53 protein-coding genes, 1 tRNA gene and 2 pseudogenes (1 of these 56 only partly in view) are annotated in these 57,318 nt (G+C 70.4%); 31 read left to right on the top strand and 25 right to left on the bottom strand.

The window, feature by feature from the left end:
• Positions 1–450 carry the 5' portion of a D-alanyl-D-alanine carboxypeptidase/D-alanyl-D-alanine endopeptidase gene (gene dacB / locus K228_RS0104930; protein WP_425414496.1) on the bottom strand. The gene continues 1,134 nt to the left of window position 1, outside the view, so the window shows 450 of its 1,584 coding nt (coding positions 1–450); the start codon lies at positions 448–450; its stop codon lies off the left edge, out of view.
• 236 nt (positions 451–686) lie between these two features.
• On the opposite strand from dacB, the gene K228_RS0104925 reads away from it, so the two are divergent.
• The 3 genes from K228_RS0104925 to K228_RS0104915 all read left to right on the top strand — a co-directional run bounded on the left by K228_RS0104925 (position 687) and on the right by K228_RS0104915 (position 3,520).
• Complete coding sequence (locus K228_RS0104925; RefSeq protein ID WP_018222215.1) at positions 687–1,193, top strand: inorganic diphosphatase; 507 nt, start codon at positions 687–689, stop codon at positions 1,191–1,193.
• A gap of 177 nt (positions 1,194–1,370) precedes the next feature.
• Positions 1,371–2,732, top strand: coding sequence for a type VII secretion-associated serine protease mycosin (gene mycP / locus K228_RS0104920; protein WP_025617410.1), 1,362 nt, complete (start codon positions 1,371–1,373; stop codon positions 2,730–2,732).
• 65 nt (positions 2,733–2,797) lie between these two features.
• Positions 2,798–3,520, top strand: coding sequence for a phosphatase PAP2 family protein (locus K228_RS0104915; RefSeq protein ID WP_025617409.1), 723 nt, complete (start codon positions 2,798–2,800; stop codon positions 3,518–3,520).
• A 48-nt stretch (positions 3,521–3,568) separates the two neighbouring features.
• Here the strand turns inward: K228_RS0104915 and K228_RS0104910 are convergent, their stop codons facing one another.
• The 6 genes from K228_RS0104910 to K228_RS0104885 form a co-directional block, all read right to left on the bottom strand.
• Positions 3,569–4,747, bottom strand: coding sequence for a MarP family serine protease (locus K228_RS0104910; RefSeq protein WP_025617408.1), 1,179 nt, complete (start codon positions 4,745–4,747; stop codon positions 3,569–3,571).
• A gap of 63 nt (positions 4,748–4,810) precedes the next feature.
• Complete coding sequence (locus K228_RS0104905; protein WP_025617407.1) at positions 4,811–5,503, bottom strand: NUDIX hydrolase; 693 nt, start codon at positions 5,501–5,503, stop codon at positions 4,811–4,813.
• A gap of 43 nt (positions 5,504–5,546) precedes the next feature.
• The gene (locus K228_RS0104900) at positions 5,547–6,161 is read right to left on the bottom strand and encodes a TlpA family protein disulfide reductase (RefSeq protein WP_025617406.1); all 615 of its coding nucleotides are present in this window, start codon (positions 6,159–6,161) and stop codon (positions 5,547–5,549) included.
• Entirely contained in the window at positions 6,158–6,937 is a 780-nt protein-coding gene (gene nth / locus K228_RS0104895) for an endonuclease III (RefSeq protein WP_025617405.1), read from the bottom strand. Before nth ends, K228_RS0104900 begins: the two co-directional genes overlap by 4 nt.
• 63 nt (positions 6,938–7,000) lie before the next feature.
• Positions 7,001–8,161, bottom strand: coding sequence for a CapA family protein (locus tag K228_RS0104890; RefSeq protein WP_025617404.1), 1,161 nt, complete (start codon positions 8,159–8,161; stop codon positions 7,001–7,003).
• A gap of 55 nt (positions 8,162–8,216) precedes the next feature.
• Complete coding sequence (locus K228_RS0104885) at positions 8,217–8,960, bottom strand: adenosylcobinamide amidohydrolase (RefSeq protein ID WP_025617403.1); 744 nt, start codon at positions 8,958–8,960, stop codon at positions 8,217–8,219.
• 217 nt (positions 8,961–9,177) lie between these two features.
• Between K228_RS0104885 and K228_RS0104880 the strand changes: the two genes are divergently transcribed.
• The 8 genes from K228_RS0104880 (at position 9,178) to K228_RS0104845 (ending at position 19,240) form a co-directional block, all read left to right on the top strand.
• Entirely contained in the window at positions 9,178–9,855 is a 678-nt protein-coding gene (locus K228_RS0104880) for a Crp/Fnr family transcriptional regulator (RefSeq protein ID WP_018222205.1), read from the top strand.
• Between the two features lie 137 nt (positions 9,856–9,992).
• Positions 9,993–10,598: a TetR/AcrR family transcriptional regulator gene (locus K228_RS0104875; protein WP_025617402.1), complete on the top strand. Its 606-nt coding sequence runs from the start codon at positions 9,993–9,995 to the stop codon at positions 10,596–10,598.
• A gap of 37 nt (positions 10,599–10,635) precedes the next feature.
• The gene (locus K228_RS0104870; RefSeq protein ID WP_025617401.1) at positions 10,636–11,445 is read left to right on the top strand and encodes a TIGR03084 family metal-binding protein; all 810 of its coding nucleotides are present in this window, start codon (positions 10,636–10,638) and stop codon (positions 11,443–11,445) included.
• 14 nt (positions 11,446–11,459) lie between these two features.
• Positions 11,460–13,238: an acyclic terpene utilization AtuA family protein gene (locus K228_RS0104865; protein ID WP_025617400.1), complete on the top strand. Its 1,779-nt coding sequence runs from the start codon at positions 11,460–11,462 to the stop codon at positions 13,236–13,238.
• Complete coding sequence (locus K228_RS0104860) at positions 13,235–14,398, top strand: acyl-CoA dehydrogenase family protein (RefSeq protein WP_025617399.1); 1,164 nt, start codon at positions 13,235–13,237, stop codon at positions 14,396–14,398. Before K228_RS0104865 ends, K228_RS0104860 begins: the two co-directional genes overlap by 4 nt.
• Positions 14,395–15,996: an acyl-CoA carboxylase subunit beta gene (locus K228_RS0104855; protein WP_025617398.1), complete on the top strand. Its 1,602-nt coding sequence runs from the start codon at positions 14,395–14,397 to the stop codon at positions 15,994–15,996. Before K228_RS0104860 ends, K228_RS0104855 begins: the two co-directional genes overlap by 4 nt.
• A 59-nt stretch (positions 15,997–16,055) precedes the next feature.
• Positions 16,056–18,080 (top strand): acetyl/propionyl/methylcrotonyl-CoA carboxylase subunit alpha, encoded by a 2,025-nt coding sequence (locus tag K228_RS0104850; RefSeq protein WP_025617397.1) that lies wholly within the window; start codon positions 16,056–16,058, stop codon positions 18,078–18,080.
• The gene (locus K228_RS0104845; protein ID WP_012184746.1) at positions 18,077–19,240 is read left to right on the top strand and encodes an acyl-CoA dehydrogenase family protein; all 1,164 of its coding nucleotides are present in this window, start codon (positions 18,077–18,079) and stop codon (positions 19,238–19,240) included. Before K228_RS0104850 ends, K228_RS0104845 begins: the two co-directional genes overlap by 4 nt.
• A 90-nt stretch (positions 19,241–19,330) precedes the next feature.
• Here the strand turns inward: K228_RS0104845 and K228_RS0104840 are convergent, their stop codons facing one another.
• Together K228_RS0104840 and K228_RS0104830 are read right to left on the bottom strand one after the other, a co-directional pair.
• The gene (locus K228_RS0104840; protein ID WP_025617396.1) at positions 19,331–19,801 is read right to left on the bottom strand and encodes a nucleotidyltransferase domain-containing protein; all 471 of its coding nucleotides are present in this window, start codon (positions 19,799–19,801) and stop codon (positions 19,331–19,333) included.
• A gap of 242 nt (positions 19,802–20,043) precedes the next feature.
• Positions 20,044–20,451 (bottom strand): hypothetical protein, encoded by a 408-nt coding sequence (locus K228_RS0104830; RefSeq protein WP_188116169.1) that lies wholly within the window; start codon positions 20,449–20,451, stop codon positions 20,044–20,046.
• Positions 20,452–20,654: 203 nt separating this feature from the next.
• Between K228_RS0104830 and K228_RS0104825 the strand changes: the two genes are divergently transcribed.
• Positions 20,655–20,879, top strand: a complete 225-nt coding sequence (locus tag K228_RS0104825) for a winged helix-turn-helix domain-containing protein (protein WP_016818121.1) — start codon at positions 20,655–20,657, stop codon at positions 20,877–20,879.
• 224 nt (positions 20,880–21,103) lie between these two features.
• Here K228_RS0104825 and K228_RS0104820 read toward each other — a convergent pair whose 3' ends face one another.
• The 4 genes from K228_RS0104820 to K228_RS0104805 all read right to left on the bottom strand — a co-directional run bounded on the left by K228_RS0104820 (position 21,104) and on the right by K228_RS0104805 (position 26,488).
• Positions 21,104–22,624, bottom strand: coding sequence for a hypothetical protein (locus K228_RS0104820; RefSeq protein WP_025617395.1), 1,521 nt, complete (start codon positions 22,622–22,624; stop codon positions 21,104–21,106).
• Positions 22,625–22,888: 264 nt separating this feature from the next.
• Positions 22,889–23,863, bottom strand: a complete 975-nt coding sequence (locus tag K228_RS0104815; RefSeq protein WP_025617394.1) for an ROK family protein — start codon at positions 23,861–23,863, stop codon at positions 22,889–22,891.
• Complete coding sequence (locus K228_RS0104810) at positions 23,860–25,329, bottom strand: M81 family metallopeptidase (RefSeq protein ID WP_025617393.1); 1,470 nt, start codon at positions 25,327–25,329, stop codon at positions 23,860–23,862. The genes K228_RS0104815 and K228_RS0104810 overlap by 4 nt, the downstream gene beginning before the upstream one ends.
• A 13-nt stretch (positions 25,330–25,342) precedes the next feature.
• Positions 25,343–26,488: an ROK family protein gene (locus tag K228_RS0104805; protein ID WP_025617392.1), complete on the bottom strand. Its 1,146-nt coding sequence runs from the start codon at positions 26,486–26,488 to the stop codon at positions 25,343–25,345.
• 290 nt (positions 26,489–26,778) lie between these two features.
• Between K228_RS0104805 and K228_RS0104795 the strand changes: the two genes are divergently transcribed.
• From K228_RS0104795 to K228_RS0104775, 5 genes are all read left to right on the top strand, one after another.
• Positions 26,779–28,581, top strand: coding sequence for a peptide ABC transporter substrate-binding protein (locus K228_RS0104795; RefSeq protein ID WP_012184755.1), 1,803 nt, complete (start codon positions 26,779–26,781; stop codon positions 28,579–28,581).
• A 73-nt stretch (positions 28,582–28,654) separates the two neighbouring features.
• Positions 28,655–29,614 (top strand): ABC transporter permease, encoded by a 960-nt coding sequence (locus K228_RS0104790; protein WP_012184756.1) that lies wholly within the window; start codon positions 28,655–28,657, stop codon positions 29,612–29,614.
• Positions 29,611–30,513, top strand: coding sequence for an ABC transporter permease (locus tag K228_RS0104785; protein WP_012184757.1), 903 nt, complete (start codon positions 29,611–29,613; stop codon positions 30,511–30,513). Before K228_RS0104790 ends, K228_RS0104785 begins: the two co-directional genes overlap by 4 nt.
• A 12-nt stretch (positions 30,514–30,525) precedes the next feature.
• Positions 30,526–32,682 carry an ABC transporter ATP-binding protein gene (locus K228_RS0104780; RefSeq protein WP_025617391.1) on the top strand — a complete coding sequence of 719 codons (2,157 nt, stop codon included), beginning with the start codon at positions 30,526–30,528 and terminating at the stop codon, positions 32,680–32,682.
• A complete protein-coding gene (locus K228_RS0104775) occupies positions 32,679–33,377 on the top strand; it encodes a copper homeostasis protein CutC (protein ID WP_025617390.1) in 699 nt (232 codons plus the stop codon). The genes K228_RS0104780 and K228_RS0104775 overlap by 4 nt, the downstream gene beginning before the upstream one ends.
• A gap of 43 nt (positions 33,378–33,420) precedes the next feature.
• On the opposite strand, the gene K228_RS0104770 is transcribed toward K228_RS0104775, so the two are convergent.
• The 9 genes from K228_RS0104770 to K228_RS0104730 form a co-directional block, all read right to left on the bottom strand.
• On the bottom strand, positions 33,421–34,317 hold the full coding sequence (locus tag K228_RS0104770) for a DNA/RNA helicase domain-containing protein (RefSeq protein WP_025617389.1): 897 nt from the start codon (positions 34,315–34,317) through the stop codon (positions 33,421–33,423).
• Between the two features lie 76 nt (positions 34,318–34,393).
• Positions 34,394–35,014: an HAD-IA family hydrolase gene (locus K228_RS0104765; RefSeq protein ID WP_025617388.1), complete on the bottom strand. Its 621-nt coding sequence runs from the start codon at positions 35,012–35,014 to the stop codon at positions 34,394–34,396.
• Between the two features lie 64 nt (positions 35,015–35,078).
• Positions 35,079–36,560, bottom strand: coding sequence for a serine/threonine-protein kinase (locus K228_RS0104760; RefSeq protein ID WP_033776518.1), 1,482 nt, complete (start codon positions 36,558–36,560; stop codon positions 35,079–35,081).
• Between the two features lie 69 nt (positions 36,561–36,629).
• On the bottom strand, positions 36,630–37,109 hold the full coding sequence (locus K228_RS0104755) for a hypothetical protein (RefSeq protein ID WP_025617386.1): 480 nt from the start codon (positions 37,107–37,109) through the stop codon (positions 36,630–36,632).
• Positions 37,110–37,238: 129 nt separating this feature from the next.
• Complete coding sequence (locus K228_RS0104750; RefSeq protein ID WP_025617385.1) at positions 37,239–40,811, bottom strand: adenylate/guanylate cyclase domain-containing protein; 3,573 nt, start codon at positions 40,809–40,811, stop codon at positions 37,239–37,241.
• Entirely contained in the window at positions 40,808–41,635 is an 828-nt protein-coding gene (locus tag K228_RS0104745) for an MBL fold metallo-hydrolase (RefSeq protein WP_025617384.1), read from the bottom strand. The genes K228_RS0104750 and K228_RS0104745 overlap by 4 nt, the downstream gene beginning before the upstream one ends.
• A gap of 112 nt (positions 41,636–41,747) precedes the next feature.
• Positions 41,748–42,209: a RidA family protein gene (locus K228_RS0104740; RefSeq protein WP_025617383.1), complete on the bottom strand. Its 462-nt coding sequence runs from the start codon at positions 42,207–42,209 to the stop codon at positions 41,748–41,750.
• The gene (sp36, locus tag K228_RS28180) at positions 42,206–42,361 is read right to left on the bottom strand and encodes a Sp36 family protein (RefSeq protein ID WP_012184767.1); all 156 of its coding nucleotides are present in this window, start codon (positions 42,359–42,361) and stop codon (positions 42,206–42,208) included. Before sp36 ends, K228_RS0104740 begins: the two co-directional genes overlap by 4 nt.
• A 49-nt stretch (positions 42,362–42,410) precedes the next feature.
• The gene (locus K228_RS0104730) at positions 42,411–42,800 is read right to left on the bottom strand and encodes a hypothetical protein (RefSeq protein ID WP_025617382.1); all 390 of its coding nucleotides are present in this window, start codon (positions 42,798–42,800) and stop codon (positions 42,411–42,413) included.
• Positions 42,801–43,114: 314 nt separating this feature from the next.
• On the opposite strand from K228_RS0104730, the gene K228_RS28740 reads away from it, so the two are divergent.
• From K228_RS28740 to bagB, 3 genes are read left to right on the top strand one after another with little or no spacing between them, the layout of a single operon-like run.
• Positions 43,115–43,810: an Rv0361 family membrane protein gene (locus tag K228_RS28740; protein WP_025617381.1), complete on the top strand. Its 696-nt coding sequence runs from the start codon at positions 43,115–43,117 to the stop codon at positions 43,808–43,810.
• Between the two features lie 20 nt (positions 43,811–43,830).
• The gene (gene bagA, locus K228_RS0104720) at positions 43,831–44,808 is read left to right on the top strand and encodes an ATPase BagA (protein WP_025617380.1); all 978 of its coding nucleotides are present in this window, start codon (positions 43,831–43,833) and stop codon (positions 44,806–44,808) included.
• A gap of 54 nt (positions 44,809–44,862) precedes the next feature.
• Positions 44,863–46,014, top strand: coding sequence for an ArsA family ATPase (gene bagB, locus K228_RS0104715; protein WP_025617379.1), 1,152 nt, complete (start codon positions 44,863–44,865; stop codon positions 46,012–46,014).
• A 61-nt stretch (positions 46,015–46,075) separates the two neighbouring features.
• On the opposite strand, the gene K228_RS0104710 is transcribed toward bagB, so the two are convergent.
• Entirely contained in the window at positions 46,076–46,396 is a 321-nt protein-coding gene (locus K228_RS0104710; protein ID WP_025617378.1) for a WhiB family transcriptional regulator, read from the bottom strand.
• Between the two features lie 405 nt (positions 46,397–46,801).
• Here K228_RS0104710 and K228_RS0104705 point away from each other — a divergent pair, with 405 nt between their 5' ends.
• Positions 46,802–49,216, top strand: coding sequence for a transglycosylase domain-containing protein (locus K228_RS0104705; protein WP_025617377.1), 2,415 nt, complete (start codon positions 46,802–46,804; stop codon positions 49,214–49,216).
• Positions 49,217–49,288: 72 nt separating this feature from the next.
• Here K228_RS0104705 and K228_RS0104700 read toward each other — a convergent pair whose 3' ends face one another.
• The gene (locus K228_RS0104700) at positions 49,289–49,744 is read right to left on the bottom strand and encodes a GatB/YqeY domain-containing protein (RefSeq protein WP_025617376.1); all 456 of its coding nucleotides are present in this window, start codon (positions 49,742–49,744) and stop codon (positions 49,289–49,291) included.
• A gap of 25 nt (positions 49,745–49,769) precedes the next feature.
• On the opposite strand from K228_RS0104700, the gene K228_RS0104695 reads away from it, so the two are divergent.
• Positions 49,770–50,663 (top strand): metallophosphoesterase, encoded by an 894-nt coding sequence (locus K228_RS0104695; RefSeq protein WP_025617375.1) that lies wholly within the window; start codon positions 49,770–49,772, stop codon positions 50,661–50,663.
• A 70-nt stretch (positions 50,664–50,733) separates the two neighbouring features.
• Positions 50,734–50,807 (top strand) — tRNA-Pro (locus tag K228_RS0104690).
• Positions 50,808–51,028: 221 nt separating this feature from the next.
• Here the strand turns inward: K228_RS0104690 and K228_RS0104685 are convergent.
• Positions 51,029–51,379 (bottom strand): hypothetical protein, encoded by a 351-nt coding sequence (locus K228_RS0104685; protein ID WP_025617374.1) that lies wholly within the window; start codon positions 51,377–51,379, stop codon positions 51,029–51,031.
• A 525-nt stretch (positions 51,380–51,904) separates the two neighbouring features.
• Between K228_RS0104685 and K228_RS0104675 the strand changes: the two genes are divergently transcribed.
• The 8 genes and pseudogenes from K228_RS0104675 (at position 51,905) to K228_RS0104650 (ending at position 57,307) form a co-directional block, all read left to right on the top strand.
• On the top strand, positions 51,905–52,135 hold the full coding sequence (locus K228_RS0104675) for a hypothetical protein (RefSeq protein WP_245603420.1): 231 nt from the start codon (positions 51,905–51,907) through the stop codon (positions 52,133–52,135).
• 206 nt (positions 52,136–52,341) lie between these two features.
• Positions 52,342–52,431: pseudogene (locus tag K228_RS28170) on the top strand (NUDIX hydrolase); the annotation flags it as partial.
• Between the two features lie 690 nt (positions 52,432–53,121).
• Entirely contained in the window at positions 53,122–53,673 is a 552-nt protein-coding gene (locus tag K228_RS25330) for a DUF6444 domain-containing protein (RefSeq protein WP_050580940.1), read from the top strand.
• A gap of 129 nt (positions 53,674–53,802) precedes the next feature.
• On the top strand, positions 53,803–54,207 hold the full coding sequence (locus tag K228_RS29370; RefSeq protein ID WP_245603419.1) for a hypothetical protein: 405 nt from the start codon (positions 53,803–53,805) through the stop codon (positions 54,205–54,207).
• The gene (locus K228_RS29365; protein ID WP_245603418.1) at positions 54,204–54,800 is read left to right on the top strand and encodes a DDE-type integrase/transposase/recombinase; all 597 of its coding nucleotides are present in this window, start codon (positions 54,204–54,206) and stop codon (positions 54,798–54,800) included. Before K228_RS29370 ends, K228_RS29365 begins: the two co-directional genes overlap by 4 nt.
• Positions 54,801–55,132: 332 nt before the next feature.
• Positions 55,133–55,204 (top strand): annotated as a pseudogene (locus K228_RS28165) (flavoprotein); the annotation flags it as partial.
• 46 nt (positions 55,205–55,250) lie between these two features.
• Positions 55,251–55,946, top strand: coding sequence for a TetR/AcrR family transcriptional regulator (locus tag K228_RS0104655; RefSeq protein WP_029723363.1), 696 nt, complete (start codon positions 55,251–55,253; stop codon positions 55,944–55,946).
• A complete protein-coding gene (locus K228_RS0104650; RefSeq protein WP_025617371.1) occupies positions 55,946–57,307 on the top strand; it encodes an alpha/beta hydrolase in 1,362 nt (453 codons plus the stop codon). Before K228_RS0104655 ends, K228_RS0104650 begins: the two co-directional genes overlap by 1 nt.
• Positions 57,308–57,318 lie beyond the last annotated feature (11 nt).

Here is a 57,318-nt window from a genome sequence, read left to right as displayed (position 1 = left end):
GCCCTGGTCATACAGGGTCGACCCGGTCGCGACATCGGTGACCGAGACGTTGACCCGGTCACCCAACGCGGCGGAGCCGACCAACGGGTCAAGCACAGCGCGCACTCCGGCGGCGGCGGGTTCGGGCGCGTTCTGGTCGGCCGCGGTCAGCACCGCCGGTGGCGGCTGGGCGGCGGGCTGCTCGCCGGCACGCCACTCGGCCGCCGGCCCCGACCACACCACGGTGACCCCGACCGCGGCCAGCGCGAGGAGCACCACCGCGGCCAGCACGGCCGGCAGTAGCCAGCGCCGAGGCCGACCGGGCGAGGTCGAACCGGACGGTACGGGGGCGTGGCTGCCGCTGTCGGCGGATGCCGCCGGCGGCTGCCCGGTCGGACCGACTCGATCCGGCGGCGCTCCCTGTTCCGGTCCGGTGAGCCGGTTGTCGGGGTGGGCCTCGGGCACCGACACCCGCCCAACCGCACTGCCGTGAGCAGATCTACCGGTCTCCCGTCCAGTACTCTGCTCCGGACGGTAGTGTGAATCTTCCCTCCCCACGGCCCCCTCCTCGCCCCGCGGAACCTGCTTGGGTGACACTACTTCGGTCCGAAGACTATGCGGCGACCGGACCGGCGGGCGGGGTTTCCACCTGTCCGGCGACGGACGCCGTCGGTCAATGCCAGCGTGGGCAGACGAGGAGCGTGCAGATGGATTTCGACGTCACGGTTGAGATCCCGAAGGGTCACCGCAACAAGTACGAGGTTGACCACGTGACCGGTCGGATCCGGCTGGACCGCACCCTCTTCACCTCCACGCAGTACCCAGCCGACTACGGCTTCATCGAGGGCACCCTGGGCGAGGACGGCGACCCGCTGGACGCCCTGGTGCTGGTCCCGGAGCCGACCTTTCCGGGCTGCCTGATCCGGTGCCGCACCATCGGCATGTTCCGGATGACCGACGAGAAGGGTGGCGACGACAAGGTCCTCTGCGTCCCGTACGAGGACCCGCGTCAGGAGCACCTCCGCGACATCCACCACCTCGGCGAGTTCGACCGCCTGGAGATCCAGCACTTCTTCGAGGTGTACAAGGACCTAGAGCCCGGCAAGTCCGTCGAGGGCGCCACCTGGGTGGGCCGGCAGGAGGCGGAGGAGGAGATCGTCGCGTCGATCCGGCGCGGCCGGGAGGCCGCGGAGCACGGCGACTCCGCGCACTGACCCCAGCCACCGGCGGGCCCGGGGGCGCTCAACCGAGCAGCCCCCGGGCCCGTTCGTTTCTGCCGACCGACAACGGTGAGCACCAGCCGCCGTCGTGGCCGATGTTGCCGGAACCTACCTGCCGGGCCGCGGGAACCGGTAACCTCCGAACGTTATGGCTAGGTTGGTCGAACGCGAATGGTCAAGGATGTGACCGGGGTACGGCGTGGTAGCAGGTCCGCCGCTCGCCGGGGGGCCAGGCGGGTGTGGCTCTCGCTGACGTCGGTCGCCGTCGTGGTCGCCGTGCCGGTCGCCGGCATCCCGCACACCGGACAGGTCAGCACCGGTCTCCCCAGCCACATTGGGCAGCTCGCCGCCGGGGGCCCCGGCCACTCGGCTGGCCGAATCCTGGCGGAGCAGACCGAGCGCTCCGCCGACCAGGTTCGCGACGACCAGTGGCAGCTGGACGCGCTGCGCGCCAGCACGGCGTGGCGCACCTCGACCGGGGCCGGGGTGGTGGTGGCGGTCATCGACTCCGGTGTGGATCCCAGCCATCCGGATCTGGCTGGCCGGGTGCTACCCGGTCTTGACCTAGTCGAGCCGGCGGGCACCGCCGACCCGGATCCGGTGGGTCACGGCACGGCCGTGGCCGGTTTGATCGCGGGCCGCCACGACGACAGCCGTGGGGTGGTAGGCCTCGCCCCCGAGGCCCGAATCCTGCCGGTACGGGTCCTGGACGCGGAGAACCGTTACGACGACGCATTGATCGTGGCGAACGGCGTACGGTGGGCCGTTGACAACGGCGCCCGGGTGATCAACCTGTCGCTCGGCGGCAGCAGCGCCAGCCCGGCTCTGGCCGCCGCGCTGGACTACGCGTTCGCCCGGGACGTGGTGGTCGTCGCCTGCACCGGCAACGAGACCGCCTCGAACTCCGACACCGTCTGGTACCCGGCCCGGGAGCCGGGGGTGGTCGCGGTCTCCGGGCTGGAGCGGGACAGTGAGAAGCTCTGGTCCGGCGCGATCACCGGCCGGGAAACGGTGCTGACCGCGCCCGCGACCGGCCTGGTGGGCGCGCGGCCACCGGACGGGTACTGGCGGGTTCAGGGCACCAGCTTCGGCACGCCACTGGTCTCGGCCACCGCCGCGCTGATCCGGGCCCGGTATCCAGAGATGCGCGCTGGCGACGTGATCAATCGAATGCTGCGCACCGCTCGGGACATCGGCCCCAGCGGGCGAGACGACAGCTTCGGATACGGGCTGATCGACCCGGTCGCGGCGCTGACCGCCGACGTGCAGCCGGTCGGGTTCAACCCGCTGGACGACCAGTCCTCGCCGGGGGTGGTCGGCTTCGGGCCGGCACCGAGCGCGGCCAGCGCGGACACCGAGCCGGCCGGGCTCGAGTTCATCCCAGCTGTCCCAGCTGCCTCGTGGGAGCCGTGGGAGCCGTGGTCGGCTGGAACTGGGGGCGGCTCCACGTCGGTGTGGCCGCGGTCCGGGCCGACGTTTCCCGTCGCACTGTTCGCCGACCGGGCTCGGAGAGTGGGCCGATTCCGCCGGTAGGGGCGCCGCGCCCGGGCAGGTCCACCACACCGGAATGCCCGGTCGCGATCCGGGTAGACGGAGGAATGCGCGCGCCCGGCTTCGGTACCGCCGCCCGGCCGTCGTGGCGCAACCGCCGCCTGCACCCCAATGATGGGCTGGGGTTGCGGCTGACCCTCGCCGTTGTCTCCGTGTTCCTGGTGCTGGTGCCGTTCCTACTCGCGCTACTGGTGCTGGCGTCCTGGTCACCGCTGCGGCGGCTGGACCGGGCGGTGACCGAGGCGCTCGTCGGCTACGGCCTGCGGCATCCGGGGTGGGCCGAGGCGCTGAACGTGTGGACCGAGGTCTTCGCCCCGATGCCGCTGCGGTTGGGCGCGCTGGTGGTGGTTGGCTGGCTAGCCCGGCGTCAGGCTCGGCAGCTGGCGCTCTGGGTCGCCGTCACCATGACGGTCGGCGGGCTGCTGAGCCCGCTCCTCAAGCTGCTCGTCGGGCGTCCCCGGCCGGAGTTCCCGAACCCCCTGGCCCAGGCGGTCGGGCTCGCGTTTCCGTCCGGGCACGCGCTGAACGCGACGCTCGCCGCCGGCGTACTGCTGGTGGTCTTCCGACCCCGGCCGGACCGCTCCGCCGAGCGGTACGCGGTCTGGGCCGCCGCACTCCTCCTCGCCGTGGTGACCGGATTCAGCCGGGTGGCGTTGGGCGTGCACTGGAGCAGCGACGTGGTTGCTGGATGGTTGCTGGGTACGGCCGTGGTGGCCGCGACCGCCGCAGTGTTCACGGTTTGGCAGGCCACCCCACCGCACCATCGTTGAGCCGCTCAGGGGCCAGGCAGAGTGCCACCGCGGAAGCAGGCCGTCCGCTCAGGTGCACTCGCCGGTGCTGACGCCGCGCACGCGTTCGGCTCCGGCCAAGGCGACCGAGCGGGCCTCGGCCGCGGTCACCGCGAAGCCGGTGTTCGGGTCGTCGGCCGCCGCCGCGAAGATCACCCCGAGCACCAGGCCGTTCGTGGAGACCAACGGGCCGCCGGAGTTTCCGCTCTGCACCAGGGCCCGGATGGTGTAGACCTCCCGGGTCACGTTCCCGCTGGAGTAGATGTCCGGGCCGGTGATCTCGTCAACCTCCCGAACCCGGGCCGACTGCGCGTTGTACGGGCCGTCGAGCGGGAAGCCGAGCACGATCGCGTCCGCGCCGCTGCCCTCGTTGCCGGCGGCGAAGCGCATCGACGGGCCGGGCAGGCCCGGGACGTGCAGGACTGCCAGGTCCCGGTCCGGGTCGTACACCACCACCCGAGCGTCGTACCGTTCGCCGTTGAGCTCGACGACGGTGGAGCGGGTTCCGGCCACCACGTGCGCGTTGGTCATCACGCGGTCGTCGGCGTAGACGAAGCCGGAGCCCTCCAGGCGGCGGGAGCAGCTCGGGGCGGAGCCGAGCACCTTGACCACGGAGCTTCTACTGTTGGCCACCACCTGCGATCCGATGAGGGCGGGGTCGGGCGGGGCGACCTGCCGGGCGCGGGTGGGCGCCAGGTCACCGAAGACGTCCGGGAAGCCGTTGGTGTCGACGGTCTCCCGCAGCGCGGTGGAGAGCTCCTGTGCCTGGTCGGGCAGGACCCGGTCCACCACGGTGAGCAGCGCGCTGTTGCGGACCGCGGAGGCCAGCCAGGGCAGCGATGACGAGCCCAGCGGGACCGCGACCAGCCAGGCGACCAGGAGCACGGCGAACAGCGAGACGAAGGCGCCGCCGATGTCGTCCGCCTGCCGCCCGAAGTCACTGCTGATCGTGCGTCGCAGGCGCGTACCGAGCCAGCCGGCGAGCGCCTGCCCCACCACCGCCAGCCCGAAGATCGCCACCAGCGAGACCAACACCCGGGTGCCACTGTCCAGGAACTGCTGTGCGAGCCGGGGGCCGAGCTGTAGGCCGGCCAGCGCTCCGAGGAAGAGCCCGGAGAGCGACAGCACGGCGGTGACGAAGCCCTGGCGGTATCCGCTGATCGCGAACACGAGCATGAGCAGGAGCAGTACGAGATCCACGGCGGACACGTGTCCAGCCTACGGGGCCCGGGCCGACGGGACGGCTGCTGCCGCTACGCAAGGTCACCGGAGTCAGTGCGGAGCGCTCTCGTCTGCCGCATCAGTCCCGGCCGAGGGCGCCGGGTCGGCGCCCACCGGGGGAAGGTCCAGCACCTGCCCTGGGCGCCACGGGCGGGCCCAGCCCCCCATGTCGAGCAGGGCGGAGAGCACCCCCGCGGTGAATCCCCACACCAGCATGCCGCGGGCGGAGAAGGCCGGGCCGGTCCAGCCACTCGGGTGGCGTACGCGCAGCCGATTCTCCGGGTCGACCAGTTCGGTGATCGGCATCCGGGCCACGTGCGCCACCTCGGCCGGCTCCCGGGGGTGCACCGGGTGGGGCGCGTGCCACCAGCCGAGCACCGGGGTCACCACGAAGTCGCTGACCGGAATCCACAGCTTCGGCAGTTCGGCGAGGACGGTTACGGTTCCCGGGTCGAGGTCAACCTCCTCGTTCGCCTCGCGGAGCGCGGTCGCGGAGGCGTCCGCGTCCTCCGGGTCGGCGGCGCCACCGGGAAAGGCCGGCTGCCCCGCGTGGTTACGCAGGGTGGCGGCTCGCTGGAGGATCAGCACGTCCGGGCCGGTGCCGGGAGCCTCGCCGAGCAGCACCAGCACGGCGCTTTCCCGCCCACCGCTGCTCGGGGTGGCCAGCCGGGTGAAGTCCTCCGTCCGGGCGCTGCCCAGCCGGGTCAGCAGCGGGTCGAGCCAGGGCGGCGGCTGCCGACTCATCAGGCCACCGCCGCACCCGGGTTGCGGGCGAGGTCCGGGCGGCTCATTCCGGCACCGCCACGCCCAGGTGCACCCGGACCAGCTCGGCGAGGCGGGCGTCGTCGAGCGCCCCGGAGACATCGACGTGCCGGATCTGGCTGTTCGCGTCAACGAGGACGGTCATCGGGATGGCCTTGCGTCCCAACGCCCGTTGCAGCGACTCACCCTGGTCGATCAGGCTGGGAAAGCGGACCCCGAAGTCCTCACCGATCGACTGGGCGCCGCTGCGGGTGTCCCGCATGTTCACCCCGACGACCGTCAGCTGCCCTTCGGCCCGCTCGCTGAGCCGCTGGAACGCGGGCAGCTCGGCCCGGCAGGGGGCACACCACGAGGCCCAGAGGTTGATTACGGCTGGGCCCTGGATCTGGCGCAGATCGACCGGAGCGCCACCGGTGAAGCAGGTCAGCGTCAGCTCCGGCAGGGGCGTGCCGCCGGGGGCCGGGGTGGTGGGTGGGGCGCTGGGCCGGTCGGTGGTCAGGCCGGAGCAGTCCGCGAACGGGGAGGGCCGGCTCTGCGCCGCCTCATCCCGGGTGATGGGGGCCGGCTCCGGCCCGGCGTCGGTGCAGCCGGCCACCGCCAGCACCGCCGGGACGGCCAGGGCGACGAGCCACTTCCTCACGGCGCCTCCACCGCCCCGTCCGGGACCGGCACCAGCTCCGGATCAACGCCGGCGGCCACCGCGAGTTCCCGGGCCCGGGGACCCTTGAGCAGCCGCGCGGCCACCGCCGGATCGGTCGGCCCGGTCCCGTAGGACGGGCAGAGCTTGGTCAGGGTGCAGGCGCCACACGCCGGTTTTCGGGCCGCGCAGACCCGGCGCCCGTGGAAAATGATCCGGTGCGACAGCATTGTCCAGTCGCGCTTCGGATAGAGCGCCCCGATCGCGTGCTCGATCTTGACCGGATCGGTCTCGGTGGTCAGCTCCCACCGCCGTACGAGTCGGTTGAAGTGTGTGTCGACGGTGATTCCCGGCACGTCGAACGCGTTGCCGAGAATGACGTTCGCCGTCTTGCGGCCAATTCCGGGCAGGGACACCAGGTCGGTCAGCTTCCCGGGAACCTGGCCGTCGTGCCGTTCGACCAGCCCCTGCCCCAGCCGGATCAGGGAGTCTGCCTTGTTGCGGTAGAAGCCGGTGGACCGGATCAGCTCCTCCAACTCGGCCCGGTCGGCGCCGGCGTAGTCGGCCGCCTGCGGGTAGCGGGCGAACAACTTCGGGGTGACCTCGTTGACCCGCTTGTCCGTGCACTGGGCGGAGAGGATCGTCGCGACGGCCAGCTCCAACGGATTGGAGTGGTCGAGTTCGCAGTGCGCGTCCGGGTGGGTGTCGGCCAGCACCCGCCCGATCCGTCGGGCGCGGCGTATCCGACCGAGGTCGGTCTCCCTGAGGCTGATGGTCACGCCGGCCAGCCTACGTCGCCGGCCGCCGGTGACCGTTTCGTGCCCACGCGACGGCGTCGACCATCAGCTCGGCTGCGGCGGGCTGATCTTTCCCAGGTCGTCGAAGACCGCACCGGTCTCGGGGAAGTCCGCAGCGCTGAGCTCGCGCACCAGCCCCAGCCCCCGGTCGTCCGGGTCCATCGCCGGCAGACCCGCCCCGTTCAGGTACGTCGAGGCGAACGACCCACCGTCCCAGGTGCCGTCGGGCTGCAGCGACACCTTGAGCACGCCGCCCCAGCCGAGCTTGCCGCTGCGGTTGAACGTGTTCCCGCCGCCGGCGAAGTTGCCCAGGCTGTACGCGATCAGCCGGCCCTGGTAGAACTCCATGCCCCGCAGGACGTGCGGGCCGTGCCCGACGATCAGATCCGCCCCGGCGTCGATCATGGCCTTGGCGAACCGGACCGGGTCACCCCGGTCCTCCCCCAGGTACCGCTCGGTACCCGGTTTGACCTGGGTCTTGTCGGCCCCCTCCGCGCCCATGTGCACCTGCACCACCACCAGGTCCGCCTGCTCAGCGGCCTTGGTGATGACCCTTTCCGCCGCCGGGATGTCGGTCAGCGGGTTCGACCAGGCGTACGACGAGAAGCCCGCCACCGCCACCTGGACGCCGCGTACGTCGACGACGGTGATCTGGTCCGGCGCCCCGGTGTGCGCCAGTTCGTACTGTTCGAGCGCCTGCCGGGTGTTCTCGAGGCCCTTCGCGCCGAAGTCGTTCCCGTGGTTGTTGGCCAGGTTGAGCAGGTTGAACCCGCCGTCGCGCAGGTGCGCCGCGTACTCCGGTGGGGCCCGGAACTGGTAGCAGTTGGTGGAGTCCTCGCCACACTTGCCGGTCCCGGTGTCGACGGTGAGCGGCTCCTCCAGGTTGCCCATCACCACGTCGGCGGCGAGCTCCGGGCGCACCTCGTCGAAGAAGCCCTCGCCGCCGTTGGGGGGCAGCCGGTCCGGGGCGTTGCCCAGGAGGATGTCGCCGGTGGCGGTGAGGGAGACCGCGGCGGCCTCGGTGGGGGAGGCGGAGGGGGCGGGGGTGCCACTGCCGGCGCCGGGCTGCCAGGCCCCGCCGGGCCCGGTCGCACCGGAGCCAACCGCGCCGCAACCGGCGACAACCAGCACGGCGAGCAGCGCGCCGGCCGACAGGAGCCGACGCGCATGGGTCGCGAACGTCAATGTGTTGCGGTGGGCGCGCATCGCCCGCGACCCTACCGGGCCCGCGCCCAGCCGACGAGGGCCGATTGGTGGCACCTCATCTGGCCGGCCGTTGCGACCGTGGCCGCACCGGTCGGGCGCCCCCGGCCAGGACCGCACGGTGCACCGCCCGGGCCAGCGGTGCGCCCCAGGTGGAGCGGGGGCCACCGTACGGCGCCTCGGGCCCCTCGGTCGGGCAGCAGACGACGACCGCGTCGGTCGGGGTGCCGGTGCCGGGCATTCCCAGCTCGGCGATGGCCTGCGCCTTCGCCTCGGTGGCGGTCGCCACGGCGTTGATCAGGGCGGCGGGACTGAGCCGGGCCGGCACGTACACCACGGTGTTGACGGTGCCGACCGGATGACCGCCCGCGCCGGGTGCAGCCGGGACCGGGGCGGGCTCGGCCGGGGTGCGCTCGGCCGGGGCCGGGGCCGGGGTGCGCTCGACTGGGGCGGGTTCGGGTGGGGCGGCGGCCCAGATCGGAACGCCGAGCCCGACCGTCGTCCAGACCCGTACTCCGGTGTCGGTTCGGGCCACCACCTTCGCGACGTCCACCCCGGTCAGCAGCCCCACTCCGGGGCCGTCGAGACCGAACCCCGCGGCCAGTTCGGCCAGGTGCTCGACGGGGTCGTGCCGGTCGTACGACATCGGGACGGTCGCGTTGATCACCCAGCTCCGGACGCCCAGCCCGCCGCCGAGCGCCGCTGAACTCGCGCTGAGTAACGGCCGCTCGGCTCGCCAGACCAGCACCGGGAGGTCCCGCCCGTCCTCGCGACGGGTAGACAGTGACGGTTCGTTCAGCACGGGGCGACCCTACGGCCTGTTCCCGCGCCCGGCACATCTCACCTGGTGCGGCGCGGTATCGTAAACGTTGACGACGGCCGGCAGGTTACGCCCAACGATCACGTTTCCCGGGGTGCACCTCGGAATATCCGCGCACGTGCGCCTAGACTGACCGAGCGCGAGGGAGAAGCGGACGGCGGACCCGCCGACGGACGGCACGCGCAGGCGGAGGTGCGCGATGGACGAGGTACTGGCCCGGAGTGGGATCTTCCAGGGGGTCGACCCGGAGGCTGCCGAGGCGTTGGCCAAGGAGATGGAGACGATCGAGGTCCGCAAGGGCGATGTCGTCTTCAACGAGGGCGAGCCCGGTGACAGCCTGTACATCCTCCTCTCTGGCAAGATCAAGGTCGGCCGCCGGGCGGCCGACGGGCGACAGAACCTGATCGCGGTCATGGGCCCTTCGGACATGGTCGGCGAGTTGTCGCTCTTTGACCCGGGGCCCCGGACGGCGACGGCGACGGCGGTGACCGACACCCGCCTGGTGCGGCTCCGTAAGCAGGCGCTGCGCCCCTGGCTGAACAACCGGCCGGAGATCGCTGAGCAGTTGCTGCGGGTGCTCGCCCGCCGACTGCGGCGGACCAACGACTCGCTGGCCGACCTGATCTTCACTGACGTGCCCGGTCGGGTCGCGAAGAACCTGCTCCAGCTGGCGGGACGGTTCGGCACCCGGGACGGCGGGGTGCTGCGGGTGACCCATGACCTGACCCAGGAAGAGATCGCCCAGCTCGTCGGCGCTTCCCGGGAGACGGTCAACAAGGCCCTCGCCGACTTCGCCTCGCGGGGCTGGCTGCGCCTGGACGGCAAGAGCATCATCATCCTCGACCCGGAGCGCCTGGCTCGCCGCGCCCGCGTCTGACCGCCCGCCCACCCGTCGATCCGAATCCACGGGGACGGTGCTACCGCTGCAACGGCGGCCGGTTCGCCGGCCGCCGTTTTTCTCGCCCTAAAAAAGTCAGGCTTGACTGTTTGTTTTGGGGACGGCACGCTGAGCCCGTGTCCGGCACATCGACCCGCGTACCCCAGCAGGAGCGCAGTCGCGCCACCCAGGCCCGACTGCTCGAGGCCACCGTGGCGTGCCTGGTCGAGCATGGCTGGTCGGGCACCACGACGACCGTCGTAGCGACCCGGGCCGGGGTGTCCCGGGGCGCCCAACTACACCACTACCCCACCAAGGCAGCCCTGGTCACCGCCGCGGTCGCGCACCTCGCCGAGCGGCGCGCGGAGGAGCTGCGCGTCGAGGCGAAGTCCCTGCCCGCCGGCCCACAGCGGTTGGACCGGGTGGTTGATCTGCTCGCCGCGGCCTTCACCGGACCGCTCTTCATCGCCGCCCTGGAACTGTGGGTCGCCGCCCGCACCGACCGCGAACTACGGACGGCGCTGGTGCCGCTGGAGGCCCGGCTCGGCCGGGAGATGCACCGACTGACCGTCGCCCTGCTCGAGGTCGACGAGCGCCGACCCGGTGTGCGGGAGGCGGTGCAGGCCACCCTCGACCTGCTCCGCGGCCTCGGCGTAGCGAACCTGCTCAACGACGACTCCGCCCGGCGCACCGCGCTGCTCACCGCCTGGAAACGCCAACTCACCGAGTTCCTCGCCCCCTGACCCGTCCCGCACCACCGCCGACTCCCCCGGAGGCACCATGGTCAACCTGACGGACCTGCTGACCGATCTCGCCGCCGAGTCAGCCGAACTGGACGCGCTCGTGGCACCACTGTCGACCGCCGAGTGGGCCCGCGCCACGCCCGCACCCGGCTGGACGATCGGCCATCAGATCGCGCACCTGGCCTGGACGGACCACGCCGCGCAGCTCGCCGCGACGGACGCCGACGCGTTCTACGCCTCCGTCACCACGGCAGCCGACCCGGCCCGGCTGGTGGACGCGGGCGCAGAGGAGTTCCTCGCCGCACCGGCCGAGTTGCTGCCCCGCTGGCGCACCGGTCGGACGGCGCTCGCCGCCGCCCTCACGGCCACCCCGGCTGGCGAGAAGCTCCCCTGGTACGGCACCAGGATGTCGCCCGCGTCGATGGCTACCGCGCGGATCATGGAAACCTGGGCGCACGGCGCGGACGTGGCCGACGCACTCGGGGTCACCCGGCCGGCCACGGCACGGCTGCGGCACATCGCGCACCTCGGCTTCCGGACACTGCCGCACTCCTTCGCCGCACACGGTCGCCCGCTGCCGACCGCACCGGTGCGACTCGAACTGACGGGACCACCAACCAGCGCCGACACCGCCAGCGCGACCTGGGCCTACGGTCCCGCGGACGCCGCCGACCGGGTCACCGGGCCGGCGCTGGACTTCTGCCTGCTGGTGACCCAACGCCGGCACCGCGCCGATCTCGCCCTCACCGCGACCGGGCCGGTCGCCGAGGCCTGGCTGGACGTGGCCCAGGCCTTCGCCGGCCCGCCCGGCGCTGGCCGGGCGCCGAAAGCACCGGCGACCGCATGAGCACCGGCGACCGCATGGGCACCGGCGACGGCACGAACGCCCGCAACGGCACGAACGCCGGCAACGGCACGGGCGCCGCCCTGCGGGTCGGCAACGCCTCCGGCTTCTACGGCGACCGCTTCTCCGCCTGGCAGGAGATGCTCGACGGTGGCGACCTGGACGTGCTCACCGGGGACTACCTCGCCGAACTGACCCTGCTCATCCTGGGGCGGGACCGGATGCGCGACCCCGACCTCGGCTACGCGCGGACGTTCCTGCGCCAACTCGAAGGGACCCTAGGCACCGCACGGGAACGCGGCGTCCGGATCGTCACCAACGCCGGCGGGTTGAACCCCGCGGGGCTGGCCGCCGCCGTCCGCTCCCTCGCCGAGCGGCTCGGGCTTGACCTCAAGGTCGGGTACGTCGAGGGCGACTCCCTTCCCCGGCCGGACGCGCTGACCGCGAACGCGTACCTCGGGGCGTTCGGAATCGCCGCCGTGCTCGACGCCGGCACTGACGTGGTGGTCACCGGGCGGGTCACCGACGCCTCCCTGGTGGTCGGGCCGGCGATCGCCCGGTTCGGCTGGGGCCGCGACAACCTGGACGCCCTCGCCGGTGCGACCGTCGCCGGGCATCTGCTCGAATGCGGCGCGCAGGTGACCGGGGGTAACTTCAGCTTCTTCACCGAGCTGCCGGACGGCGGGCACCGGCCCGGCTTCCCCCTCGCCGAGCTGCACGCCGACGGCTCGTCGGTGCTCACGAAGCACCCGGGCACCGGGGGCGCGGTCACCGTCGAGACGGTCACCGCCCAACTCCTGTACGAGGTGGGCGCGCCGGCCTACCTCGGGCCGGATGTGGTCACCCAGCTGGACTCGGTACGCCTCGACCCGGACGGGCCGGACCGGGTCCGGGTGTCCGGGGTCCGCGGGACACCACCACCGGAGACGCTCAAGGTCGGCGTCAACAACCTCGGCGGCTTCCGCAACTCGATGACCTTCGTGCTCTGCGGGTTGGACATCCCGGCGAAGGCCGCCCTGGTCCGGGGGCAGCTGGCGGAGACGGTCGGCAAGGAGGGACTGGAGTTCGTCCTCGCCCGCACCGACCACCCCGACGCCTCGGAGACCGAGCCGGCGAGCGCCCTGCTTCACGTCCACCTACGCGACGGGGACAAGGCCCGGGCCGGGCGCGCCTTCTCCGCCGCGGCGGTGGAGCTGGCGCTGGCCTCATACCCGGGGTGCACGCTGACCACACCACCCGGCGACGCGACGCCGTACGGGGTCTTCACCGCCGACACGGTCGCGCAGGACGCTGTCGAGCACGTGGCTGTCCTGCCCGACGGCACCCGCGTACCGATCTCCCCGCCGCCGCGGACGCAGCCGGCCCCGGTCGGGACGCTGGTGTCCAGCGCGGGCCGCACGGCGGACCCGGCCGGGGCACCGGTGTCCGGCCCGGGCCGCGCGGCGTACCCGACCCGACGCCGGCCCCTCGGGGAGCTGGTCGGAGCGCGGTCGGGGGACAAGGGGGGCGACGCCAACCTGGGGGTCTGGGCCCGCACCGACGCGACCTGGGCGTGGCTGCGGGGCTGGCTGACCGTGGCGCGCCTCGCCGAGTTGCTGCCGGAGACCGCCCCGTTGACCGTGCAGCGGTACGAGCTGCCGGACCTGCGAGCCGTCAACTTCATGATCCGGGGGCTGCTCGGGGCGGGGGTGGCGGCCACGACCCGCTTCGACCCGCAGGCAAAGGCGCTGGGAGAGCTGCTCCGCTCCCGCGTGGTTGAGGTTCCGGCCGAGCTGACCCCGGAGGCGGCAGCATGACCACCATCAACACCCCGGAACGTCGACAGCTCCGCGAGCTGACCCGAACGTTCATGACCAAGGAGGTGCTGCCGCACCTCGACGACTGGGAGCGGGCCGGCGAGGTCCCCCGGGAGCTGCACGCCACGGCCGCAAAGGTCGGCCTGCTCGGCATCGGTTTCCCCGAGGAGGTCGGCGGCAGCGGTGGCGACCTGCTGGACTCGGTCGTCGTCACCGAGGAGATCATCAGGTCGGGGGGCTCCTCCGGGCTGGTGGCGGCGCTCTTCACGCACGGGATCGCCCTGCCGCACCTGGTGGCCGCCGCCGGCACGGGAACTGAGTCGGCCGCCGGCGACGACCTGGTCGAGCGCTACGTCCGACCGACCCTCGCCGGGACGATGATCGGCGCGCTGGCGGTCACCGAGCCGGGGGGCGGCTCGGACGTGGCCGGGCTGCGCACCACCGCCCGCCGCGACGGCGACCACTACCTGGTGAACGGGGCCAAGGCGTATATCACCAGCGGGCACCGGGCCGACTTCGTGACCACCGCCGTGCGTACCGGCGGGCCGGACGCGGGGGGCGTCTCCCTGCTGGTGATCGAGAAGGGACTGCCGGGCTTCACCGTCGGCCGACGGATGGAGAAGCTCGGCTGGCACTGCTCGGACACCGCCGAGCTCTCCTTCGCCGACGTTCGGGTGCCGGTGGGCAACCGGGTCGGCGCGGAGAACACCGGCTTCTTCGCCATCATGCAGAACTTCGCCGCCGAGCGGATCTCCCTCGCCACCCAGGCGTACGCGACGGCGCAGCGCTGCGTGGAGTTGGCGCTGGGCTGGTGCCGGGACCGGGAGACCTTCGGCCGCCCGCTGGCGAGCCGGCAGCTCGTCCGGCACCGCCTCGCCGAGCTACACACCCGCGCCGAGGCGGCCCGCTCCTACGTGCTCGACGTGGCGACCCGGGTCACCGCCGGGGAGGCGGAGATGACCGAGGTCGCGATGGCCAAGAACACCGCCGTCGCCGCCTGCGCCGAGGTGGTTGACGCGGCGTTGCAGCTCCACGGCGGCTTCGGCTACCTGCGCGACGCCGAGGTGGAGCGGCACTACCGCGACCAGCGCATCCTCGGCATCGGCGGCGGCACCACCGAGATCATGAACGAGATCATCGCGAAGGGCATGGGGCTGTGACCACACTCGACAGCGTGCTCGACCCGGCCGCACCGGCCTTCGAGGAGAACCGGGAGGCGCTGCTGGCCCGGCTGGCCGAACTGGACTCCGCGCTGGACCAGGCCCGCGACGGTGGCGGCGAGAAGTCCCGCGCCCGACAGCGCAAGCGCGGCAAGCTGCTCGCCCGGGAGCGCGTCGAGCTGCTGCTCGACCCGGATGCCCCGTTCCTGGAGCTGTCTCCGGTCGCCGCGTACGGGACGGACTTCCCGGTCGGTGCCAGCGTGGTCACCGGCATCGGCCCGGTCGAGGGCGTCGAGTGCATGATCATTGCCAGCGATCCGACGGTACGCGGCGGCGCGGTCAACCCGTGGTCGTTGGCGAAGACCCGGCGGGCCGGGGAGATCGCCCTGGCCAACCGGCTACCAATGATCAACCTGGTCGAGTCGGCCGGCGCGGACCTCCCCACCCAGGCGGAGATCTTCATCCCGGGTGGGCGGGTCTTCCGCGACCTGACCCGGCTCTCGGCGGAGCGCATCCCCACGGTCAGCGTGGTCTTCGGTAACGCCACGGCCGGCGGTGCGTACGTGCCGGGCATGTCCGATCACGTCATCATGATCCGCGACCGATCGCAGGTCTACCTGGCCGGGCCACCGCTGGTGAAGATGGCCACCGGTGAGGACGCCGACGACGAGTCGCTGGGTGGCGCCGCCATGCACGCCACCACCTCCGGACTGGCCGACTACCTGGCCGAGGACGAGCGGGACGGCATCCGACTGGCCCGGCAGTGTGTACGCCGACTCAACTGGCGCAAGGCGGGGCCACCGCCCCGCGCGGCCACCCCCCGGCCGCCGCGGTACGACCCGGAGGAACTGCTCGGTATCGCCAGCGCCGACCTCAAGGTGCCGTTCGACCCGCGCGAGATCATCGCCCGCGTGCTGGACGGCAGCGAGTTCGACGAGTTCAAGCCGACCTACGGCACCGCGCTGGTCACCGGCTGGGGCGAGCTGCACGGCTATCCGGTCGGTGTGCTCGCCAACGCCCGCGGTGTCCTGTTCAACGCGGAGGCGCAGAAGGCGGCCCAGTTCATCCAGCTCGCCAACGCCGCCGACACCCCGCTGATCTTCCTTCAGAACACCACCGGATACATGGTGGGCACCGAGTACGAGCAGCGCGGCATCATCAAGCACGGCGCCCTCATGATCAACGCGGTGTCGAACTCGACGGTGCCGCACCTGACGGTCAACCTCGGCGCCTCCTACGGCGCCGGCAACTACGGCATGTGCGGCCGAGCCTACGAACCGAGGTTCCTGTTCACCTGGCCGAACGCGAAATCGGCGGTGATGGGCCCGACCCAGCTCGCCGGGGTGCTCTCCATCGTGGCCCGGCAGGCCGCCGCCGCGAAGGGCCGGGAGTACGACGAGGATTCCGACGCCGCCATGCGAACGATGGTCGAGCAGCAGATCGAGTCCCAGTCCGGGGCACTCTTCCTCTCCGGCCGGCTCTACGACGACGGGGTCATCGATCCCCGGGACACCCGTACCGTCCTCGGGCTCTGCCTGTCGGCGATCCACACCGGGCCGGTGCGGGGCGCCGACGGCTTCGGCGTCTTCCGGATGTGAGGCGCGAACCGCACAGTCAGGCCGGGCCCGTAGTCGCGAACGAAGGAGACTCAGCGCGGATGATCAGCAGACTTCTGGTCGCCAACCGGGGCGAGATCGCCCGCCGGATCTTCACCACCTGCCGGGCACTCGGGATCGAGACGGTCGCCGTGCACTCCGATGCGGACGCCGACGCGCCCTTCGTCGCCGAGGCCGACCACGCCGTCCGGCTGCCCGGGAACACGCCCGCCGAGACGTACCTGCGGATCGACCTCGTCCTGGCCGCGGCCCGGCGGGCCGGCGCGGACGCCGTCCATCCGGGCTACGGCTTCCTCGCCGAGAACGCCGAGTTCGCCACGGCGGTCACCGACGCCGGGCTGGCCTGGGTCGGGCCACCGGCGAAGGCGATCGCCGCGATGGGGGACAAGCTGGCGGCGAAGACACTGCTCGCCGAGGCCGGCGTCCCCATACTGCCCAGTTGGACCGAACCCGACCAGGTCAGCGGCTTCCCGGTGCTGGTGAAGGCATCCGCCGGAGGTGGTGGACGGGGCATGCGTGTGGTCCGCGCCGCCGACGGACTCGCCGATGCCGTCGCCAGCGCACGCCGCGAGGCGGCCTCCGCCTTCGGCGACGGCACGGTCTTCATCGAGCGGTACGTCGAACGCGGCCGGCACGTCGAGGTGCAGATCCTGGGCGACCGGTTCGGAACGGTGACGGCCCTGGGCGCGCGGGACTGCTCGATCCAACGCCGCCATCAGAAGATCGTCGAGGAGGCGCCGGGCGTCCTCGCACCCGAGGTGCGTCAGCGACTCCACGAGGCGGCGACGGCCGCCGGGCGGGCGGTCGACTACGTCGGCGCGGGCACGGTCGAGTTCCTACTCGCCCCGGACGGTGACATCTTCTTCCTGGAAATGAACACCCGCCTCCAGGTGGAGCACCCGGTGACCGAGCTGACCACCGGCCTGGACCTGGTCCGCCTGCAACTGCTCGTCGCCGAGGGCGCACCGCTGCCGATCACCACGCCGCCACCGACCACGGGGCACGCGATCGAGGTGCGCCTCTGCGCCGAGGACCCGACCCAGGGGTACCGGCCGGCAACAGGCACCCTGCACCGGTTCACGGTTCCCGCGGTGGCCACCGAGTTCGGGCCGCTGACCGGGCCGGGTCTGCGGCTGGACTCGGGCGTGACTGATGGCTCGGTGGTGAGCGTCCACTACGACTCGATGCTCGCGAAGGTGATCAGCTGGGCGCCCACCCGGGACGAGGCGGCCCGCGCGCTGGCCGGCGCGCTGGCGCGGGCCGAGCTGCACGGCGTCGCCACCAACCGGGATCTGCTGGTACGCATCCTGCGTAGTCCGGAGTTCGCCGCTGTTGACATCGACACCGGCTTCCTGGACCGGCACCCGGAGGTCTTCGCGCCGCTGCTTCCCCCGGAAGAGCTGCCGGTGGCCGCGGTGGCGGCGGCGCTCGCCTCGGCCGCCGACCGCCGCGCCAGCGCCCCGGTGCTGGCCGGGCTCCCCTCAGGCTGGCGCAACGTGTCCGCCTTCCCACAGGTCACGCGCTACGCCGGCCCGGACGGCGGGGAGATCGAGGTGCGGTACCGCCTGGACCGTCGAGGCGCGCTCGCCGAATGGTCGGTGGCACCGGGGGACGACCCGCCCGCTGCCGGCGACGCCGCCTTCCCGGCCGGCGGGGCGCCGGCCCTCACCCTGGTCGAGGCGCACCCGGACCGGGTCGTGCTGGATGTCACCGGGGTGCGGCGAACGTACCGGGTACACCGGGTGGGCCCGGAGGTCTTCGTGGACAGCCCGGACGGCGCGCTGGGCCTGACCGAGCTACCACGCTTCCCGCTACCGGGCGCGGAACTGGCGGCCGGGTCGCTGCTCGCGCCACTTCCCGGCACGGTGACCCGCGTGCACGTCGAGCTCAGCCAGCGGGTCGCCGCCGGTGACCTACTGCTGACCCTGGAAGCGATGAAGCTGGAACACCCCGTACTCGCCCCCACCGACGGCGTGGTCGCCGAGTTGCCGGTACCCGCCGGCGGCCAGGTCGAGACCGGCGCCGTACTGGCCGTGGTCAACCCCGACGAGGAGGCACAGTCATGAACTTCGACCTCACCCCCGAGCAGGACCAGCTCCGTGACGCCGTACGGGCGCTGGGCAAGCGGTACGGCCACCGGTACTTCGTCGAGAAGGCCAAGGCCGGCGAACGCACCACCGAACTGTGGGACGAGGCCGGCGGGTTGGGCTACCTCGGCGTGAACATCCCGACCGAGTACGGCGGTGGGGGCGGCGGCATCACCGAACTCTCCATCGTCTGCGAGGAGTTGGCCGCGGCCGGGTGCCCGCTGCTGCTGCTGGTGGTCTCCCCCGCCATCGTCGCGACGATCATCAACCGACACGGCACCGAGGAGCAGCGCAAGCGCCACCTGCCCGGCCTCGCTGACGGCTCCCAGCGGATCGTCTTCGCGATCACCGAGCCGGAGGCCGGGTCGAACTTCCACCGGCTCGGCACGGTGGCCCGCCGCGACGGCGACGACTGGGTGATCTCCGGCCGCAAGTGCTACATCTCCGGCGTCGACCAGGCGGGGCACGTGCTGGTGGTGGCGCGGACCGAGGATGCCACGACCGGCAAACTGAAGCCGGCCCTGTTCCTCGTACCAACCGACGCGGCGGGGCTGACCTACTCCAAGCTGGACATGGAGATCCTCTCCCCGGAGGACCAGTTCCTGCTCTACCTCGATGACGTACGGGTGCCCAGGGAGGCGTTGGTCGGCGAGTCGGTGGACGCCGGCCTGCCGGCGCTCTTTGCTGGGCTGAACCCGGAGCGGATCACGATCGGCGCGATGAGCATCGGGTCCGGCCGGTACGCGCTCGAACGCGCCTCGGAGTACACGGCGACCCGGAAGGTGTGGGGTGGACGGTCGATCGGCTCGCACCAGGGCGTATCGCATCCCCTGGCGCACGCGGCGGTGCAGGTGGAGTTGGCCCGGCTGATGGTCCAGAAGGCGGCGGTGCTCTACGACGCCGGGCGGGACCTGGAGGCGGGAGTCGCCGGCAACATGGCGAAGTACGCGTCCGGGGAGGCGGCGGCACTGGCCGTGGACACGGCGGTGCAGGCCCACGGCGGGGCCGGCATGACCACCGAGTACGGGGTGGCGACGCTGCTCGGGGCGGTGCGGGCCGGGCGGATCGCCCCGGTCACCAGGGAAATGATCCTGAACTTCGTGGCCCAGCACGTGCTCGGCCAGGAGAAGTCGTACTGACCTCGGGCCACCGCACGGCGACCAGCACGGCACCGACACGTGCCGTGCTGGTCAGCACCATCCGCGAACCGTCTGCCCTGTCGCCGACGGTCACGGTCTGAGGCCCGGGTACCGCCGCTCGGGTTCGCACGCGGCCGACAGCCGGGCCAGCACACCTGCCGGATCGTGCACGACTCGGTGCCCGTCATCGATGACCCGGTGTGTGCCCGCGTCGACCGGGTCGGTGTCGGCCCAGCTCACCGGCGTGACGCCAATTTCGACCAACAACCCCGACGGCCGTCGCACGCGGATCTCCCGGAGCGGGCCCCACTCGGCCGACCGGACCATCTCGCCGCCGGGCAGACCGGTCCACACTCCCGCCACGGAATAGTGGACGTTGCCCGTCAGCACCACGACGTCGACGTCGGAGTCCATCCGCGCGGTCCCGCGCGCCCAGGAGCCGACAACCAGCACCCCGCGTACTTCCGCGCGCTCGGCCGCCCACTCGACGACCGTGTCGACAACCGAACGAACCTCCCGAGACCGTGCCTGGGTCAACACGGGGTCGAGTGTCACACGCACGCCCTGGCACCAGCGATGCCTGACCACACCCGGCCGTCCCTGGACCGGACCGACCAGCCGATGCGGTGGTGGGGTACCGCCACCTCCGCGGCCCAGGCGGCTTCGCCACCCGCTACCGCGACGACCTCTCCCGAGTTCGTACGGCGGATGGCCCCCACCTCGGACTTGGTGAAGGGGCAGCGCCATGAACGGCTCTGACCTACGGACACGCATGGACCGTGCTGTCGAGGCACACGAGGTGGTCACCGCACGCCGCCCAGGAACCGGGCGACGCTCGTGCGCGCCTGCCGACTGGTCGCCCAGTCCACCTGCCAACACGGGTACGGCACCAACCGCGACCACCACGCCCGGCAGCCGACACACATGCCGTCGCGTCCTCGGAGGTGCGCCGTGAGAATAAGCTGCTCCGGCCCGTCGCTCACTACTCTCCCTCCGCTGGCCAGTGCCCGCGATTGATCGGAATCCGGTGTCGGGCACGACACGGCAGTTCTCCTCCGCACCGGCAGACCCTCCGCCAGCGCCGCCAACACCAGACCGGCCGATGCCGACGTGCGAGGGTCAACGCGACCGCCAGGACGTACTCGTCGTAGGGGACTCGCCGTCGGTAGCCACCGGTTCCACGATCGTCGGTCACCCTGCCTCCCGCCGATGCCCTGACAAAGCCGCGGGCACCCGACCACTCTCTTTCGGGACGGAGCGCCCACGGCGGGACAGCCGGCCGCCAAGCTCGGTAGCCCCACCAACAACTTAGGACGCAATGTGCGCAGGGTCAATAACCAAGGACGCATAGCGTTGTAGGTCGAGGCTGCGGTGTGATTCGCTTACACCAGCCGCCAAGCTGGGAGCACCACCGATGTCTGAAGCCGCATACCTGAAGGTCGCCAGGGATATCCGGGAGCAGATCGACTCCGGCCAGTTGAAGCCGGGCGACAAGTTGCCCTCCTTCGCTGCCCTGTGCGAGCACTACGAGGTCAGCAACACGGTCATCCGCGCCACCATGCTTCTCCTCAAGGCAGAAGGGTTGATCGACGGCCGGCAGGGCAAGGGCGTATACGTGGCGAACCCACTTCCCCAGTAGCCCCTACGCCAATCCAGCCGACTGCATCCACTCTGGGTGACGACCATGACACCAATGGCGAAGCCGACAGCACCACGGCCAGCCACACCGCCGGCGGCGTCCAACGGATGTCGCGCGATCTCCCATGGTGATCCGCACGTGGCTGGCAGCACGTGATGCCGGAGGGCCCGTTCCCACCACATGCCGGCAGGAACGGGCCCTCCAAGCCCAACGCGATCAGGCCGCTATCCGACGCAGCCGGGCACGTTGACGCAGTTGTTCGGCTGATTCTTGACCACGACGGTACCGGTGGCCGTGTTCAGGTTCACCGTTCCCGAGTTGAGGATGCCCCCGCCGTTGCTGGTGGCGATGTTCTTGATGACTTTCGTGTTGGTGAGCGTGGCCGTGGCGTCAACGCCGATATTGTAGATTCCGCCGCCAAATGTTGCCTGATTGGCCGTGATGCGGGTGTTCCGCACGTCGACTGTGGAGGAGGCCAAGGAGATCTCGAGGTTGACGATTCCTCCACCGTTCTGAGTACCGACGTTGTGCGCGATTGTGCTGTCCTCGACCGTGGCCACGGTCGCAGCGTTGAGGGATCGGAGGGCGAGGCCGCCGCCCTGGAACGTGCCGGTGTTGTTGGTGGCCGTGACGTGGCGCAGGGCCAGCATACCCCCCTCCGCGAAGACCCCGCCGCCGTTGCTGGCTCGGTTACCGGTGATGGCGGTGTTGGTGACGGTGACGTTCGCGTCGAAGCCGCCGGCACCTCCACCAGCCTCGCCGGCGCGGTTACCGCTGATGGTGCTGCCAGTCACGACCGTGGTGCCACCGGGGAAGCTACCGACACCTCCCCCGAACCCACCCGCGATGGCGTTGGCCGCGTTCGTGGTGACGGAGGACTTCTTGATGACGAGTTGACCGGTGTTGCCGATGCCGCCAGCGGCGGTTGCCGCAGTGTTACGGCTGACGGTGGAGTGCTTGATGGTGGTGGTGCCGTTGTTGGCGATACCGCCGCTGCTTCCGCCGCCGTCGCTGCCAGCGATGTTGCGGGTGACGGTGCTGTGGTTGGTGGTCAACGCTCCGCCGGCGTTGACCAGGATTGCTCCGCCGTCGCCGTCGGTCTGTCCACCCGTGATTGTCAGGTGGTTGAGGGTGAGGTCACCGCCGGTGCCGACGGTGACGATGCGGAACTCCTCCACACCGGCGGCACGTTTGATGGTGGTGTGCTTGCCGCCGTTGAGGGTGATGGGGGCGGTGACAACCGGCAGGCCGGCGCCGTCGTCGATGGTGGCGGTGAGCAGGTAGGTGCACTTCTTGGCGAGGTCGAGCACGGCGCCGCCGCGGGCGTTGGCCAGGGTGATCGCGGCGATCAGCTTGTCCGCGTCACAGGGGACCGGAACGCCCTTCGGCTTCGGCTCCTTCTTGCCCTTGCCCTTATCGGACTCGCCCCTGCCGGACTCGCCTCTGCCAGGGTCACCCTTGCCGGACTCGGCCTTGCCGGGCTCGCCCTTACCGGACTCACCTTTGACGGACTCGCCCTTACCGGACTCACCCCCGCTGCGGCGCTCGTCGGCGGAGGGCTGCTCGTCGGCGGAGGTGAGCGGGCGTCCGACCGCGTCCGCGGCCGGGGCGGCGACACCTATGGTGGCGAGAGCCAGGCCGGTCATACCAGCCAGCCCCACAGCCCACCACCGCCACCGTGACCTCGGCCGGCCCTCGTCGGGCCGGACCGGTTCGTACCCCCGGGTATGGTCCTGATGGTTCATCGCGATCTCGGTGTCCTTCCCCGTGAACGGCGAGGAACTCCGCCGCCCCGAGGGCAGACCGGGTAGTGTTCCTCGGCTACCGGAAGGCGGTAGCAACCGTCCCGAGCTAAACCCGAACCACGCCTCACAAGGACACTAAGGCGATCTAAACCCCCAAACGGGATATAAATTCCCTTAACGGTACATACCCGGCTACCCGACTTACCGGAGCACGTGGGTGTCCGGACGGTGTGCCACGACCGGTGAGCCCGGCCGTGGCAACTCTCATGCGGCAGGCGGCACGAGGTCGGGCGCACCCCAGCCGTCGGGAACGGACAGCCCGGCCTTCCGCCGGGCCATGATGGCGGCGCCGACCTGTGCCGCCTGGGCGCCGAAGGCGGAGCGCAGCACGGGGGGCGGGTTCCGCCAGGCGAGGGCGCCGTGCAGGGCCTCGCGCACCGGGTCGAGGAAGAGTGCGCCTGCCTCGGCGAGCCCACCTCCCAACACGACGCGGGCCGGGTCGAGGGCCAGGGTGAGGGTGGCCAGGGCGGTTCCCAACGCCTGGGTGGCGTCGTTCCAGACAGCACGGGCGTGCGGATCGGTGGCCACCGCGTCGGCGATGGCCTGGCTGTCCGCCCCCGAGGTGCCGACGCGCCGGGCATAGCGACGTGCCATCCCGCCGCCCGAGGCGTACACCTCCAGGCATCCCCGCTGCCCGCAACTGCACGGCTCCCCGCCCGGATAGACCGGCATGTGGCCGACCTCGCCGGCCGCGCGGGTCGCGCCGGCCACGGGGACACCATGGACCACCACCGCCGCGGCGATGCCGGTGCCCAGCGGCAGTAGCAGGAAGTTGTCCAACCCGACGGCCGCGCCCGCCGTGGCCTCCGCGATGCCGGCCGCCCGCGCGTCGTGCCCGACCACCACGGGTAGTCCGAGGTCGCCGCTGACGAGGGCGCGCAGTGGCACGTCGCGCAGGCGAAGGTTTGCCGCGTACCGCACCACTCCGTCCCGCTCGTCCACGAGGCCGGGCGTCACCACGCCGATCGCGGCGGGTGTGCTGCCGAGCGAGAGCGCATGCGCGCGCAGTTCGCGGCACAGCGACCGGATCGCCTCGACCGGGTCGTCGTCCGCCTGCGACGGCGCGGTCAGGGAACTCAGGAATCGGCCGTCCTCGCCGACCACCGCCGCCTTGATGGTCGTCCCGCCGACGTCGACGGCGAGGACGCAACGGCCTTCGGGCTGGATCACGCCGCTCATCCGACAACCACGGCGAGGTCCGCCGCGAAGTCACGGTCCAGGGGAAACACCGGTCGCACCACGTTCTGGTACGGCAACCGCGCAAGGTCCTGGTCGACACCACCCGGAGTCAGGGCGAGCAGCCAGTCTCCGGCGGCGTCGAACAGTTCCGGCTCGAGATAGCCGATCTTCACCACGACCACGTCCACCTCGTCGACCCTGACCCCCAGCCGGGTATACGACGCCAGTAGCCGGTACTGCATCCGGCGGGACGTGACGAAGATGCTGAGCCCGCCGACCCGTACGCTGACGCATCGCCCGCCGTCGGGATCGTCGGCGACCGCTTCCAAAATCCCGTCGAGTTCCAACGGGCCCGGGGGCCGGGAGTCGATCCGCCCGCCGACCGACACCCGGACCGGAGAGCCGACCGGCTGGTCGGCGACAAGCGCTACCGCCTGCGGGTCGACCAGCGAGGCGAACACGGCCCGACGCGAGCCGTCGCGGATCTCGGGGCGGGCCAACATCCGGTCGAGGGCGAAGGTGACGTCGTCGGCGCCGCCGGCGCCCGGGTTGTCGCCGGAGTCGCTGATGAAGAACGGCCGCTTCGCCTGATCGGCGACGGCGGCCAGGGCGGTGTCGAGGCACTCGTCCATCGAGCCGGTGGGAGCGACGAAGGTGAACTCGTCCCGGGCCGCCCAGAAGTGCCCGCCGAGTTCGCGGGCCGCCTCGGCGGTGACGGTGGCGTCGGTGCCGGTGACGACGACCGCGCCCTGACAGCGTGGCTGGTCGGCCCAGGCGAACCCGATCCAAATCGCGGCGTCGACCACACCGGCACGGCCCTCGATCTCGGGGATCCGTGCGTAGAGTCCCCGGGCCGGTTCCTCGCGGGTGCTGGTCATCTCGCCGGGCAACAGGATCGGCACGTGGACCAGCGCCTTGTGCGGACGTCGCTCACGGCGTAACGCCTCGATGAGGTTGCGTGCGGCACGCTCCCGGGTTTCCCACACGTCGACGTGTGGGGCGGTGCGGTAGCAGGTGAGCAGGTCGCAGGCGTCGAAGAGCACCGGTGAGACGTTGCCGTGCAGATCCATCGCCGCCGAGATGTACGGCTCGGGACCGATCACCGACCGGATGGCGGTGACCAGGTCGCCCTCTGCGTCGGACCGGCCGACCACGCTCATCGCACCGTGAATGTCCAGCAGGACGCCGTCCAGTGGGCCGACTGCGGCGAGCTTCTCCACGATCTCCGCGGCCCATTGCGCGTACGTCTCGGCGTCCACGGCACCGCCGGGAAGGGCCCGGGCGTGCACGAGTGGTATCCATTCGACGTCAGCGGCCCACGGCTGGGTGGGCGAGAGCCAGGCGTATCGCGCGAGCAACGCCTCCTCCCGGGTGACCTCGAAGTCGTCGGCGGTGCTCAGGTGGGGTGAGAATGTGCTTGATTCGATGTGGATGCCGCCGATGGCGACGCGGAGGGGGCGAGGCACGTTGGTTGGCTCCTCAGGCGGGTCGGACGTCGACGGTCGTGCGCAGCAGGTGCCCGAGGCCGATGAGGGCCGCGTCCGAGCCCGCGCCGCTGGCTTCGATGGTCAGGGACTGGGTCATGGACGGTAGGCAGCGTTCGTAGAGCATGCCGCGGGTCGCGGCCACGTAGACGTCGAGGCTGGACAGCGCACCGCCGATGACGACGGCGTCGGGGTTGAGGAAGTTGACCAGACCGGAGAGCGCCACGCCGAGCAGCCCACCGGCGTGGCGCACCATGGTCACGACCGTCGGGTCGGCGTCGCCGACCGCCGTGATGATCTCCCGGACGGTGGCCGCCGAGGAACCCTGCTCGGCCAACTCACGGGCCAGGGCGGCACCGCTGGCAACGGTCTCCAGGCAGCCCCGGCTGCCGCAGGAGCAGTGCCGCTCGCCGCTGTCGGCCACCCGTACGTGGGTGACGTCGCCGCTGAGGCCGCGCCCGCCACGATGGATCTGTCCGCCGCTGACCAGGCAGGCGCCGATGCCGGTGCCGGCCTTGACGTAGATCATGTCGCCGACTTCCGAGCCTCGGGTGACGTACTCGCCCATCGCCGCCGCCTTGGCGTCGTTCTCGACGATCACCGGCACCTGGAAGCGGTCGGTGAGGTGGGCGCCAGCGTCGACGCCGCTCCAGCTGGGCATCCGGGCCGGGCCCACCAACCGCCCTCCGGGGAACCCCACCGGTCCGGGGAGGGCCACGCCGACCCCGAGCAGTACCTGACCGGGTGCGGTCGCCGTCTGGAGCCGCGCGAAGGTGGCTCCGACGACCGCGAAGACCTCGTCGGGCCCGGCGGCGATGTCGATCGCCACCTCCTCGGTGGTGTGCAGCTCGCCGCCGGGTGTGCACAACCCGACCCGGGCGTGCCGGCCGCCGAGTTCTGCGACGGCGAGGATTCCCTTGGTCTCTCGCAGCCGCAGGATCCGCGGGCGTCGCCCACCGGTGGAGCGACCCATGCCCTCCTCCGCGAGGACGCCCTCCTCCAGCAGCCGGCGCACCACGGCGGTGACGGTTGACGGGGCGACCTGCAACGCCTCGACGAGGTCGGCGCGGGATGTGGCCGCGCCGCTGGAGAGCAGATCGAGGGTCTGGTCGCGCAGCGTAGCGGAGATCGGTGGCTCCAAGTTTGCCTCTCCTTGGTCGGGTGGTTCTCCGGCGCCGCCTCAGTGTGTCGCAGCGCAAAGCCGCGGGTGGGCTCCGGCCGCCCACGCGAGGAGTAACGGTCGATGCTTCGGGCGACTTTGATCGTACCCTGGCCAAAGTTAGTAAATGAAGTGGGTAATTTTCGTTGACGTACCACTTCTACCTGGATACATTCTTCGCGTTGATCGCCGAGGCAGCGCCCGGCGGGGGCGCCCGGCACACCGCCGGCACCCGGTGACGTAGGGCACGTGCACATCAATCGAGGAGACTCATGACGAGCAGATTTCCCCGCCGCGCCCTGCGTGGCGCGGTGGCGGCAGCCACCACGATCGCTCTCGGGGCGGGCCTGGTCGGCTGCGGTGACAGCAGTGGATCGTCCCAAGACGGCGGAAGTCAGGGCAAGGACACCGTGACGGTCGCCTTGCGTACCCCAAACTGGATCCTGCCGATCTCGGCACCCGGATTCACGCAGGGTGAAAACGCCATCTTCAACCAGTCGCTCTACCGGCCCCTGTACCAGTACCGGCTCGACGGCACGGCGCAGTACAACATCGACCCACAACGCTCGATGGCCGAGCCACCGCAGGTGAGCGAGGACGGCCGGACCCTGACGATCACGCTGAAGGACAACACCTGGTCCGACGGCAAGCCCATCACCACCAAGGACATCCAGTTCTGGTACGACCTGGTCACGGCGAACAAGGACAAGTGGGCGTCCTACCGGGCCGGCGGCTTCCCCGACAACGTCGCGGAGTGGTCGGTCCAGGACGAGAAGACCTTCTCGATCACCACCACGAAGGTCTACAACACCGCGTGGTTCGTCGACAACCAACTCAACCGCATCACGCCCCTGCCCCAGCACGCCTGGGACAAGGACTCCGCGACCGCCGACGTGAGCGACCTCGCCAGCAGCCCGGAGGGCGCCGAGAAGGTCTTCGACTTCCTCACCGCCGCCGCGAAGGACCCCAAGACGTACGACTCCAACGAGTTGTGGAAGGTCACCAGCGGCGCGTGGAAGCTGGAGAAGTACGTGCCCAACGGTGAGGTCACCCTCGCCGCCCAACCGAACTACTCCGGTACCGACAAACCGAAGCTGGCCACGGTCGTGTTGCGCCCGTTCACCAGCGACGACGCCGAGTTCAACGTGCTCCGCGCCGGTGACATCGACTACGGGTACGTGCCAGCGGCCAACCTGTCCCAGGAGAGCTACCTCGAGTCCAAGGGATACACGGTCTCGCCGTGGTACGGCTGGTCGATCACCTACCTGCAGCTGAACTACAACAACCCGAAAACCGGCGTGCTGTTCAAGCAGCCCTACCTTCGGCAGTCGCTGCAGATGCTCATCGACCAGCCGACGATCAGCAAGGTCATCTGGTCGGACACCGCCGCGCCGACCTGCGGCCCGGTACCGGCCAAGCCCGGCACCAACACCGACGCCGCGGGATGCGCCTACTCCTTCGATCCGGCGAAGGCCAAGGAACTGCTGGAGAGCCACGGCTGGAAGGTGACCCCTGACGGGCAGACCACCTGCCAGTCACCGGGCACCGGCCCGAACCAGTGCGGTGACGGAATCGCCGCCGGCACGGCGCTGGAGTTCACCGTCACCAGCCAGACCGGGTTCGCCGCCACGACCAAGATGTTCGCCGAGATCAAGTCACAGATGGCCAAGCTCGGCATCCAGCTGACGATCAAGGAGGTGCCGGACTCGGTCGCGGTCACCCCGGCGTGCGAGCCGACCGAGGGGACCTGCGACTGGGACATGTCCTTCTTCGGCTCGCAGGGCAGCTGGTACTACCCGGCCTTCGCCAGCGGCGAGCGGCTCTTCGCCACGGACGCCCCGGTCAACCTGGGCAGCTACAGCAATCCGGAGGCCGACAAGCTCATCGAGGCCACCCAGTTCGCTGGCGACGAGAGCGCGCTCACGGCGTACAACGACTTCCTGGCCAAGGACCTGCCTGTGCTGTGGATGCCGAACCCGGTGTACCAGGTCTCGGCGTACCGCTCCGGCCTGCAGGGAGTCGAGCCGCAGGACCCGATGAATCTCATGTACTTCCAGGACTGGTCCTGGAAGTAACCCGCTGATCGTTCCGGCCCCGGCGACGCGCTGCGCGTCGCCGGGGCCCCGACCGGGAGAGGAAACCGCACACGTGGCCCGGTACCTCATCACGCGCCTGGGACAGGCACTCATCGTCGTCGTACTCGTCACGGTGATCGCGTTCCTCATCCTGCACCTGCTGCCCGGGGGCGCCGCACGAGCCACCCTCGGCAAGGAGGCGACGCTGGAGCAGTTGGCGGCGTTCAACCACGAGATGGGCTACGACCGGCCGTTGATCCAGCAGTACGGCATGTACGTACAGCGCCTGCTGCAGGGTGATCTCGGCTACTCGTACCAGCTCAACCAGTCCGTTCTCGAGGCGATCGAACAGCGGCTACCCAAGACGATGGTGTTGTCGCTGCTGTCGACCCTGCTCGCCGTCGTGTTGGCGATCCCGCTCGGCGTGCTCCAGGCGGTACGCCGCAACCGATGGCCCGACTACGCCATCACCGCGCTGTCGCTGCTGGCGTACGCCACGCCCATCTTCTTTCTGGGCCTCATGATGATCATTGTCTTCTCGCAGGTCTGGCCGATCCTGCCCCCGGAGGCACCGCAGGGGTTCACGGTGGCCGAGGTGCTCGCCGATCCGGCCGGGCTGGTCCTACCCACGGCCACCCTCGCCATCGTCACCATCGCGGTCTACGCGCGGTACGTGCGGTCATCCATGATCGACAATCTGAACGAGAACTACGTGCGGACCGCCCGCAGCAAGGGGCTCTCCGAGCGGCGGGTTGTGCTGCGACACACCCTGCGTAACGGGCTGTTCCCGGTCATCACGCTGCTCGGGATGTACCTGCCCGCGCTGTTCAGTGGAGCGCTGGTCGTCGAGTCGCTGTTCAACTTCCCCGGGATGGGCCAGCTGTTCTGGCAGGCGGCCCTCAAGCGGGACTTTCCGATCCTGCTCGGGGTCACCGTCATCATCTCGATCGCCACGGTCGTCGGCGCGCTGATAGCCGACCTGCTCTACGCCACCGTCGACCCCCGAGTCCGACTCCGTGGGAGTGCCACATGAGCACGCTGTCCGAGGCGGTCGGCCCGGCCGAGCCGAAGGACGCGCCACCGCGCGGCCTGTGGCGGCAGGGGCTGATCGTCTTCTGCGAGAACCGGCTTGCCCTGGTGGGGCTGTGTCTGTTCGTCCTCCTGGCCGGGGTCTGTTTCCTCGGACCGTTGGTGTACCAGACCGACCAGGTGCACACGGACCTCACCGCCGTACACCTGGCCCCGGGAGAGCAGGGACATCCACTCGGCACCGACGGGGTCGGCTACGACCAGTTGGGGCGGTTGATGCTCGGCGGCCAGACCTCCATCATCGTCGGACTGGCTGCCGGGATCCTCGCCACCATCGTTGGCACGCTTCTGGGCGCCATCGCCGGCTTCGTCGGCGGCTGGGTGGACGCCGCGGTGATGCGCGTCGTCGACGCGATGATGTCGATCCCGTCGTTGTTCCTGTTCATGCTGCTCGCCGCCATCGTCACACCGAGCGTGCCGATGCTCATCCTCATCATCGGCGCCTTCGCCTGGTTGGGTCCGGCCCGGCTCGTGCGAGGCGAGGCACTGACGCTGCGCTCACGCGAGTACGTCCAGGCGATGCGCGGGATGGGTGGCACGGGCGGTCGTGCGGTCCGTCGACACATCATCCCCAACGCCATCGGCACGGTGATCGTCAACGCCACCTTCCAGGTCGCCGACGCCATCCTCTACGTCGCCTACCTGTCCTTCCTCGGCCTCGGCGTCCCCCCACCGGCGGCGAACTGGGGTGGCATGCTCTCCGATGGTCTGGCGGACACCTACAGCGGCCACTGGTGGCTGTTGTACCCGCCCGGGATCGCCATCATCCTCATCGTCCTCGCCTTCAACTTCATCGGTGACGGGCTGAGGGATGCCTTCGAGGTTCGCCTCCGGCGACGCTAGCAGGAGCAGAGAATGAGCGAATCGATCGGTCCAACCATCCGGCACGCCTCGTCGGCCGGCAGCCGGCCCCTGCTGGAACTGCGCGACCTCGACACCGACATCGCGCTACGCCGCGGCACGGTACACGCCCTCGACGGCGTCAGTCTCGAGGTCGCGCCCGGGCAGACCCTCGGCATCGTGGGCGAATCCGGCAGCGGCAAGACGATGACCGCCCTGTCGATCATGGGTCTACTTCCGTCCGGCGGTCGGGTCGCCGGTGGGCAGATTTTGTTCGAGGGACGGGACCTGCGATCGTTGCCACCCGACGAGGTGCGCCGAATCCGAGGTGTTCGGATGGGCATGGTCTTCCAGGACCCGCTCACCTCGCTCAACCCCACCATGCGCATCGGCGCACAGGTGGCCGAACCGCTGCGCGTGCACGAGCGGGTCGGCCGGGCGGAGGCCCGGGAGCGGGCCGTCGAGATTCTGCGCCGGGTCGGGATGCCGCGTCCGGAGCGGATCGTCGACAGCTATCCGCATGAGCTGTCCGGCGGAATGCGGCAACGGGTCGCCATCGCGATGGCACTGGTCTGCTCACCAAGCCTGCTCATCGCCGACGAACCGACCACGGCCCTCGACGTCACCACCCAGCGGCAGATCCTCGAACTCATCGACGATCTGCGAGAAGAGTTTGGGATGGCCGTCATCCTGGTCACCCACGATCTCGGGGTGATCGCCGGTCGGGCGGACCGGGTAGCCGTCATGTACGCCGGACGGGTTGTGGAGACCGCGGCTACTGAGCAGCTGTTCCAAGCACCCCGACACCGCTACACCGAGGCCCTGATGCGGGCGCTACCCGAGTCGGCCATCCGGGACAGCGGCGGACACGACCGGCTGGTCAGCATCCCGGGACTGCCACCGGACCTGTCCGGCCCCCTGACCGGATGCCGGTTCGCGGCGCGGTGTTCGTTTGTCAGCGACGATTGCCGGACCACCGACCCGTCCCTGACCCCGGGCGCGCATCAGCACGCGTGTCTGCACCCGGTACCCACGCCCGCCGTGGCGGTCACCGGGCCGGTGCCGGCGCAGGTCGAACCGGCGGCGGTGCCGGCGCAGGTCCAACCGGCGGCGGTCCAACCGGCGGCGAAGCCGGCCACCACAGCGCCCGCCGAAGTCGCGGAGCTGCCGGTCCTGTCGGTGCGGAACCTGGTCAAGAACTACCCGGTGCACGGCCGTGGGCTGCTGCGCCGGACAGCCGGGCAGGTAAGCGCGGTGGCCGACGTCTCCTTCGAGGTCAGACCCGGGGAGACCTTCGGGCTCGTCGGTGAATCCGGCTGCGGCAAGTCCACCGTGGGACGGCTCTCCGTCGGCCTGGAACGACCCTCCGCCGGACAGATCGTGTTGGACGGTACGGATCTCACCGACCTCACCGGCCGGGAACGACGCCGGATGCACCGACAGGTCCAACTCATGTTCCAGGACAGCTACGCCGCGATGAACCCCCGGATGCGGGTTGACGCCATCCTCGCCGAACCGCTCGAGATCCAGAAGGTGGGTGACAACTCGGAGCGGCAGGCACGGATCGCCACTCTCCTCGACCAGGTGGGGTTGTCCCGGCGCGCGCTGGAACGCTACCCCCACGAGTTCTCCGGCGGTCAGCTGCAGCGGATCGGGCTGGCCCGGTCGCTGGCGTTGCACCCCCGGCTGATCGTCGGCGACGAGCCGGTGAGCGCGCTGGACGTGTCGATCCAGGCGCAGGTGCTCAACCTGATGCGGGACCTGCAGCACGAACTCGGTCTGGCGTACATCTTCATCAGCCATGATCTGTCCGTGGTCGACTACATGGCAGACCGGATCGGGGTGATGTACCTCGGCAAACTCGTCGAGATCGGGCCCGCCCGGGAGGTGGTGCGGGCTGCCCGGCACCCGTACACGCAGGCGCTTGTCGACGCGGTCCCGTCCATCACGCCGGACCGGGCGGCCACGCGCGACGGCACGACCATCCGGGGTGAGCTTCCCAGCGCCCTCGACCCACCCACCGGGTGCCGGTTCCGTACCCGCTGCCCCCGCGCGGCGGACATCTGCACGACGGAGCCCCCGCTGGTCGGCGGCCTGCACCAGGTGGCCTGCCACCTGCCGCTACGCCCGGAGCCGACCGGCACGCCCACACCGGTCCAGGCGCTCGGATGACCACAGTAGAGATCTGCGTCAGTGATGTGCCGACCGCACTGGTGGCCGAGGCGGCCGGGGCCGACCGGCTGGAGCTCTGCGCCGACCTCGGCCAGGGCGGCACCACCCCGAGCCTGGGGACGGTTGAGGTCGCCCTGCGTACGCTGCGTGCGCCCGATCTACGCGTCATGATCAGGCCTCGGGGCGGTGACTTCCGGGTGAGCGAGATCGAGCAGCAGGTCATGCTCGCCGACATCGCGGCACTCCGCGCCCTGCCCAACCCAAACGGTCTCACGGTCGGGGTGGTGGTCGGCGCGCTCACCCCCGACAACAACCTCGACCTGGCCGTGCTGCGGGACCTGATCGAGGCCGCGGGGCCGTTGCCGGTAACCGTCCACAAGGCCTTCGACGAGGTCGATGACCAGCTCGCGGCGATCGATCAGGCCATCGACCTCGGGGCGGACGCCGTGCTCACCTCGGGCGCGGCGGCCACCGCACTGGCCGGTGCCGCCCGCATCGCCGCACTTCGGCAGCGGGCCGGCGATCGGCTTCGGGTGATCGCCGCCGGCGGTATCCGCTCGCACAACGTCCGGCGGGTGCTCGCCGAGACCGGGGCGCGGGAGGTCCACCTGCGTGCGCCCGTCCGGCGCGACGGACGCGAGGCGACCGACGGCGATGAGGTGAGCCGCCTCGTTGCCGCCGTGCGTCCACGGTGAGCGACCGCCGGTCCGGCAGCCGCGTGGGGTACCGAGCCGAAGATCAGATCTTCGGAATTCCCAGGTCAGCGAAGAGCTGTCGGGTCGCCGGGTCAACCGAGTAGAGCACGGTCCCACGGATGGAGCGCGTCAGGAGGACACCGTAGGCGTTTCGGATCGCCCGTAGGAGTTCCGCATCGTCCTGGATCCGATCGGCCTTGCTGCGCACGTGCTTGCGGTGCAACAGCCATCGGCTGCCGCTCCAGGTCAGGTCGGGGCCGAAAATCACCCCGCCCCAATCGTATTCCAGCCCCTGCACGGTGTGCACACAACCGATCTGGCCAAACCCGCCTGGTTCGGTGGCCCAGAACCGCCGTTTTGGCACGCCTGGTGTCCGGTGGTTGTCACCGGCGTTCCACGGACGCGCCCAGCCCGCCTCGGGTTTGACATCCGGAACGGTCCCGGAGTCATCGGTCCACTCCCAACACATCCCGGCGCATATCCGGGCGCTGAAGCCCGCGTCGATTTTGTCCTGTAGGAACTCTTCCATGGCCGCGGCGGTGTCGGCGCAGTAGAGCCCGAAAGGCTCTGGATCATCGTCGACATCGGGGTTCCACCGCACCGGGTGATCCGACAGAAGCCGCTGGCCCCAGGTGTCGTACGTCGCGCTACCGACGGCGCGCAGCGGGCGGTCCAGACTGATCGGCACTACTTCCGCGCCGAGGTGCTGAATTTCTTTGACCAGCGCCTCCGGGGTCCAGACCTCCTCGCCGAAGAGGCGCTGATCACCATCGATGAAAAAGACCGGCACCTTCGCTCGGGTGACGATCACCGAAACGGTGGATTCACCCGGGCGCATCACGAAGGAACCCGCCATCGGCCGCGCGGTGAGCCGGTGCGCCTCGTCGCACAGGATCAGGTCCAGCTCATCGGTCCGCACCCGGTCGGCGATGTTGTTCAAGGTGGTGAAGGTGCCCCGTAGGCCCCTGGCCGCACGTTTGAAAGTCTCCCGTGGCGCCTGAGGCCCCGGGCCGGCCTCAGGCCGGCAAAGATGTGATCACCCGGTCCAGCTCACGCAGGTCGTCGACGACGGCATCGGCGTGGGCCAGCTCCTCCGGAGCGTGGGTGGTGGTGAGCGCGACGACCACCGCCCCGGCCGCTTTGCCGGCGGCGACTCCGGCGGGGGAATCCTCCACCACAACGCAGGACGAGGCGGCAACACCGAGTTGCCGGGCGGCCAGCAGATACCCCTCGGGATCGGGCTTGCCGTGGCGGACATCCTCCGCCGCCACGAAGATCGCTGGAGTTCGCAGACCGGCACCGCGCATCCGGGCAGTCATCAGCGGGCGGGACCCGGACGTGACGACGGCCCACCGGTCATCGGTGATCGTGGTCAACGCGGCGGTGGCGCCGGGGATCGGGCGCACCAGATCGGCGTACGAGAGCTGGAGGTCGGCCGTCTCCCGCAGGACCGACGCGACAACCTCGGGCGGAAAGAACTCCGGCACCACGTCCTCGTCGCGCCGGCCGTGGCAGACCCGCAGGATGGCGTCCGCATCGACGCCGTAACGAGCAGCGACCGTATGCCAACTGGTGGTAACCGCCTCGGTCGAATCCACGAGGGTGCCGTCAATGTCGAAGAGGACCGACTGATCCATGGTTCACCTTGCCTTCATGTTTCGCGACTTGGCAGTCCTCGCGGCCACGGTCGCACGGCGACGCTCAGCGCACGAGAGTCGGGGCGGCGAGCGCGTCCAGCCCGCGCCCGGCCACACAGCGGTACGTCCGCTCCGCCTCCCCGGGGGGCAGCACTTCCAGCTTCCACCCCTCGGTGTGGTTGAGGCCGACGGCGAGCTTGAAGGTGGTCTCGTTACACACCCGACGAACCATCGGGTTGACGCTGATGTCGACGTAGCCGGCCCCGCGGGCCACGTCGGACAGCTCACCCTCGGCATAGCTCTCCCAGGTGTGCTCACCCGAGCAGGACACCTGCTCCGCGGGGGTCCGCGACCCGCTGCCCCAGATCGGACCGAAGCACTCCAGTTCGTCTCCACACCGGGCCCCGGACGGTAGCTCCGCAGCTTGGGCGCAGGCGGGCCGAAGTGCGGGATCGGCGGTCCGGCCCGCACTCGAGGTCGGTTGCGACGCGCTCAGGCCGCCCTCCAGCCCAAGCGGATCCAGCCCGACGCCGACCAGCCCGGCGGCGGCCGCCAGGAGGGCGGCCACTCCCGCGCCACCGAGGAACCAGGGCCGCCGACGCCGGGCCGCGGAGGGAAGGGTCGGGTGCGCGTCCTCGGCCGGCGCTCGGGGCGTCGGGGGAGTCGACCGGCCGCCCGAGGCCGCTCCGGAGTGCCCGCTCGGGGCCGTCCCGGGGTGCCCGCTGGCGGCCGGCTCGGCAGCGGCGCTGGCGGCGGTCCCGCCCACCGGCAGCGCGGCCAGCAGGTCCCGCAGCTCGACTGCGGACGGTCGCGCCACCGGATCGTTCGACATGCCGGCCCGAAGGATGTCGACCAACTCCTCCGGCACCCCGGGTAGGCCGGGTACCGGCTGGTGGAACATCTCCAGCACCGTCACCAGGCTGGGGTTGCGCTCGGAGCGCCAACGCGGCGGCCGACCGTGCATCACCGCGTAGAGGGTGGCGCAGAGGGCGTAGACATCCACTGCCGGTGATGGCGGGCTGTGGTTGAACATCTCCGGCGGCGCGTACGCGGGGGTGAGCACCTCCAGGGCGACCGTGGCGTCCCGCAGCTCGGCGACGACGGCCAGCCCGAAGTCGGCCAGCACCGCCGGGTTGAAGTGGGAGTGGAGGATGTTGGCCGGCTTGATGTCCCGGTGCAGCACCCCGGCCGCGTGGGAGTGGGCGATCGCGTCGGCGATCTTGACTCCGAGGTCGCGGGCCTCCACGGGGCCGAGCGGCGAGGTACGCATCCGTTCGGCGAACGACCCGTCACAGAGCTCCATGATCAGGTATGGGTGCTGGTCCACGGTGACCCCGACGTCGAAGAGGTCAACCACATGCGGGTGCGACGACATCCGACCGGCCGCCCGTGCCTCCCGGAGGAACCGGGCCTGGTCCCGCTCGCTGTCCAGAGTGCGGTTCTCTACCTTGACCGCCACCTCGCGCGCCACCGAGATCTGGGTGGCTTTATAGATCGTCGCGTAACCGCCTCGGGCAAAAACCCGCAGACCGGTCAGCCCGGGCACAAGGGGCGTCGGTAGCGCGCCAGGCGAGGTCTCGGTCACGGCTTGAAAATACCGAATCAGGCGGGCTGTTCAGCGAACCGCGTCAGCGGTGGGCGCCGGACCAACCGGGTCGGCCGAGGGCGAGACCGCACCGTCCGGCGATGCGGCACCCGAGCCGCGGCGATCCCACCACAGACCCGCAGCGGTCGCCAACGCGCCCAGCCCCTCCCAGGCGGCCACCCCGAAGAATCGGCCCGGAGCGGCATCCACCAGCACCAGGATGCTGAACACGGTGAACGTGAGGAGTCGAAACCCGACCGTGAACCGGTAGAACGCCCGCCACTCGGTCACCGCGGCGAGCAGGTAGTAGACCCCCATGTTGAACGAGGCCATCGAGGACGCCGTCAGGAAGGTAACGGTATAGTCACCCGACGCGCGGGACTCCAGCACCTCGAAGCCGAGCAGCCGCAGCAACGCCTCCGGCCAGGTCAACCCGATCGCGCCCACCAGCAACGCGAGCAGGCCAAAGACCGCGACTGTCCAACCGGCAGCGGAACGCGGCAGCTTCATCAGACCCCTTCCCGTCCGGCACGCCCGTATCCCGGATCGTGCGCGGCCCCCACGCTATCGAGCACCCACCCTGTCCCGCATCACCGGAATTGCCAAAATCTGTCACCGGCGACGCCGCCGACGGCCGGATCAGTCGGCCGCCGTCAACCGGCCGAGGAGGTCGTCCGCGTCCCGCCGCTCGCTCCGCTGCTCGGTCGCGTACGCCAGGCGTACCGCCTCCTGGGCGCTGGCCTGCGCCGCCGCCGACTCGCCAGTAGCGGCGAGCGCCTTCGCCAACACAGCGGCGGCGATCACCTGGCTACGCACGTCCTCCGCCGGGACGGTACGGGCCCGCTGCGCCCAGTCCAGCGCCTGCTCGGCCTGCCCGTGGGCGAGTAGGGCGGAGGCGTACTGGGCCAGCGTCAGGCGACGGGAGAAGAGCAACGCCGGGGTGGTCTGCGCGGCGGTCGCCACCGGGGCGAGCAGGCCGACCGCGGCCGCGGGGTCACCGGCCGCCAGCCGGGCGGTGGCCAGCAGCACCCGCGGCGCCACCTGCGCCGGCGCCCACGGGTTGTACGGCTCGACGGCGGCCAGCACCGCCTGCGCCTCCCGCTCGGCCAGGTCGTGGTCGCCCGAGTCCAACGCCACGAACCCCCGCAGCGTGCCAGCCATGCCGGTCAACAGCGGATGCGAGGTACGACGGGCGTACCCCATCGCGTCGGTGAGCAGATCCGCGGCGTGCTCCGGCTCGCCCAGGCCGCGCGCGATGACCCCACGCACCACCAGCGCGAAGCCCCGCCCCCACTCGTCGGAGGCGGCGTCGAAGTCCCGGTACGCCCGCCGGGCCGCTCGGTCGGCCTCGGCCAGATCACCCAGCTCGGCGGTGGCGAACGCCTCCACCGCCCGCAGGGTGCCCACCGCCCACTGCTCGCCGACCCGCTCGCCGAACGGCAGGAACGCCCGGGCGAGGCGGCCGGCCTCGTGCAGCCGGCCGGCGAGCAGCCGGGCGAAGGCGGTGGTGCCTCGCAGCCAGGCCCGTCCGTACGGATCCTTCAGCTCGGCGAACAACCGCGCGGCCCGACCGAGTACCGCGTCGGTGCCGGCGAAGTCGCCCCGGGTGGTGGTGACCCAGGCCAGGTTCTGCAACGACCACGCCTGCCCGCGGCGATCCTGCACCGCAAGGCTGGTCTGGTAGGACGCCGCGAGCCGGCTGCTTGCCTGCCCCAGCCGGCCGGCGATGAAGTCGGCCATCCCGAGCCGCCGCATCGCCGCCGCACGCAGCGTCGGCAACTCGTGGGCCGAGGCGACCTGCAACGCCTCCGCCCAGGAGCTCGCCGCCCGGTCCGGGTCGCCCATCGTCTGGTGCGCCTGCCCAGCCAGAAGCAGCGCACTGGCCTGGGTGGCCGCCTCGTCCCCGGCGTTGGCGGCGATCTTCTCCGCGTTGGCGAGGGCGTCGGCCGCCTTGCCGATCTGGAGCAGCGCCCGCGCGTGCACCACCCGGTCGGCCGCCGGGACCCCGTCGGAAGCCAGCTCGCTGGCGCGTTCGGCGTACTCCACCGCCAGCAGCGGCTCCCCGGCGTACATCGACCGGCGGGCGGCGTGGCCCAACGCGGCGACCCCAACCGGGACCACGGCCCGCGCCGGTGCGTCCGGCCGCAGCCCCACCGCGTCGGCGAGCGCGGTCGCCCGCTCCACGTGCCCGGCCACGAAGTCGTCCCGGGCGGCTTCGGTGAACCCACCGGAGGCGGGGGTACCGGTCGGCGGATCGACCGCCGCCCAGCGGGCGAGCGCCGCATGCCGTTCGGCCAGTTCGGCCTTGCTGACCCCGGCGTAGGCCGCCTCCCGCATCAGCGGGGTGGCGAACGTGTGGCCGGACCACGCGCGGTGCAACATCCGGCGTTGCAGTAGCTCCTCGACCGCACGTTCCAGCTCCACGGTGGCCACCGCCGCCGGTCGGCCGTCCCGACCGCTCCGCTGCTCTCGCAGCGCCTCCAGCGCCCCCGCCGGCACGGTGTCGCCGACCACCGCCGCGTCCCGCAGCACCGAACGGGCGTCCGGCGGCAACGCGTCGATCCGCGCGGCGAGCACAGCCGCGAGGTCACGGGAGAGGAGTTGGCTGCCGAGCGAGCCCGGCGCGAGCTGCCAGTCCTCGTCGGCACCGGCGGTCAGCGCGCCCCGCTCCATCAGCAGGGTGACCAGCTCAGCCAGGTAGAACGGGTTACCCTGCGCGGTGGCGAGCAGGCGATCGGCGTCCCCCTGCGGCAGCCGGCCCCCGCTGAGGTAGCTGGTGAGCAGCCGCGCGGCATCCGCACCGCGCAGCGTCGCCAGCGCATGGACCTCGGCGTCGGCCACCCGAGCCAGGGCACCCGCCGTGCGGACCAGCTCCGGCCGGCCCAGCAGCAGCACCAGCACCGGGCCGACGAGCCGGGACAGGGTCTCGCCGAGCGCGTGGGTGCTCTCGGTGGTCGCGTCGTGCAGATCGTCGACCACGACCACCAGCGGCGCCTCCGCGGCTAGGGCGCTGAGCAGGTCGGCGACGGCATTGGGCACCGCGTCGCCGTCGGCGGACTGACTCGCCGAGCGCCACTCGCCCTGGTCGGTGGGGCCGCTGGGCAGCTCCGCGTAGCCGAGCAGGGCCAGCAACTGCTCGGTGGCGACCGAGGCGGGGTCGCCACCGGCACGGCCGAGGCGCTGGCCGAGTCGACGCAGTCGCTCCTCGACCGCCGGTCGGGTGAGCGCGGTGGCCGAGTCGGTGGGCAGGCCGACCGCGGCGCGAACCAAGTCCGCCAGCGGAGCGAGCCGACGCCGTTCCCCGAACGCGACGCAGCGCACAGAGAGCACCCGCGCACCGGTGTACGCCGCGAACCTGCCGGCGCCCACGTCGTAGCCGGCGGCGAGCCGCTCCACCTCGGCGGCGAAGCGGGACTTGCCGATGCCGGCCTCGGCGGTCATCAGCAGTACCCGGGGCTCACCGCGGTCAACCACCTCGGCGAGCCGGCCCGCCACCCGCCCGATCTCGGTCTCCCGGCCGACGAAGGGCGCCTCGTCCCCGAGCCCGGACCGGGTGCCCGTGGCGTCCAGCAGACCAAGCAGCTCGTACGCCGCGACCGGCTCGCGCTTGCCCTTCAGGCGCAGCGGGCGCAGCGCCCGCCAGGAGGCGATGTGCCGGGTGGCGGCGGCGGTCCGGTCCCCGGCGTAGACCGCGCCGACCGCCGCCGTGTCGGCGAGCCGGGCGGCGGTGTTGACCGTGTCTCCGATGACCGTGTACTCGAGGGCCGCCTGGATCCCGGCGATCACGCCGCCCGTGTTGAGCCCGACCCGCAGCCCCAGGGGCCCGCCACCACCGCGTTCGTCGTCGAGGACCCGGCGCACCGCCCGCTGCATGGACAGCGCCGCCCGAACGGCCCGCTCGGCGTCGTCCTCGTGCGCCACCGGCGCACCGAAGACCGCCATGATGCCGTCCCCGGTCAGCTTGTCGACGTGCCCGCCGAAGGTCTTGACCGCGCCGGCCAGCGCCGCGAGTACCCGGTCGGTGACGGCGCCGACCCGCTCCGGGTCGAGATCCTCCGACCAGGAGGTGAAGTCGGACAGGTCGCCGAAGAGCACGGTGACCACCCGGCGTTCGGTGGCGGGGAGCGTCGCCGCCGCCGGCAACGCGGCGCCGCAGTTGTGGCAGAACCGGGCACCGGGTACCGCGACGGTTCCGCACACCGGGCAGGTCACGTCTGCTCCAACTCCACATCGGTGGTGCCGGATTCCCGGCCCAGGTATGCCAGTTGCGCCCGGACCGACCACTGGGCGGCCCACCACAGTGACCGATCGACATCGGCGTAGACGACCGCCACAACCTCGGCGGCGGTGCGGGCACCGGCGTCGAGCGCGGCCCGGACCTGGTCGAGTCGGGCCCGCCGGTGGGCCAGGTAGAACTCCGCCGCGGCGCCGCAGTCCGCCAGCGCCGGGCCGTGACCGGGCAGGGCCGGGATTCCGGCGTACGTCGAGAGCAGCTCCAGACTGTCCAGGTAGTCCCCGAGGTGCCCGTCCGGGTGGGCGACCACGGCGGTGCCCTGGCCGAGAATGGTGTCACCGGTGAGGACCACCCGCTCCTCGCCGTGCGTCGCGAGGAAGCAGACCGAGTCGGCGGTGTGCCCGGGGGTGCCCAGCAGGCGGATCTCCAGCGGGTCACCGCCGAGGTCACCGTTGGACCTGGTCAGCGGCGTACCGCCGATGGTGTGCACCGGATCCGCGGCACGTACGGGCGCCCCGCCGAGCAGGTCGTGCAGGCGCGCTGAGCCTTCGGTGTGGTCGGGGTGCCCATGGGTGATCAGCACCTGCCCGATCGGCCCCTGGGCGGCGATCGCGGCCAGGTGCGTCTCGTCGGCCGGCCCGGGGTCGATCACCACCGCGGGTTCACCGGCGGCGGCGCGGAGCACCCAGGTATTGGTTCCAGTCAACGTCATCGGCCCGGGGTTCGGGGCCCGCAGCAGCGTGACCCACCCCGGCAGCGCGCCCGCGATAGCTGTCGCCGGCGCCGTGAAGTGCCCGCTCATGGCTGCGATCGTACGACCACCGGCAGCAGCCTCCGCGATCTTGCACCTCCAACCTCCGCTTCATACCCGTTCAGGGGCTTTGACCGGTAGGAATTGCAAGATCGCGCCAGGGCTAGGCCGCGACTTCGACGATGACCTCAACCTCGACGGGCGCGTCCAGGGGGAGTTCCGCCACCCCGACCGCGCTCCGTGCGTGCCGACCGGCCTCGCCGAAGACAGTGCCGAAGAAGTCGGAGGCGCCGTTGATGACGCCGGGCTGGCCGGTGAAGCCCGGGGCGCTCGCCACGAAGCCGGTCACCTTGACGATCTTGACAATCTGCTCCAGCCCGACCAACGAGTTGATCGCCGCGAGCGCGTTCAACGCGCACCGCTGGGCCAGCTCCCTGGCCTGGTCGGCGGAGACGTCGGCGCCGACCTTGCCGGTGGCGAGCAGCTTGCCCTCGGCCATCGGCAGCTGGCCGGAGACGTAGACGTGCTGCCCGGACTGCACCGCCGGCAGGTAGCTGGCGACCGGGGGCACCACCTCGGGCAACTCGTGCCCCAACTCGACGAGTTTCGCGTACGGCCCGGTCATGCCTTGGCCCGCTTCAGGTAGGCGACGAGCTGCTCTGGGTTTGGGCCGGGAACCACGGACACCAGTTCCCAGCCGTCCTCGCCCCAGTTGTCGAGGATCTGCTTGGTCGCATGGACCAGCAGCGGGACCGTGGCGTACTCCCACTTCTGCATCGCTGGAAGTCTCTCTTTCCCTGGAGTGCGGTTCTTTCCAGGGCACAGCCTACGGTCCGGCGGCGGGCTGGGGCGCGGGACGTTGCTCGGTCACCACCTCCCCGCACGGGCCAGCGTGGTCATAGGGCCGTGGACAGCGAGACCGGTCCAGCAGGGGCAGGTCGCAGAAGACCCGGTGCCGGTTGTTCTGGTCGTCCGCCGTGGAGACGGTGGTCTCGCCGGCGTCCACCGCACCGAGGAAGCTCAACGAGGTGGCGATCGTGCCGGCCAGCGCCACGGCGGCGGCGTGGTCCGCGACCCGGACCGGAAGATGCACCACGTAGCCCGGCTCCTCCTCGTCCCGGGGTGGCAGGGCCGGCTGGTCCGGGACGCCGCCGGGGGCGGGCAGCCGGATCACCGCCGGGAGTTGGGTCCGGGGGTTGTTCTCCACGTCGTGCATGCCCTGCCTCCGGCGGTTTGTACCTGATCGTGCCCACGCCGCTCGGCCCGGCCCACGGCCCGATCCCGGCACCATCGGAACGTAGGCTGCTGGTCGATGGCCGCCAACAGGGCGCGCGGCATTCCGGCTGCCAAGTCACATATGCGACACCTGCTTTGACGGAGTGCGGACAACGTCCGGGAGCCGACGGGTTCCGGACAGAACCGGTGTCATGTCAACGGCCGGGCCAACCGCTACCCTTCCGGTCGTAACCGGCGGTCTACCGCCACCCGTCGCCTCGCCGAGCCGACGCAGTCCCACCCCCCGGGGGAGCGATGTCCCAGCCAGCCAGCGGTGATCCGACCAGTCAGCCCGACGGCCCGACCGCGGCGGGCACCCCCTCCACACCACCACCAGACTCGTCGGCACTCCCCGCACCGGCTATCCCCTCCGCCGCGCCACCACCAGCTCCGTCGGCACTCCCCGCACCGGCCACCACCTCCGCCACGCCACCACCAGACCCATCGGCGTTCCCCGCAGCGGGCGTCCCCCAACCCCCGAACCAGCAGCCTCCGGCGCCCCACCGCCGACGCGGACTGCTGATCGCGTCGATTGCCCTTGCGGTGACCCTGGTGCTCTGCCTCGGCGGCGGGTTCGCCGCCTTCCTGGCGGTGCGCTCGGTGGGGGACGGCGTGGGCACCGAGGAGCCCCAGGCCGCCGTGGAAGGGTTCCTCACCGCCGTCTACCAGGACCGGGACGCGGCCCAGGCGTCGCGCCTGGTCTGCTCGGCCGCCCAGGACCAGGACAAGATCTCCGCGAAGGTCGCCGAGGTGGAGAAGTACGCGGCCGACTACAAAAAGCCGCACTTCCGGTGGAGCCCCCCGACGGTTGACGACGAGACCGAGGACCGGGCCATCGTCACCACCACCGTCACCATGACCACTGCCGACGAGAAGGTCGCCGAACTCCCCCTGCGCCTCACCGTGGTCAAGACGACGGGTTGGCGGGTCTGCGAGGTCGCTGGCGGGTGACGCCTGGTTAGGCTCGACGGGTGGGAGCAGCACAGCAACCGGCCGAGCCGGCCGGCACCGAATGGTCGGCCCGCCTCCACGTGGTGACCGGCAAGGGCGGCACCGGCAAGACCAGCGTCGCCGCCGCCCTCGCCCTCGCCCTCGCCACCGGGGGCCGGCGCACCCTGCTGGTCGAGGTCGAGGGACGGCAGGGCATCGCCCAGCTCTTCGGCACCGACCCGCTCCCCTACGGCGAACGGCACCTGACCGACGCCGCGGACGGCGGCGAGGTGCGGGCCCTCGCTGTGGACGCGGAGGAGGCCCTGCTCGAGTACCTGGACATGTTCTACAAACTCGGCGGCGCCGGGCGGGCCCTGCGCAAGCTGGGCGCCATCGACTTCGCCACCACCATCGCCCCGGGACTGCGCGACGTGCTGCTGACCGGCAAGGTGAAGGAGGCCACCACCCGCACGCGGGGCCAGCGGCGGGTGTACGACGCGGTGGTGCTGGACGCCCCACCAACAGGTCGGATCGCGCGGTTCCTGAACGTCACCGCCGAGACCGCACGGTTGGCTCGGATGGGGCCGATCAAAACCCAGAGCGAGGGGGTCGCCGCGCTGCTGCGCTCCCCGATGACCGCCGTGCACGTGGTGACGCTGCTCGAGGAGATGCCGGTCCAGGAAACCACGGACGCCATCGCGGACTTCACCTCGCTCGGCTTCCCGGTCGGACGGATCATCGTCAACGCCACCCGATCCCCGGCACCAGTCAGCTCCGCAATCACCGCCGCGGAGCTCGCCGCCGGGCTGCTCGCCGCCGGGCTGCCCGCCGACGATGCGACCGTCTCCGGCCTGGCGACCGAGGTGCGCGACCAGTCGGTCCGCCGCGACCTGGAGGATTCGCTCCGGACCGACCTGGCCGAGTTGGGTCTGCCGCTGGTCGAGCTGCCGCTGCTGCCCGACGGGGTGGACCGGGCAGGTCTGGATCAGCTGGCCGCGGCGCTCGTCCGAGCGGCTTGACGCGCTCCTCCCGTCGGCTCTTCAGCGTTGTTGAACCGGGCCCGATACGCTCGATTGGTGCCTTCCGACAACGTGGCGCCGCCGCTGGACGTTGACCGGATCCTCGCCGATCCCGGCGTACGGATCGTGGTCTGCTGCGGGGCGGGCGGGGTGGGCAAGACGACCACCGCCGCCGCGCTCGCGCTACGGGCCGCGGAGGAGCACGGCCGCCGCACGGTGGTGCTCACCATCGACCCGGCGCACCGGCTGGCCCAGTCACTGGGGCTGACCGAGCTGGACAACACGCCGCGCCAGGTCAAGGGGATCGACGTCGAGGCCAGCGGCGGTGAGCTGCACGCCATGATGCTCGACATGAAGCGCACCTTCGACGACGTGGTGCTGCAGCACACCGACCCGGAACGGGCCGCGGAGATCTTCGCGAACCCGTTCTACGCGGCCATGAGCTCCACCTTCGCCGGCACCCAGGAGTACATGGCGATGGAGAAGCTCGGGCAGCTGCACGCCCGGGGCGAGTGGGACCTGATCGTGGTGGACACTCCACCCTCCCGCTCGGCGCTGGACTTCCTCGACGCGCCGGCTCGCCTCGCCCGCTTCCTGGACGGCCGGATGCTGCGGCTGCTGCTTGCCCCGGCCCGCTCGGGCGGGCGGAGCATGTTCAGCTTCGTCACGGCTGGGTTCGGCATGTTCTCGAAGGTTGTCCAGAAGGTGCTGGGCGCACAGTTGTTGAGTGATCTGTCCGGCTTCGTCGCCGCCCTCGATTCGATGTTCGGCGGTTTCCGCCACCGGGCGGAGCAGACCTACCGCATCCTGCAGGCCCAGGAGACGGCGTTCCTCCTGGTCGCCGCGCCGGAGCCGGACGCGGTCCGGGAGGCCGCGTACTTCGCGAGCCGGCTGCGGGCCGACCGGATGCCGCTCGCCGGATTGGTGCTCAATCGGGTGCACCGCCCGGCGGTGCCGGAGCTCGGCCCCGACGAGAGCCTGGCCGCCGCTGATCGACTGGCCGGGCTGGGCGGCCATGACGGCACGGTGAACGCGCTCCGGGCCCATGCCACGCTGGCCCACCAGGCGGTACGCGAACAGCGGGTGGCTGCCCGGTTCACCGCGGCGTTCCCGACCGTGCCGGTGGCCTCGGTAACCGCGCAGCCCGCCGATGTCCACGACATCGACGGGCTACGGACGATCGGTTCGCTGGCTGGCCAGGGGTGATTCGTAGCCGGCCGCGGCAGTCAGGAGTGATCCGTAGCCGGCCGCGGCCCGGAGTGACTCGTCAACCGGTCGCGGCAGCCAGGACCTTGTCCCGGTCGGCCTTCTCCTTGGCATTCTTCTTCATCGCGGCCTCGAACATCTTGCGCCAGCTGGCGACCTGCGGGTGACGGCGCAGCAGCGCCCGTCGCTCACGTTCGGTCATACCGCCCCACACACCGAACTCGATCCGGTTGTCCAGCGCGTCGGCCAGGCACTCGTACCGGACTGGGCAGCTTCGGCAGATCCGCTTTGCCACGTTCTGTTCGGCGCCCTGTACGAACAACGCGTCCGGGTCCCCGTTCTGACATGCCGCCAGCGACGGCCAGTCAGTGATCATGCCCATCTGTACACGTCCCCCCTTGCAGTACTACCGACCCCATCGCGGACCAGCCGGCTGTTTCCCCCGATCGGCCCCACCGACCTCCCCCAAGGCGGCATGGACGACCTGTGGCGCTCTCGCCGCTCCCATCATGCTCTGTAGCTGCCTGATTACGCAACGTTGTCGGCAAAATCCATTATTACGGACACTCCCGGCTTACCGGGCCTGCTGCCGCCCGCATACCCCACCGAGGTCCACGAAAACGCTGGACGCCCATCCCACGCCAAGAGGAGACTCGGCGACGCCTGGTCCGCAACCGCCTACCGGGGGTCGTGCGTTTAGCACAACGAGGACGGCCTGCGCAGGAAATGGGGAAAAGCCACCCCGCGCCGCTCGTCGCCGGTTCGCTACCCTGTCGAGGTGACCTGGATGCGGAAACGTGATCATAATGTGCTGACCAATGCCGCATCGCTGCTCGTCTGTGGCCTACTCGCCGGAGTGGTGGTCGCCGCAGCGGCCTTCCCCGCGGTGGCACTGTCCGGACTGGCCGCGAAGGCCGGTGCCGAAACCTTCGATGCCCTCCCCGAGCTGTTCGTAGACGCTGCCGGGCCCCAGATGAGCCGTCTACTCGCTGCTGATGGCAAGACACCGTTGGCCACCATGTACGACGAGAACCGCCGCGACATCACCAAGGTTGACGACATCGCGCCGGCGATGCAGCAGGCGATCCTCGCCGCCGAGGACCACGACTTCTACGAGCACAACGGCGTCGACCTCAACGGCGTCGTCCGAGCCTTCGTCAACAACAGTCAGGAAGGCGCCCACCAGCAGGGCGCCTCCACACTGACCATGCAGTACGTTCGCCTCGCCATCGCGTACTCCGCGACACACCCGGCCGACGTGGTCGCGGCCACCGAGGACACCAGCGCCCGCAAAATCCGCGAGATGAACCTCGCCCTGCAGGTCGAGAAGCAGTTCTCCAAGGACGAGATCCTGCTGCGCTACCTCAACATCGCCGCCTTCGGCAACGGCGCATACGGCATCTACGCCGCCAGCCAGGTCTACTTCGCCAAGCCCCCAAGCGAGCTCACCATCGCCGAGGCGGCGCTCCTCGCCGGCCTCGTCAAAGCTCCCAGCTCGTTGGACCCCACCACCACCAGCGGCTACCCGAGCGCGGTGGCCCGGCGCGACTACATCCTCGACCACATGGTGACGATCAACGCCATCACCGAGGAGGAGGCCAAGACGGCCAAGGCCAGCAAGCCGAAGATCGTCGGCAAGCGGGCGCCGAACGGCTGCGTCGACACCAACACGCAGGAGTGGGGATTCTTCTGCGACTACTTCTACCGCTGGTGGATGGAGCAGGAGGCGTTCGGCTCCACCTCGTACGACCGGGAGCGGCGACTCAAGAGCGGCGGCTTCGAAATCATCACCACGATGGAGCCCGAGGTCCAGAAGGCCGCCGACAAGGCGGTACGAAAGAACCTCTCCACCACCAGTAAGGCCGCGCGCATGCTCGCCGTGGTCGAGCCCGGCACCGGCCGGGTCCGCGCCCTCTCCACCAACCGCGACTACCAGCTCGACGATCCGGACAACCCGGAGAACAAGCCACACAGCAACCCGGCGAAGCGTGAAACCGGGGCGCTCGGCAACTATCCGAACACCGTCAACCCGCTCCTCACCGGCGGTGACGGCATCACCGGCTACCAGGCCGGCTCGACCTTCAAGATCTTCACCATGGTCGCCGCGCTGGAGAAGGGCATCCCGCTCAGCCACACCATCAACGCCGAGCAACAGTTCCGGTCCGAGTACATCATCAGCAAGAGCAGCCCCGCCGCCTGCGACGGCCACTTCTACTGCCCCGGAAACGCGACCCCCAGCATGGCTGGCGTGCACAACATGTGGAGCGCGTTCGGAAGATCGGTGAACACCTACTTCGTCCCCCTCCAGCAGCAGGTGGGCGCGGAGAAGGTGGTTGAGGCCGCCAAGAAGCTCGGCATCACCTTCCGCAGCCAGGAGGACCTCGATCTGGAGAAGGGCGCCCACCAGTGGGGTGCCTTCACCCTCGGCGTCTCCCAGACCACGCCGCTGGAGCTGGCCAACGCGTACGCCACCCTCGGCGCCGAAGGGATGTACTGCGAACCGATCCCGGTGCAGGAGATCCGCGACTCGGCAGGCAACAAGCTCGACCTCGCCAACCCCCGCTGCGAGCAGCGGATCAGCACCGAGGTGGCCCGCGCGGCCGTAGACGCCGCCCGCTGCCCGGTCGGGGACCGCTCGTCCACGACGAAGTGCGCAGGCGCGACCGCCGGCAAGGTGCGGAGCACCGTTGACGCCCCCGTCGCCGGCAAGTCCGGCACCACCGACAAGGACAAGACCGCCTCCCTGGTCGCGATGACCAAGCAGTACGCGGTCGCCGGCATCATGGCCGACCCGGACTGGCCGCAGACCACCCAGAAGATGAAGCACGAAGATTCCAGGGGCATCAACCCGCCGGTGTACGAGACGCTGCGCGACGCGATGAAGGGTAAGCCCCGGATCGACTTCACCCCGCCGAAGAACAAGCTCCGCTACGGGGACCAGCGGACGATCCCGACCGTCAAGTGCGTCAGCGTGGAGAAGGCGAAGTCCCGCATCACCGACGCCGGATTCGCGGTGGTCGTCTCGAAGAACGAGGTCGAGTCGAGCTGCCCGGCCGGCACCGCCGCCGGGACCAGCCCAACCGGCCGCACTGCCAAGGGCAGCGTCGTCTCCATCAAGGTCAGCTCCGGACCGGCCGCCAAGCCCACCGAGCCGACCGCGCAGCCCGAGCCGGGCAGACCGACGGAACGCCCCGGCGACTAGGGGCTCACTGAGAAGTCGAAGGGGCGGCCATCCCGATCGGGGTGGCCGCCCCTTCGCGTACGTGGAGCCAGGTCAGCTGGCGAGCTGCCGGCGTACCTCGGCGGCGACCCGCCCCCCGGCGGCCTGGCCGGCCACCGCGGCCTGGGCGGCCTTCATCGCCGGGCCCATCTGCCCCATGCCGGTGAAGCCACCCGTGGTCAGGGCAGTCCGGACCGCCTCGGCCAGTTCATCGTCGGAGAGCTGACTCGGCAGGTAGCGCTCCAGCACCACGCCCTCAGCGGTCTCCTTCGCGGCCTGCTCGTCGCGGCCGGCCTCGGCGAAGGCGGCAGCCGCCTCCCGACGCTTCTTCGCCTCCTTGGCCAGGAGGGCGAGCACCTCGTCGTCACCGAGCTCACGCTTGGCCTGACCGGCGACCTCAGCCGCGCCGACGGCTGCCAGCGCCATCCGCAGCGTGGAGGTGGTCATCTCGTCACGCGCCTTCAGCGCGGCCCGCATGTCCGTGGTCAGGCGGTCCTTCAATGTACCCATGGACGGTCAAACTACTCTGTCAGGCATGGGAAAGCGCACACTATTCCGCTTCGCCGCCGGCACCGCCGTCGTGGGTGCGGCCACCCTGGCGTACGCATCGCTGATCGAGCGCAACATGTTCACCCTGCGGCGGTACGAGGTGCCGGTGTTGCCGGCCGGCGCGGAGCCGCTGCGCATCCTGCACCTGTCCGACCTACACATGATGCCCAACCAGCGACGCAAGCAGGAATGGGTGGCGTCGCTGGCCGGGCTGGACCCGGACCTGGTCCTGGTGACCGGCGACAACATGGCCAACCCCGACGCGGTCCCCGGGGTCCTGTGCGCGCTGCAGCCGCTCCTCGACCACCCGGGTGCCTTCGTCTTCGGCTCCAACGACTACACCGGGCCGGTCTGGAAGAACCCGTTCACCTACTTCCTGCCCGACCGCGAATACACCGAGGGCGTGACCCTGCCCTACGACGAACTGCGGGACATCTTCACCGGTGCCGGCTGGGCCGACCTGAGCAACGCCCGTACCACGCTCAAGGCCGGCGGGCGGCTGGTGGAGCTGGTCGGGGTGGACGACCCGCACATCGAACGGGACGACTACGCGTCCGTCGCCGGCCCGGTCTCGCCGTCGGCCGACCTCTCGATCGCCCTCAGCCACTCCCCGGAGCCAGCCGTGCTGGACCAGATGGCCGCGGACGGGTTCAGCCTGCTGCTCGCCGGACACACCCATGGCGGTCAGGTCTGCGTACCGGGGGTCGGAGCCCTGGTGACAAACTGCGGGCTGCACCGCTCGATGGCCAAGGGTCTGCACCGCTGGCCCGGCTCGGACGCCTGGCTGCACGTCTCGGCCGGCCTGGGCACCCATCCGACCGCGCCGGTCCGCTTCGCCTGCCCGCCCGAGGCGAGCATCCTGACCCTGATCCCCCGCTGAGCCGGCGACGCCACGGGGGATACCGAATTTGACCCGCGGATCGGGTGGGCTAGTATTTGTCGGCACGCCTCGGGGTGTGGCGCAGCTTGGTAGCGCGCTTCGTTCGGGACGAAGAGGTCGTCGGTTCGAATCCGGCCACCCCGACCGCAGTAAGGGGCACATCCAATTGATGGATGTGCCCCTTACTCCATACTGGCGCTGGGTTCGGCCGATCCGGGGGTTCCTTCGAAACGAAGCAGTCCCCCGTGCTCCCGCATGCTGGCGATCTTCAGCCGGCATCGATCTTCGCGGCGGTCCCTCTCGACCACATCAGGGTCACTTCCCAAGCTGGCAGTGCGGCGTGCAGCGCCCCAGCGTGGATGCGCCTACCGGCGGCCGATATGCCGCCAGAACCATGCCGCCGCCGCAAGAGCATCGGTCGTTGGGTCAACACAATCGAGCCGCAGCCCGTCGGGGCCCGCAGTGTCGATCAGAGCGTCGTCGGCTCGCATGCCGTCGTCCCAGTTGAGACACGAGGGGCTCCAACCACCACGCAGGCTGGTGCCGTCGTAGTCCAGCCGCAGGGTCTGGTAGATCTGGTTGCTCTGGGTGAAGTCGTACGACGTGGTCATCCAGGGGGTGCCACCATCGTCCTGGTGATACCAGTCCTGGATATCCGGCACGTGCCTCACGAGTTCGGTGAAGAAGGCGCTCTCCTCGGCACTGGGTTCCCGCACAGATCCGATTTTCGCAGAGTGCACGCGGCGGGCCACGGGACGGTGAGTGACTAGCTGGGTGACGACCGGGGCACCCAGGCCTGACGCTGGTGAATGACAGGCGAGGCCTCAATCGGCGACCTTATAGACCTCGATGGCGTCGTCGCCAAGGATCGAGTCAAACCGGCCTGCGTCGGTGTCCTTGTGGAGCCGCCCGCATGGGCAGTGTTCGGTCCTGTCGGGGCTCCCGCTCATCAGGTAGCCGCAAGCAACGCACTTGAACATGAGTTGCGGACTCATCGTCCAGCCTGCGCCGCCGGTAGCAGTCGGTCCTCTACCGAGGTATTCCAACGCCACCGCTTCAGAATGCCGTTGGGCCGCGTCTGGGCCGTCACCGGGCCGTCGAACGCCGACCGATGATGACCAACAACGAGCGGCAGCACTAGAGAACCGCAGGCCAGGTGTCATGTGGCGGTGGCTGACCTGGTGGGCTATGGACGAGTCGACCTGTACGCCGGATCCCGCTGAGGCCATACGATGCCGGACATGCGCGAGGAAGAGGAAGTGGTTCTTCGTCTTGACCGACCGACAGCTGCGGCCATCGCCGACCTGCTCTACAACATCGGCGAGCACCAGGCCGCCGGCATGCCTATCGCTGAGTTGTCGACAGACAACAGCGAACGGGTCGGTCGGGTGCTCCATGACCTCTGGCGAGCCTTGGGCGTTCCGCTTCCATACGGCGGCGTTCGTGCCTATGAGCCTCGTCGCCGGATCTGATGTCGTTCCGGCACCGGGGCTGCTGACAGCAGTGGTGGCAGCAACATGGCCGGAAGAGGGCAGCCGCCGGCAGTCAGCTACCCGAAGCCGCGGCTTTGGACGGACGCTGCTGGACGAAGCGCCCAAACTCACAATGAAGGGTCGGGCGGCTGGGGCGGTGTGGCCGCCTGTGTGCATGGTAGGGGGCCGGGGCGGATACTGGCAGGGTGGTGGAGGAGCAGGCGACGGGGTTGACCCGGTGGACCATCCACGGCGAGCGGGTCGTGGATGACACCCGGCGGGCTCTCAGGTCTCTGACATAGAAGCTCCCGGCCGGTTGTGAACCCTGGGCCAGGGGCTTCTATCGATTTCGACTGATTTTGCCTGTGGCGGACTCGCCGTGCCCTATGCAGGTTTCGGACCGCCCCGCCGGATCGAGTGAACTTTTCTACTTAACTAGATCAAATGTGAACCAAATAGGTGTAGCTGTGGCGGGAGTAGCCCTCGGGGCAGAACGCGTAGGAATAAACCCCTGATCCGGCTTCCCTCAAAGGGCCCCGCATCGTCCAAACGAAAGTGGTGTCTGATCGACGGCATTTCAATTCCGCTTGGAAACTGAAGTTGGAGCCACTGCAATAGGCCCAGGAGCCGCCTAGAATCGGCCCAGCACTGCATTGCACCTGGATCTCCGCAGAAGCATCCTGTGCCGAAATTGCTCGGGGCTCGGCTTGGGCGGGCGAAGCGACGACTAGGATTCCAACGAGCGCAGCAAGGGATGCGGCAGCTCCACCAATTCGTACTTTCAACAGGTCCTCCCCGTTTCGAACTTGACTGAGCGACGATGAAGTTACTCGTAGACATCGGCGCCCGTCAAGAGCACGTTGGGGCTCTTCGAAATTAAGCGAGGTTCACGTTCGATGATGACCGGGACGTAAGGGCTGGGTAACTGGATAGGTGCCTGACCTCGACGATGCTGTCTGCTGTGGAGGCTGCTAGGTTGATCAGCCATGCCCGCCGATCCGTCGCCGTCGTATGACGAGTTGTTGGCGGTTAACGCCGGGCTGGCCGCGCGGTTGGAGCAGGCGCTGACGCGGACCGCTGAGCTTGAGGCCCGGTTGAAGCAGTCGTCTGGCAACTCGTCGAAACCGCCGTCGAGTGACGGGCTGGCCAAGCCGGCGCCGAAGTCGCTGCGGGGTCGTTCGGGTCGCCGGCCGGGCCGTCCCGCTGGCGGCGAGGGCACCACCCTGTCCCAGGTGGCTGATCCGGACGTGGTCGTCCGGCATGTGCCGGACACCTGTGGCGGCTGCGGTGGCGGCCTGACCGGTGCGGCCGAGGTCGCGGTGACCCGCCGGCAGGTGTTCGACATCCCCCGGCCTGAGGTCATGGTGACCGAGCATCAGATCGTCACCGTCTCCTGCCCGTGTGGGCATAACACCACCGGTCCGACACCGGCCGGGGCCACCGCGCCCGCGGTCTACGGATCACGGATCGCCGCGATCGGCGTCTGCCTGCTCCACGGGCAGCCTGTCCATCGGCCGCACCGCCGACGCGATCCGTGACCTGTTCGGGCTGCCCGTCGCGGCAGCCACGGTCACCGCGTGGGTCACCCGCACCGCCCTCGGCGTCATCGACAAAGGTGCTACCGAGAGCGCGGACAACGACAACCCGCCGAAGAGATCCTGACCGCCGTGTTCGGCGAGTTATGCGGCGCGGATATCTCGGTGCAGCGGGCGTGCGCGTTGACCGGGACCTCGCAGGCGACTTACTACCGGCGGGTGAAGCCGGTCGGTCCACGGCACGGGCCGTGGCTGCCCCGGACCCCGCCACCGCAGGCACTCAGCCCGGCCGAACGCGGCCGGGTGCTGGCGGTGCTGAACTCGCCGGTCTACGCCGACCTGGCGATCCCGCAGGTTTGGGCGAGGGACCTGGATGCGGGCCGCTACCACTGCTCGGTGTCCACGATGCATCGCATCGCCCGTGCGGCCGGGCAGAGCCGGGACAACGCCGACTGGCGGCCCATCCACCCCGGGTACGTCCAGAGCTGGTCGCGACCGGGCCGGGTCAGGTGTGGTCCTGGGACATCACCGCGTTGAAAGGACCTGTCACAGGCCTCTGGTACCGGTGCTACGTCGCTATCGACATCTACTCGCGCTTTGTTGTCGGCTGGCTTGTCGCGGCCGGGGAGGACGCGGTCGTAGCCCGCGACTTCCTGGCCGATGCCATCAGCCGTAACGGGATCGAGCCGCACACCATCCACGCCGACCGTGGCGGCGCCATGGTGTCGAAGCCGGTATCGCAGATGCTCGTCGACCTCGGTGTCCTACGGTCGCATTCCCGACCTCGGACCTCGAATGACAACCCGTACTCCGAAGCCCAGTTCAAAACCATGAGGTACGTGCCAGACTTCCCGGAAAAGTTCGGGTCCCCCGCCGACGCGAAAGCTTTCTGCGACGGCTTCTTCACCGCCTACAACCACGAACACCGACATTCCGGGATCGGCTGGCATACCCCGGCGTCGATGCGCCACGGCACCGCCGAGCAGATCCGTGAGCAACGGCAGGACACCCTCGACGCGGCCCACGCCGCCCACCCGGACCGGTTCAACCGCAGGCCGCACGCACCGAAACTGCCCGACCACGCCTGGATCAACAAGCCAACCCGCCAGGAACAGACCGTCTCAGTTTGACTTGACAACTACCGGTCGCCACTCCAACGCCTCAGCGCGTAGAGGGCTGCCGGACTGGCTGCGCCGTACCAAATCCGCGGATGGCCATTCGGGTTCAGCTCGTCAACGGGAGGCACCTGTTGCCCGTGTTGCTTGGCCTGTCGACGCCTGCAGGCGTAGTCCCGCATGTCAGCATGCCACCCAGCTCGGCTCGCCGCTAGCGCGTCAAGCGCCCTCAGGAGAGAGTGTCTTCATCCTGCTGGTACGGCCCCGCCAACAAGGGGGGCGGCGTCCGCCGTGCGCGGGAACGCGTCGTGCAGGGCGCGGGCGAAGGCGTCCGGATCTACTTGCAACTCGTCTCGCCATACGTCGAGGCAGCGCTCGCCGCGCATCCGGCTTTCCACCGCAACCTCGAACTACCAGCCAGGCGAGTCGGTTGAGATTCCTCCAGGGATAAGGTAAACCTGAGTCATGTTTAGTTCTGTGGACGGTGCGTCGCCCGGCACCAAACCCGCCACGCAGCGGCGCTCCCGCGAGACCCGGGACAAGCTCATCACCGCACTGGACGAACTGCTGCATGAAGAGAACTTCGACGAGATCAGCGTCGCGCAGATCGCCAACCGGGCCGGTGTGTCCGTGGCGTCGGTCTACCAGCGGTTCGACAATCAGAACGCCTCGGTCGCCATCCTCGTCGCCCTGTACCTGCGCCGGGTTACGCATTGGTGGGACGACTTCTCCCGGGACAACCCCGTGCCGAGCAGCCACACCTCGCTGCGTGAGGCACTCGTCCATGTCGGCCGTGCGGCATGGCGTCAATCCGAGGACCTGCGCTATGTCATGCAGCCGGCCTACCTCCAGTCTCGGTTGCACCCGGACCTGCTCGACGAGCACTGGCGGCACCGGGAGGAGGTTGCCGTGTCCGGCTTTCGCTCACTGCTACAGGGTCACGCCGACGAGATACGCCATTCGGACCTGGCCCGAGCGGCCAGCATGACTGCGTACTTCTTCAACCTGATGTTCCTGGGACGCCTGCTTCACCCAGAGGGGATGTCCGGCTGGAACCTTCCCACCGATGCCGACGAGTTCGCCGAGGAACTCGCCGACTTCGTATGTGGCTACCTCGGTGTCGCCCGCGTCCCGGGCGCGTCGGACCGGCGGAATCGATGATGTGGACCTTTGTCGAACGCGCCACTCTAACTGCTACCGCCCTCACCACGACGCTGATCCTCTTTGCCGCTCCGACGAGCGTGACGCTGCCGGCGATCGTCGCGGTGACCGCACTCAGCATCCTCCGCCTGGTCAACAACAGCGCCCGGTGGCAGATGGCACCGGCCTACCTCGCCGTCGCCTGGCTCTGCGTCGCTGTCGTCACAGAACTGCCCGTTGGCGTACGCATCGTCGGCGGGCTGGTCGCTCTGGCGTTGTCGACAGTGTCTGCCGCGTTGGTAGTCGGCTTTCCCATTCCAAGCCTCCCGCAGCCCGACGGCCCGTTCGGGGTCGGCGTGATCACGACAACGGAGGAGCGTGACGTCAGGACGGCACCACGCATGGGACGCAGGCGACTCTTCGTCACCACGTGGTACCCGGCGGAAGCAAACCTGGCTCAACGACATTCGGAAGGCGAAGCCCTGTGGTCCGAATTCCACGAAGCTCCCGGGATCCCCTCCGGGCTACGGCGGCTCGCCGGCTACCTGAAGCAGGTACGGACGCATGCGATTCGTGGCGCCCACGCCAGCCGACACGCTACTACCGCGCCGGTGGTTCTCTACCAGCCCGGGCTCGTGTCCATCACCGCGGAGAACTCGCTCCTGATGGAATCGTTGGCAAGCCACGGCTATGTCGTGGTGAGTGTCAGGCACATCGATCAGCGTGCCGAGTTGGAGGAAACGGACGCAGCCGTCGCCCCGGCCACAGCCAGCCGGATCCAGGAGATCAACCGCGAGCTGCGGGGTAGGCTCACCCGATCCGAGCGCGCCCGAATCTCTGCGGAGCTCTACCGGTTGAGCACCAGCACAGCTACCGTCGTTGCCCGACGTACCGAAGACTCACAGCATGTGCTTGATCGACTTCCCACCATCCTGGCCACTATTCCCGGGTATCCCACCGACGAACTGGGGTCAGGGCGGCCGATCGCCACAATGGGGCTATCTCTGGGTGGGGCGGTCGCCAGCGAGCTCAGCAAGATCGACAACCGGTGCGCCGCAGCCATCAACATCGATGGCGGGCTCTACAGTGAACGCCCCCACGACCCACTCAGCATTCCATACCTGATGATCTACAGTGAGTTGAACTCGGGTAGCAACGATTTCGCACGGGACACCGCACAGGCCGAGTTCCACGAGATGACAGCACCCGGGACAAAGCACCTGGACTTCCATGACGCTACCGTCGTACTACCAATTCTGCGATGGCTGGGACACCTCGGCGACGCATCCGGTATCGGGATCGTCCGCTGGAAGAATAGTCAGATCCGGCAGTTCCTGGACCGGACGGTTCGGTGCACGACGCCAGACACATCTGCCAGGTGACTCCAGCCCGG

It is taken from the genome of Salinispora cortesiana (genome assembly GCF_000484695.1).
GTDB lineage: Bacteria > Actinomycetota > Actinomycetes > Mycobacteriales > Micromonosporaceae > Micromonospora > Micromonospora cortesiana.
This window is presented reverse-complemented; position numbering and strand designations above follow the sequence as displayed.

What these genes read in the sequence shown, in the direction of transcription:
- K228_RS0104880 (WP_018222205.1), top strand. Translation starts at nt 9,178, where the DNA reads ATGGACGAGGTACTGGCCCGGAGTGGGATCTTCCAGGGGGTCGACCCG.
- K228_RS0104695 (WP_025617375.1), top strand. Translation starts at nt 49,770, where the DNA reads ATGGGAAAGCGCACACTATTCCGCTTCGCCGCCGGCACCGCCGTCGTG.
- K228_RS0104825 (WP_016818121.1), top strand. Translation starts at nt 20,655, where the DNA reads ATGTCTGAAGCCGCATACCTGAAGGTCGCCAGGGATATCCGGGAGCAG.
- K228_RS0104905 (WP_025617407.1), bottom strand. Translation starts at nt 5,503, where the DNA reads ATGAGTCGGCAGCCGCCGCCCTGGCTCGACCCGCTGCTGACCCGGCTG.
- K228_RS0104785 (WP_012184757.1), top strand. Translation starts at nt 29,611, where the DNA reads ATGAGCACGCTGTCCGAGGCGGTCGGCCCGGCCGAGCCGAAGGACGCG.
- K228_RS0104730 (WP_025617382.1), bottom strand. Translation starts at nt 42,800, where the DNA reads ATGCACGACGTGGAGAACAACCCCCGGACCCAACTCCCGGCGGTGATC.
- K228_RS0104745 (WP_025617384.1), bottom strand. Translation starts at nt 41,635, where the DNA reads ATGAGCGGGCACTTCACGGCGCCGGCGACAGCTATCGCGGGCGCGCTG.
- K228_RS0104795 (WP_012184755.1), top strand. Translation starts at nt 26,779, where the DNA reads ATGACGAGCAGATTTCCCCGCCGCGCCCTGCGTGGCGCGGTGGCGGCA.
- K228_RS0104765 (WP_025617388.1), bottom strand. Translation starts at nt 35,014, where the DNA reads ATGGATCAGTCGGTCCTCTTCGACATTGACGGCACCCTCGTGGATTCG.
- K228_RS0104740 (WP_025617383.1), bottom strand. Translation starts at nt 42,209, where the DNA reads ATGACCGGGCCGTACGCGAAACTCGTCGAGTTGGGGCACGAGTTGCCC.
- K228_RS0104820 (WP_025617395.1), bottom strand. Translation starts at nt 22,624, where the DNA reads ATGAACCATCAGGACCATACCCGGGGGTACGAACCGGTCCGGCCCGAC.
- K228_RS0104815 (WP_025617394.1), bottom strand. Translation starts at nt 23,863, where the DNA reads ATGAGCGGCGTGATCCAGCCCGAAGGCCGTTGCGTCCTCGCCGTCGAC.
- K228_RS0104675 (WP_245603420.1), top strand. Translation starts at nt 51,905, where the DNA reads ATGCGCGAGGAAGAGGAAGTGGTTCTTCGTCTTGACCGACCGACAGCT.
- K228_RS0104655 (WP_029723363.1), top strand. Translation starts at nt 55,251, where the DNA reads ATGTTTAGTTCTGTGGACGGTGCGTCGCCCGGCACCAAACCCGCCACG.
- sp36 (WP_012184767.1), bottom strand. Translation starts at nt 42,361, where the DNA reads ATGCAGAAGTGGGAGTACGCCACGGTCCCGCTGCTGGTCCATGCGACC.
- K228_RS0104705 (WP_025617377.1), top strand. Translation starts at nt 46,802, where the DNA reads ATGCGGAAACGTGATCATAATGTGCTGACCAATGCCGCATCGCTGCTC.
- K228_RS0104865 (WP_025617400.1), top strand. Translation starts at nt 11,460, where the DNA reads ATGGGCACCGGCGACGGCACGAACGCCCGCAACGGCACGAACGCCGGC.
- K228_RS0104870 (WP_025617401.1), top strand. Translation starts at nt 10,636, where the DNA reads ATGGTCAACCTGACGGACCTGCTGACCGATCTCGCCGCCGAGTCAGCC.
- mycP (WP_025617410.1), top strand. Translation starts at nt 1,371, where the DNA reads ATGGTCAAGGATGTGACCGGGGTACGGCGTGGTAGCAGGTCCGCCGCT.
- K228_RS0104915 (WP_025617409.1), top strand. Translation starts at nt 2,798, where the DNA reads ATGCGCGCGCCCGGCTTCGGTACCGCCGCCCGGCCGTCGTGGCGCAAC.
- K228_RS0104755 (WP_025617386.1), bottom strand. Translation starts at nt 37,109, where the DNA reads ATGAAGCTGCCGCGTTCCGCTGCCGGTTGGACAGTCGCGGTCTTTGGC.
- K228_RS0104650 (WP_025617371.1), top strand. Translation starts at nt 55,946, where the DNA reads ATGTGGACCTTTGTCGAACGCGCCACTCTAACTGCTACCGCCCTCACC.
- K228_RS0104780 (WP_025617391.1), top strand. Translation starts at nt 30,526, where the DNA reads ATGAGCGAATCGATCGGTCCAACCATCCGGCACGCCTCGTCGGCCGGC.
- K228_RS0104850 (WP_025617397.1), top strand. Translation starts at nt 16,056, where the DNA reads ATGATCAGCAGACTTCTGGTCGCCAACCGGGGCGAGATCGCCCGCCGG.
- K228_RS0104700 (WP_025617376.1), bottom strand. Translation starts at nt 49,744, where the DNA reads ATGGGTACATTGAAGGACCGCCTGACCACGGACATGCGGGCCGCGCTG.
- K228_RS0104845 (WP_012184746.1), top strand. Translation starts at nt 18,077, where the DNA reads ATGAACTTCGACCTCACCCCCGAGCAGGACCAGCTCCGTGACGCCGTA.
- K228_RS25330 (WP_050580940.1), top strand. Translation starts at nt 53,122, where the DNA reads ATGCCCGCCGATCCGTCGCCGTCGTATGACGAGTTGTTGGCGGTTAAC.
- K228_RS0104775 (WP_025617390.1), top strand. Translation starts at nt 32,679, where the DNA reads ATGACCACAGTAGAGATCTGCGTCAGTGATGTGCCGACCGCACTGGTG.
- K228_RS0104710 (WP_025617378.1), bottom strand. Translation starts at nt 46,396, where the DNA reads ATGGGCATGATCACTGACTGGCCGTCGCTGGCGGCATGTCAGAACGGG.
- K228_RS0104890 (WP_025617404.1), bottom strand. Translation starts at nt 8,161, where the DNA reads ATGCGCGCCCACCGCAACACATTGACGTTCGCGACCCATGCGCGTCGG.
- K228_RS0104860 (WP_025617399.1), top strand. Translation starts at nt 13,235, where the DNA reads ATGACCACCATCAACACCCCGGAACGTCGACAGCTCCGCGAGCTGACC.
- K228_RS28740 (WP_025617381.1), top strand. Translation starts at nt 43,115, where the DNA reads ATGTCCCAGCCAGCCAGCGGTGATCCGACCAGTCAGCCCGACGGCCCG.
- K228_RS0104925 (WP_018222215.1), top strand. Translation starts at nt 687, where the DNA reads ATGGATTTCGACGTCACGGTTGAGATCCCGAAGGGTCACCGCAACAAG.